Source organism: Arachnia sp. (genome assembly GCF_057238465.1).
Genome location: NZ_DBHHFZ010000016.1, coordinates 1 through 56,086, shown reverse-complemented (window position 1 = coordinate 56,086; position 56,086 = coordinate 1). Strand labels below are relative to the sequence as shown.

57 protein-coding genes and 1 tRNA gene (1 of these 58 cut by a window edge) are annotated in these 56,086 nt (G+C 66.7%); 39 read left to right on the top strand and 19 right to left on the bottom strand.

Annotation, left to right across the window (positions count from 1 at the left end):
- Window positions 1-545, top strand: partial view of a sensor histidine kinase gene (locus tag ACO6D6_RS14070; RefSeq protein ID WP_484785873.1) — the final stretch only. Its footprint begins 904 nt before the window's first position; only the last 545 of its 1,449 coding nucleotides appear in the window; its start codon lies beyond the left edge, outside the window; it ends in the stop codon at window positions 543-545.
- 13 nt (window positions 546-558) lie between these two features.
- On the opposite strand, the gene ACO6D6_RS14065 is transcribed toward ACO6D6_RS14070, so the two are convergent.
- The 5 genes from ACO6D6_RS14065 to ACO6D6_RS14045 form a co-directional block, all read right to left on the bottom strand.
- Window positions 559-810, bottom strand: coding sequence for a WhiB family transcriptional regulator (locus ACO6D6_RS14065; RefSeq protein ID WP_484785872.1), 252 nt, complete (start codon window positions 808-810; stop codon window positions 559-561).
- A 117-nt stretch (window positions 811-927) separates the two neighbouring features.
- Entirely contained in the window at window positions 928-2,070 is a 1,143-nt protein-coding gene (gene galK, locus ACO6D6_RS14060; RefSeq protein ID WP_484785871.1) for a galactokinase, read from the bottom strand.
- A gap of 94 nt (window positions 2,071-2,164) precedes the next feature.
- A complete protein-coding gene (locus ACO6D6_RS14055; protein ID WP_484785870.1) occupies window positions 2,165-5,866 on the bottom strand; it encodes a multifunctional oxoglutarate decarboxylase/oxoglutarate dehydrogenase thiamine pyrophosphate-binding subunit/dihydrolipoyllysine-residue succinyltransferase subunit in 3,702 nt (1,233 codons plus the stop codon).
- A gap of 74 nt (window positions 5,867-5,940) precedes the next feature.
- On the bottom strand, window positions 5,941-7,440 hold the full coding sequence (locus ACO6D6_RS14050; protein WP_484785869.1) for a glycosyltransferase 87 family protein: 1,500 nt from the start codon (window positions 7,438-7,440) through the stop codon (window positions 5,941-5,943).
- A 49-nt stretch (window positions 7,441-7,489) separates the two neighbouring features.
- Window positions 7,490-7,561 (bottom strand) — tRNA-Arg (locus tag ACO6D6_RS14045).
- Window positions 7,562-7,733: 172 nt separating this feature from the next.
- Between ACO6D6_RS14045 and ACO6D6_RS14040 the strand changes: the two genes are divergently transcribed.
- The 21 genes from ACO6D6_RS14040 (at window position 7,734) to ACO6D6_RS13940 (ending at window position 25,891) form a co-directional block, all read left to right on the top strand.
- Window positions 7,734-8,048 carry a hypothetical protein gene (locus ACO6D6_RS14040; RefSeq protein ID WP_484785868.1) on the top strand — a complete coding sequence of 105 codons (315 nt, stop codon included), beginning with the start codon at window positions 7,734-7,736 and terminating at the stop codon, window positions 8,046-8,048.
- Window positions 8,049-8,052: 4 nt separating this feature from the next.
- Window positions 8,053-9,456 (top strand): diaminopimelate decarboxylase, encoded by a 1,404-nt coding sequence (lysA, locus tag ACO6D6_RS14035; protein WP_484785867.1) that lies wholly within the window; start codon window positions 8,053-8,055, stop codon window positions 9,454-9,456.
- 2 nt (window positions 9,457-9,458) lie between these two features.
- Entirely contained in the window at window positions 9,459-10,772 is a 1,314-nt protein-coding gene (locus ACO6D6_RS14030; protein WP_484785866.1) for a homoserine dehydrogenase, read from the top strand.
- Entirely contained in the window at window positions 10,769-11,653 is an 885-nt protein-coding gene (gene thrB / locus ACO6D6_RS14025; protein ID WP_484785865.1) for a homoserine kinase, read from the top strand. The genes ACO6D6_RS14030 and thrB overlap by 4 nt, the downstream gene beginning before the upstream one ends.
- Window positions 11,654-12,025: 372 nt before the next feature.
- Window positions 12,026-13,708, top strand: a complete 1,683-nt coding sequence (gene rho / locus ACO6D6_RS14020) for a transcription termination factor Rho (protein WP_484785884.1) — start codon at window positions 12,026-12,028, stop codon at window positions 13,706-13,708.
- A 127-nt stretch (window positions 13,709-13,835) separates the two neighbouring features.
- Window positions 13,836-14,051, top strand: a complete 216-nt coding sequence (rpmE, locus tag ACO6D6_RS14015; protein ID WP_484785864.1) for a 50S ribosomal protein L31 — start codon at window positions 13,836-13,838, stop codon at window positions 14,049-14,051.
- 19 nt (window positions 14,052-14,070) lie between these two features.
- Window positions 14,071-15,138 (top strand): peptide chain release factor 1, encoded by a 1,068-nt coding sequence (gene prfA, locus ACO6D6_RS14010; protein WP_484785863.1) that lies wholly within the window; start codon window positions 14,071-14,073, stop codon window positions 15,136-15,138.
- Window positions 15,135-15,977 (top strand): peptide chain release factor N(5)-glutamine methyltransferase, encoded by an 843-nt coding sequence (prmC, locus tag ACO6D6_RS14005; RefSeq protein WP_484785862.1) that lies wholly within the window; start codon window positions 15,135-15,137, stop codon window positions 15,975-15,977. Before prfA ends, prmC begins: the two co-directional genes overlap by 4 nt.
- The gene (locus tag ACO6D6_RS14000; RefSeq protein WP_484785861.1) at window positions 15,974-16,627 is read left to right on the top strand and encodes an L-threonylcarbamoyladenylate synthase; all 654 of its coding nucleotides are present in this window, start codon (window positions 15,974-15,976) and stop codon (window positions 16,625-16,627) included. The genes prmC and ACO6D6_RS14000 overlap by 4 nt, the downstream gene beginning before the upstream one ends.
- On the top strand, window positions 16,627-17,742 hold the full coding sequence (locus ACO6D6_RS13995; RefSeq protein ID WP_484785860.1) for an MraY family glycosyltransferase: 1,116 nt from the start codon (window positions 16,627-16,629) through the stop codon (window positions 17,740-17,742). Before ACO6D6_RS14000 ends, ACO6D6_RS13995 begins: the two co-directional genes overlap by 1 nt.
- Window positions 17,735-18,175, top strand: a complete 441-nt coding sequence (locus tag ACO6D6_RS13990; RefSeq protein ID WP_484785859.1) for a hypothetical protein — start codon at window positions 17,735-17,737, stop codon at window positions 18,173-18,175. The genes ACO6D6_RS13995 and ACO6D6_RS13990 overlap by 8 nt, the downstream gene beginning before the upstream one ends.
- 56 nt (window positions 18,176-18,231) lie before the next feature.
- Entirely contained in the window at window positions 18,232-18,456 is a 225-nt protein-coding gene (locus ACO6D6_RS13985) for a hypothetical protein (protein ID WP_484785858.1), read from the top strand.
- Window positions 18,453-19,256 (top strand): F0F1 ATP synthase subunit A, encoded by an 804-nt coding sequence (gene atpB / locus ACO6D6_RS13980; protein ID WP_484785857.1) that lies wholly within the window; start codon window positions 18,453-18,455, stop codon window positions 19,254-19,256. Before ACO6D6_RS13985 ends, atpB begins: the two co-directional genes overlap by 4 nt.
- Before the next feature lie 57 nt (window positions 19,257-19,313).
- On the top strand, window positions 19,314-19,538 hold the full coding sequence (atpE, locus tag ACO6D6_RS13975) for an ATP synthase F0 subunit C (protein ID WP_484785856.1): 225 nt from the start codon (window positions 19,314-19,316) through the stop codon (window positions 19,536-19,538).
- A gap of 8 nt (window positions 19,539-19,546) precedes the next feature.
- Window positions 19,547-20,098 (top strand): F0F1 ATP synthase subunit B, encoded by a 552-nt coding sequence (locus ACO6D6_RS13970; RefSeq protein WP_484785855.1) that lies wholly within the window; start codon window positions 19,547-19,549, stop codon window positions 20,096-20,098.
- Complete coding sequence (locus ACO6D6_RS13965; protein WP_484785854.1) at window positions 20,095-20,886, top strand: F0F1 ATP synthase subunit delta; 792 nt, start codon at window positions 20,095-20,097, stop codon at window positions 20,884-20,886. The genes ACO6D6_RS13970 and ACO6D6_RS13965 overlap by 4 nt, the downstream gene beginning before the upstream one ends.
- Window positions 20,887-20,915: 29 nt before the next feature.
- Window positions 20,916-22,550: a F0F1 ATP synthase subunit alpha gene (gene atpA / locus ACO6D6_RS13960; RefSeq protein WP_484785853.1), complete on the top strand. Its 1,635-nt coding sequence runs from the start codon at window positions 20,916-20,918 to the stop codon at window positions 22,548-22,550.
- 6 nt (window positions 22,551-22,556) lie between these two features.
- On the top strand, window positions 22,557-23,471 hold the full coding sequence (locus tag ACO6D6_RS13955) for a F0F1 ATP synthase subunit gamma (RefSeq protein WP_484785852.1): 915 nt from the start codon (window positions 22,557-22,559) through the stop codon (window positions 23,469-23,471).
- Window positions 23,472-23,480: 9 nt separating this feature from the next.
- A complete protein-coding gene (atpD, locus tag ACO6D6_RS13950) occupies window positions 23,481-24,923 on the top strand; it encodes a F0F1 ATP synthase subunit beta (RefSeq protein WP_484785851.1) in 1,443 nt (480 codons plus the stop codon).
- 2 nt (window positions 24,924-24,925) lie between these two features.
- Complete coding sequence (gene atpC / locus ACO6D6_RS13945) at window positions 24,926-25,339, top strand: ATP synthase F1 subunit epsilon (RefSeq protein WP_484785850.1); 414 nt, start codon at window positions 24,926-24,928, stop codon at window positions 25,337-25,339.
- A 90-nt stretch (window positions 25,340-25,429) separates the two neighbouring features.
- Window positions 25,430-25,891 (top strand): DUF2550 domain-containing protein, encoded by a 462-nt coding sequence (locus tag ACO6D6_RS13940; RefSeq protein WP_484785849.1) that lies wholly within the window; start codon window positions 25,430-25,432, stop codon window positions 25,889-25,891.
- 7 nt (window positions 25,892-25,898) lie between these two features.
- Here the strand turns inward: ACO6D6_RS13940 and ACO6D6_RS13935 are convergent, their stop codons facing one another.
- Window positions 25,899-26,534, bottom strand: a complete 636-nt coding sequence (locus ACO6D6_RS13935) for a cob(I)yrinic acid a,c-diamide adenosyltransferase (protein WP_484785848.1) — start codon at window positions 26,532-26,534, stop codon at window positions 25,899-25,901.
- A gap of 27 nt (window positions 26,535-26,561) precedes the next feature.
- Between ACO6D6_RS13935 and ACO6D6_RS13930 the strand changes: the two genes are divergently transcribed.
- Window positions 26,562-27,245: a peptidylprolyl isomerase gene (locus tag ACO6D6_RS13930; protein ID WP_484785847.1), complete on the top strand. Its 684-nt coding sequence runs from the start codon at window positions 26,562-26,564 to the stop codon at window positions 27,243-27,245.
- On the opposite strand, the gene ACO6D6_RS13925 is transcribed toward ACO6D6_RS13930, so the two are convergent.
- From ACO6D6_RS13925 to mce, 6 genes are all read right to left on the bottom strand, one after another.
- The gene (locus tag ACO6D6_RS13925; protein ID WP_484785846.1) at window positions 27,232-28,020 is read right to left on the bottom strand and encodes an alpha/beta fold hydrolase; all 789 of its coding nucleotides are present in this window, start codon (window positions 28,018-28,020) and stop codon (window positions 27,232-27,234) included. The two genes, ACO6D6_RS13930 and ACO6D6_RS13925, sit on opposite strands and share 14 nt — an antisense overlap.
- Window positions 28,017-28,292: a hypothetical protein gene (locus ACO6D6_RS13920; RefSeq protein ID WP_484785845.1), complete on the bottom strand. Its 276-nt coding sequence runs from the start codon at window positions 28,290-28,292 to the stop codon at window positions 28,017-28,019. Before ACO6D6_RS13920 ends, ACO6D6_RS13925 begins: the two co-directional genes overlap by 4 nt.
- Window positions 28,292-29,005, bottom strand: a complete 714-nt coding sequence (gene nucS / locus ACO6D6_RS13915; protein WP_484785844.1) for an endonuclease NucS — start codon at window positions 29,003-29,005, stop codon at window positions 28,292-28,294. The genes ACO6D6_RS13920 and nucS overlap by 1 nt, the downstream gene beginning before the upstream one ends.
- The gene (locus tag ACO6D6_RS13910) at window positions 28,995-30,350 is read right to left on the bottom strand and encodes an AI-2E family transporter (RefSeq protein ID WP_484785843.1); all 1,356 of its coding nucleotides are present in this window, start codon (window positions 30,348-30,350) and stop codon (window positions 28,995-28,997) included. Before ACO6D6_RS13910 ends, nucS begins: the two co-directional genes overlap by 11 nt.
- On the bottom strand, window positions 30,347-31,441 hold the full coding sequence (locus ACO6D6_RS13905) for a hypothetical protein (protein WP_484785842.1): 1,095 nt from the start codon (window positions 31,439-31,441) through the stop codon (window positions 30,347-30,349). The genes ACO6D6_RS13910 and ACO6D6_RS13905 overlap by 4 nt, the downstream gene beginning before the upstream one ends.
- 103 nt (window positions 31,442-31,544) lie before the next feature.
- Window positions 31,545-32,003: a methylmalonyl-CoA epimerase gene (gene mce / locus ACO6D6_RS13900; RefSeq protein WP_484785841.1), complete on the bottom strand. Its 459-nt coding sequence runs from the start codon at window positions 32,001-32,003 to the stop codon at window positions 31,545-31,547.
- A 207-nt stretch (window positions 32,004-32,210) separates the two neighbouring features.
- Here mce and ACO6D6_RS13895 point away from each other — a divergent pair, with 207 nt between their 5' ends.
- Both ACO6D6_RS13895 and ACO6D6_RS13890 read left to right on the top strand, forming a co-directional pair.
- Entirely contained in the window at window positions 32,211-32,366 is a 156-nt protein-coding gene (locus ACO6D6_RS13895; RefSeq protein ID WP_014846469.1) for a hypothetical protein, read from the top strand.
- A gap of 6 nt (window positions 32,367-32,372) precedes the next feature.
- A complete protein-coding gene (locus ACO6D6_RS13890; RefSeq protein WP_484785840.1) occupies window positions 32,373-32,918 on the top strand; it encodes a PH domain-containing protein in 546 nt (181 codons plus the stop codon).
- A 26-nt stretch (window positions 32,919-32,944) separates the two neighbouring features.
- Here the strand turns inward: ACO6D6_RS13890 and pgm are convergent, their stop codons facing one another.
- Window positions 32,945-34,576: a phosphoglucomutase (alpha-D-glucose-1,6-bisphosphate-dependent) gene (pgm, locus tag ACO6D6_RS13885; RefSeq protein WP_484785839.1), complete on the bottom strand. Its 1,632-nt coding sequence runs from the start codon at window positions 34,574-34,576 to the stop codon at window positions 32,945-32,947.
- A 58-nt stretch (window positions 34,577-34,634) separates the two neighbouring features.
- Here pgm and ACO6D6_RS13880 point away from each other — a divergent pair, with 58 nt between their 5' ends.
- On the top strand, window positions 34,635-35,543 hold the full coding sequence (locus ACO6D6_RS13880) for a tetratricopeptide repeat protein (RefSeq protein WP_484785838.1): 909 nt from the start codon (window positions 34,635-34,637) through the stop codon (window positions 35,541-35,543).
- Window positions 35,544-35,678: 135 nt separating this feature from the next.
- On the opposite strand, the gene ACO6D6_RS13875 is transcribed toward ACO6D6_RS13880, so the two are convergent.
- Complete coding sequence (locus ACO6D6_RS13875; RefSeq protein ID WP_484785837.1) at window positions 35,679-36,437, bottom strand: isoprenyl transferase; 759 nt, start codon at window positions 36,435-36,437, stop codon at window positions 35,679-35,681.
- A 39-nt stretch (window positions 36,438-36,476) separates the two neighbouring features.
- Between ACO6D6_RS13875 and recO the strand changes: the two genes are divergently transcribed.
- The gene (gene recO, locus ACO6D6_RS13870) at window positions 36,477-37,205 is read left to right on the top strand and encodes a DNA repair protein RecO (protein ID WP_484785836.1); all 729 of its coding nucleotides are present in this window, start codon (window positions 36,477-36,479) and stop codon (window positions 37,203-37,205) included.
- 55 nt (window positions 37,206-37,260) lie between these two features.
- Here the strand turns inward: recO and ACO6D6_RS13865 are convergent, their stop codons facing one another.
- The 4 genes from ACO6D6_RS13865 to ACO6D6_RS13850 are packed head-to-tail and all read right to left on the bottom strand — an operon-like array spanning window position 37,261 to window position 40,366.
- Window positions 37,261-37,653, bottom strand: coding sequence for a Fur family transcriptional regulator (locus tag ACO6D6_RS13865; RefSeq protein ID WP_484785835.1), 393 nt, complete (start codon window positions 37,651-37,653; stop codon window positions 37,261-37,263).
- Window positions 37,640-38,623 carry a metal ABC transporter permease gene (locus tag ACO6D6_RS13860; RefSeq protein ID WP_484785834.1) on the bottom strand — a complete coding sequence of 328 codons (984 nt, stop codon included), beginning with the start codon at window positions 38,621-38,623 and terminating at the stop codon, window positions 37,640-37,642. Before ACO6D6_RS13860 ends, ACO6D6_RS13865 begins: the two co-directional genes overlap by 14 nt.
- Window positions 38,620-39,360, bottom strand: a complete 741-nt coding sequence (locus tag ACO6D6_RS13855) for a metal ABC transporter ATP-binding protein (RefSeq protein WP_484785833.1) — start codon at window positions 39,358-39,360, stop codon at window positions 38,620-38,622. Before ACO6D6_RS13855 ends, ACO6D6_RS13860 begins: the two co-directional genes overlap by 4 nt.
- A complete protein-coding gene (locus ACO6D6_RS13850; protein WP_484785832.1) occupies window positions 39,347-40,366 on the bottom strand; it encodes a metal ABC transporter substrate-binding protein in 1,020 nt (339 codons plus the stop codon). Before ACO6D6_RS13850 ends, ACO6D6_RS13855 begins: the two co-directional genes overlap by 14 nt.
- A 56-nt stretch (window positions 40,367-40,422) precedes the next feature.
- Between ACO6D6_RS13850 and ACO6D6_RS13845 the strand changes: the two genes are divergently transcribed.
- The 6 genes from ACO6D6_RS13845 (at window position 40,423) to ACO6D6_RS13820 (ending at window position 47,328) form a co-directional block, all read left to right on the top strand.
- Window positions 40,423-40,731 (top strand): antibiotic biosynthesis monooxygenase family protein, encoded by a 309-nt coding sequence (locus ACO6D6_RS13845; RefSeq protein ID WP_484785831.1) that lies wholly within the window; start codon window positions 40,423-40,425, stop codon window positions 40,729-40,731.
- Window positions 40,732-40,793: 62 nt separating this feature from the next.
- On the top strand, window positions 40,794-42,938 hold the full coding sequence (locus tag ACO6D6_RS13840; RefSeq protein ID WP_484785830.1) for an alpha-galactosidase: 2,145 nt from the start codon (window positions 40,794-40,796) through the stop codon (window positions 42,936-42,938).
- Between the two features lie 77 nt (window positions 42,939-43,015).
- Window positions 43,016-43,933, top strand: coding sequence for a carbohydrate ABC transporter permease (locus tag ACO6D6_RS13835; RefSeq protein ID WP_484785829.1), 918 nt, complete (start codon window positions 43,016-43,018; stop codon window positions 43,931-43,933).
- 10 nt (window positions 43,934-43,943) lie between these two features.
- Entirely contained in the window at window positions 43,944-44,864 is a 921-nt protein-coding gene (locus tag ACO6D6_RS13830) for a carbohydrate ABC transporter permease (RefSeq protein ID WP_126377751.1), read from the top strand.
- Between the two features lie 8 nt (window positions 44,865-44,872).
- On the top strand, window positions 44,873-46,222 hold the full coding sequence (locus tag ACO6D6_RS13825; protein ID WP_484785828.1) for an ABC transporter substrate-binding protein: 1,350 nt from the start codon (window positions 44,873-44,875) through the stop codon (window positions 46,220-46,222).
- Between the two features lie 137 nt (window positions 46,223-46,359).
- Complete coding sequence (locus ACO6D6_RS13820) at window positions 46,360-47,328, top strand: ROK family protein (protein ID WP_484785827.1); 969 nt, start codon at window positions 46,360-46,362, stop codon at window positions 47,326-47,328.
- An 84-nt stretch (window positions 47,329-47,412) separates the two neighbouring features.
- Here ACO6D6_RS13820 and ACO6D6_RS13815 read toward each other — a convergent pair whose 3' ends face one another.
- Window positions 47,413-49,464: a M3 family metallopeptidase gene (locus tag ACO6D6_RS13815; RefSeq protein WP_484785826.1), complete on the bottom strand. Its 2,052-nt coding sequence runs from the start codon at window positions 49,462-49,464 to the stop codon at window positions 47,413-47,415.
- Between the two features lie 6 nt (window positions 49,465-49,470).
- On the opposite strand from ACO6D6_RS13815, the gene dusB reads away from it, so the two are divergent.
- The 6 genes from dusB (at window position 49,471) to ACO6D6_RS13785 (ending at window position 56,043) form a co-directional block, all read left to right on the top strand.
- Window positions 49,471-50,664: a tRNA dihydrouridine synthase DusB gene (gene dusB, locus ACO6D6_RS13810; RefSeq protein WP_412728102.1), complete on the top strand. Its 1,194-nt coding sequence runs from the start codon at window positions 49,471-49,473 to the stop codon at window positions 50,662-50,664.
- Between the two features lie 87 nt (window positions 50,665-50,751).
- Window positions 50,752-52,038 (top strand): citrate synthase, encoded by a 1,287-nt coding sequence (locus ACO6D6_RS13805; RefSeq protein WP_484785825.1) that lies wholly within the window; start codon window positions 50,752-50,754, stop codon window positions 52,036-52,038.
- Window positions 52,039-52,099: 61 nt separating this feature from the next.
- Window positions 52,100-53,206: an HD domain-containing protein gene (locus ACO6D6_RS13800; protein WP_484785824.1), complete on the top strand. Its 1,107-nt coding sequence runs from the start codon at window positions 52,100-52,102 to the stop codon at window positions 53,204-53,206.
- Between the two features lie 94 nt (window positions 53,207-53,300).
- Entirely contained in the window at window positions 53,301-54,197 is an 897-nt protein-coding gene (locus ACO6D6_RS13795) for an ABC transporter ATP-binding protein (protein ID WP_484785823.1), read from the top strand.
- 5 nt (window positions 54,198-54,202) lie between these two features.
- Complete coding sequence (locus ACO6D6_RS13790; protein ID WP_484785822.1) at window positions 54,203-54,958, top strand: ABC transporter permease; 756 nt, start codon at window positions 54,203-54,205, stop codon at window positions 54,956-54,958.
- Entirely contained in the window at window positions 54,955-56,043 is a 1,089-nt protein-coding gene (locus ACO6D6_RS13785) for a sensor histidine kinase (RefSeq protein ID WP_484785821.1), read from the top strand. Before ACO6D6_RS13790 ends, ACO6D6_RS13785 begins: the two co-directional genes overlap by 4 nt.
- Window positions 56,044-56,086: the final 43 nt, after the last annotated feature.

Below are 56,086 nucleotides of genomic sequence, written 5' to 3'. Positions count from 1 at the left end.
CGGCCCTGCTGCGGATGCAGGCGCGGCGAATCAAATCCGAGGAGGGCAGGGATGCGCTGCAGGACGCGATGCGCAGGGTTTCATCCATAGCCGTCGTCCACGACATGCTTAGCCACAGCCTCGACGAGGACGTCGTCTTCGACGGTGTGTGTGACCGCATTCTCCGGATGATCGGTGACCTCGCCGCCACGTCGGGAGCGGTTGAAGCGGTTCGCATCGGCAACTTCGGGGAGATCCGGGCCGATGCGGCAACATCCTTGGCCATGGTGATCACCGAACTCTGCCAGAACGCGGTCGAGCACGGTTTGGAAGGGGGTGAGGGGCGCATCGAGGTCAGGCCGGAGGCGTCGGATGAGGGCATGGTCATCGACGTGGTCGACGATGGGAAGGGTCTACCCGACGGGTTCCGGCTGGGAAACCAGACCAGCCTCGGCCTGGCCATCATCTCGACGCTGGTCGGGGACCTGGGTGGCACCCTCGAGATCGGTAACCGGGAGGACGGGCACGGCACGCGTGCCCGCCTGGTGCTTCCCCTGCTGATGTGAGATCGCGCCGCGTTCAGCCGGTGCGCACCCGCGAACGGGCGGCGCGGCGTTTCATGGCGCGGCGTTCGTCCTCGCTCGTGCCACCCCAGACACCATGGTCCTGACCGGCGTCGAGCGCCCAGTTGAGGCATTGGTCCTTGACCGCGCAACCCTGGCAGACCTTCTTGGCATCCTCGATCTGCTGGAGTGCGGGGCCGGTGTTGCCGACAGGGAAGAACAGCTCCGGGTCCTCTGTCAGGCAGGCTGCCCTGTGGCGCCAGTCCATGAATGGCACTCCTTTTTCGGCTAGGTGATCTTTCGAGCGGATAGAACTTACTCTGGTCTACAACAATAAACAACCCTGCCGCCCCGCAACAGAGCCTGAAACCGGGAAATTCGGAGATCACTCCAGCCGGCCGGCTCCCTCCGAGGGAACGGTCGTGAACCACGAGGGTTCCTGGAAACCGGCTTTTTCAAAGGCGTCCCGAATGGCTGATCCGATGCGTTCGGCCTGCCCCGCGGGACACCAGGCGATGATGCAGCCACCAAATCCGCCGCCCGTCATCCGGGCTCCAAACGCACCTTGGGCCAGGGCCGTCTCCACCGCGAGGTCGACGGTTGGAACCGTGATCTCGTAGTCGTCGCGCATGGATGCGTGGGATTCGTTCAGCAGGGGAGGAAGTCCGGCCAGGTTTCCCTTCCTGGCAAACTCCAGGGCCGTGCGGGTTCGCTCATTCTCGGTGACCACGTGCCTTACCCGCTTGCGCATCCGCTCGTCGGGAAGCTTCGCCAGCGCCGCCTCCAGATCCGTGACATCGCGGAGCGCCCTGACCCCGAGGAGCGCGGTGGCCTGTTCGCACGTCGCCCGGCGTTCCCCGTACTCCCCGTCGACGTGGCTGTGCGGGGTGTGGGTGTCGAGAACCAGGATCTCGGCCCCCTGCTCGTGAAGCGGCAGGGGCACCTCGACGGTCTCGAGCGTGCGGCAGTCCAGGAAGAGCCCGCTACCCGCGTGGCAGAGGGTGCTGGCGGCCTGGTCCAGGAGGCCGGTCGGGGCTCCCACGTAGGCGTTTTCCGCCCGTTGCGCCAGCCGTGCACGTTCCATGGGGGTGATCTCCAGGCCGAATAGGTCGCAGGCAGCCGCCATCACCGCGCACTCGATCGCTGCGGAGCTCGACAGGCCCGCCCCGAAGGGCACATCCGAGGTGAGAACCAGGTTGACCGCGCCCACCCGGTGCCCCGCCTCGCGCAGCACCCACAGCACCCCGGCCAGATAGGCCGCCCAGCCTCCTTCTCCGGGGTTGAGCCCCGAGAGCGGAAGCTCCACGGTTTCCGAGAGATCCATGGCGTGCATGACGATCAGGTCGTCGTCGCGGCGCCCCGCGGCGACGAGGGCGCGTTGTTCCAGCGCGAAGGGCAGAACGAACCCTTCGTTGTAGTCGGTGTGTTCGCCGATCAGGTTCACCCGCCCGGGGGCGAACCAGACTCCTTCCGGCGCAGCACCCGCCAACTCCCGATAACAGCTGGTCAGTTTTTCAACGACATCCACGGCTTGCCATCTTTCTGAAATCTTGGGTCATGCTGGTCGGTTGGGACGTTTCCCGGCGGCGGACATCAACCCGCGCGACGGGAAACGCCCGTCCTCACGCGCCGAAGGCGCTGCTCATCAGATCTGCGCTCTGCTGCTGGTGAACCTTCATGGAACCGACGGACGGGGCGGAGGACCAGGGCCGCGCCACCCTGTGCATTCGCAGCGGGATGTCGGTGTGGTTCGCCACGGAGTTCGGCAGATGAACCGAGATGAACGGCCACGGTCCCTGGTTGGCCGGCTCGTCCTGGACGAACCGGATGTCGGTGACGTGGCGGTAGCGTTCCAGCACCTTGGCCATCTCGGCTCCGGGCAGCGGATAGAGGCGTTCCAGGGAGATGATGGCCACCTTGCCGTCGAGACCGAACTTTTCCCGGTTGGTCATGAGTTCCCAGCGGATCTTGCCGGAGCAGATCAGCAGGCGGGAAACCTCGGACGGATCCGTGATCGTCGGGTCGTCCAGCACCGGATGCCAGGCTCCCGACGTGAACTCCTCGGGCAGCGAGGCGGCCGCCGTGCTGCGCAGCATCGACTTCGGGGTGGCCACCACCACCGGACGGTGGTAGTTCACGTAGGCGTGTTGGCGCAGCAGGTGGAAATAGCTCGCCGCCGTCGACGGCTGGCTGACGGCGAGGGCGTTCTCGGCGCACAGCTGCAGCCAGCGTTCGATTCGTGCGGAACTGTGATCCGGGCCCTGACCCTCGAAACCGTGCGGCAGCAGCAGCACCACACCGGACTTCTGATCCCACTTCGCCTGCCCGGATACGACGAATTCGTCGGCGATGATCTGGGCGCCGTTGGCGAAGTCACCGAACTGGGCCTCCCACAACACCAGGGCGTCCGGGCGGGCCACGGAGTAGCCGTACTCGAAACCCAGGGCCGCGTACTCGCTGAGCAGCGAGTCGTAGACATCAAAGGTTGCCTGGTCGTCGCTCAGGTGCTTCAGGGGCACCCAGGCCTCGTTGGTGACGCGGTCGACGATGGCCGCGAACCGTTGTGAAAAGGTTCCACGGCGCGAATCCTGCCCGGCCAGCCGGACGGGCCTTCCCTCCATCAGCAGTGAACCGATGGCGAGCAGCTCGGCGGTCGCCCAGTCGATGGGCCCCTCGAGGATCTGCGCGGCCCGGCGTTTCAGCTGGGGCAGCACCTTCGGATGGGGGGTGAAACCCTCCGGGAGCCTGGTGTGCACCTCGCTGATCCGGTGCATCATCTCCGGCGTGATCTCGGTGAGTCGCTGGCCCTGCTTCGTCGGGTAGTAGGGCACCCTCGTGTACTCCTCGATCACCGCGTCGGTGTTCTTGGCGTCGCGTGCCTCCTTGAACACGCTCTCCAGGCGGGCCCTGAACTTGTCCATCACGTTCTCGGCGTCCGACACGGAGATGTCGCCACGCCCGATCAGGGCTTCGGTGTACAGGCGCCTGACGGAGCGTTTCTGCTCGATCAGGTCGTACATCTTGGGCTGCGTGAAGCTCGGGTCGTCGCCCTCGTTGTGGCCGCGGCGCCGGTAGCAGACCAGATCGATCACGACATCCTTGTGGAACTGCTGCCGGTAGGCGAAGGCCAGGCGGGCGGCCCGGATGCAGGAATCGGGGTCGTCGCCGTTGATGTGCAGCACCGGGGCGGAGATGGTCTTGGCAACATCCGTGCAGTAGGTGGAGGTGCGCGACTCGATGGGTGCCGTGGTGAACCCCACCTGGTTGTTGACCACGATGTGGATGGTGCCGCCGGTCTTGTAGCCGCGCAGCTGGCTCATCTGCAGGGTTTCGAAAACGACCCCCTGGCCGCAGAAGGCCGCGTCACCGTGCAGGAGAAGCGGCAGCACCGGGAAATCGTCGCCGCTGAGCATGTCCTGTTTCGCCCGGGCGATTCCCTGGAGAACCGGGTTGACCGCCTCCAGATGGGACGGGTTGGCGGCGACGGAGGTCTTGATGGTGGCCCCGTTGCTGGCGATGAACTTGCCCTCCGAGCCCAGGTGGTACTTGACGTCACCGGTGCCGGAGACATCGATGGTGCCTGCGAACTCGTGGAAGATCTGGGCGTAGTCCTTGCCGACGATGTTCGACATCACGTTCAGGCGGCCGCGGTGTGGCATGCCGATGCACACCTCGTCGAGTTGTTCGTTCGCGGCCTGCTGGCAGATCTCGTCCAGCAGGACTATGACGGATTCACCGCCCTCCAGGGAGAAACGTTTCTGCCCGACGAACTTGGTCTGCAGGAAGGTCTCGAAGACCTCGGCCTCGTTCAGCTTGTCGAGGGCGTGCATGTGCTCCTGGTGGGTGAGGGCCTGGCGCGGCACCTCGATGCGGTCCTGGAACCACTTGCGCTGCTGGGGATCCGCGATGTGCATGTACTCGACGGCAACGGTGCGGCAGTAGGAATCCTGCAGGATGGCGAGGATCTCCCTCAGCGAACGGTAAACCCTTTCCTGTCCGCCGAAGGTGCCGACCGCGAATTCCCGGTCCAGGTCCCAGATGGACAGGCCGTGGGCTTCCAGCCGCAGGTCCTCGTGCGAACGCTGCCGGTATTCCAGCGGGTCGGTGTCGGCCACCAGGTGTCCCACCGAGCGGTAGGCGTTGATGAGTTCCAGCACCCGCCCCTGCTTCGCCACATGGTTCTCGCGGTAGGTGGAGATGTCGACGCTCCAGCGCAACGGCTCGTACGGGATGCGCAGGGCCTTGAAGATCTCGTCGTAGAAGTCCTGCTCCCCGAGCAGCAGCTGGTGGATGATCTTCAGGAACTCGCCCGACTGGGCACCTTGGATCACGCGGTGGTCATAGGTGGAGGTGAGCGTCGTGATCTTGGAGATTCCGAAGTCGTCGACGTGGAACAGCGAGGTTCCCTGGAACTCCGCGGGGTAGTCGATGCTCCCGACCCCCAGGATCATTCCCTGCCCGTTCATCAGGCGGGGTACGGAATGGTTCGTCCCGATACCCCCGGGATTGGTGATGGTGGCAGTGGTCCCGGCGAAATCCGCCACCGTGAGCTCCCCGGCGCGCGCCTTGGCAACGAGTTTCTCGTAGTCCGCCCAGAACTGTGCGAAATTGAGTTTTTCGCATCCCTTGATGTTGGGAACCAGGAGCTGGCGGGTGCCGTCCGGTTTCTTGAGGTCGATGGCGATTCCCAGGTTGATAGCGGGATTTTCGATCAGCGTCGGTTTACCGTTGATGACGTCGTAGGAATTGTTCATCGCGGGCACGGCCTTCAGGGCCTGGACCATCGCGTATGCGATCAGGTGGGTGAAACTGACCTTGCCGCCCTTGGATGTCTTCAGGAAGTTGTTGATCCCGGTGCGCTGATCGATCACGAGTTTCATGGGCACGGAACGCACCGAGGTGGCGGTGGGCACGCTCAGCGAGGCGTCCATGTTCTTCGCGGTGCGCATCGGGGCGCCGCGGAGCACGGTCAGGCGGGGCGCCACCGCGGAGGGCTCGGGCCGCAGCGACGGGTTCGGTGCGTTGGCCGACAGGCCGGCTCCGGTGCCCGGGGTGGAGGGGGATTCCCTGGTGGGTTTGACCGATTCCACCATCGGTTGGTTTCCCTCCTGCCGGGGGGAGTGTTCCTGCGGGGCGGGGGAGGGGCGATCATCCCGGGCCGGGGGAGCGGGGGTGGGAGCCGGGTTCGTGGGTGTGGGCTTGTCCTTGAAGAAGGCCCGCCACGATTCGTCCACGGACGAGGGATCCTTCTCCCAGGCATCCCGCATCTCGTCGATCAACCAGGAGTTCGCGCCAAATGCATCATGTGAGTCAGGTGTCGACATCTTCGCCAGTGGCCGCTGCCACAATCCCCTTACTTGAGACTACTGCTTGGGCGTCAGGCTTCTTCGCCCAAGGATCAGCTTAGCGAATCCCGGCCGGGGCGACCGGGACGCGGACGGGAAGTGGCGCGCCACGCGAGTCCCGCGGTGAACCCCGTCAGGATCACGAGAAGCACATTGCGCAACACCAGGGTGGAGGACTCGAAACCGGACCCGTTGGGGAACGCCATGATGCCCCGGGTTCCCCAGGGATAGGTGTACTGGGTGAGCACCGCGATGATCACCAATCCGATCGCCAGAACCCTGCGGGGGCGTTTCAGCCACGGGCTGGAGCCGAGGGCGAGCAGAGCAGCCAACGGCCCCGCCAGCCACTGGACGTACTGCGTGGACAGGGTTTTGTTCGCGATCACGGTGGCGAGCACCACGGCGAGCACCGACAGCAGGATGGCCTGGGTCAGGTTCTCGTCGCTCGAACGGAAGTTGCGGAGCAACCTCCACGCGAGCGCCACGGTGAGCAGGATCGAACCGACGGTGAGCAGTGTCGACAACCCGAGCAGGGTTTCGAGACCCGGCCCCTGGAATTCGATGGCGTTGTACTCGCTGAGCTTGACCGGCCAGGCGGGGTTCTCGGTGAACGTGCGCAGGAAGATGAGCGCGGTCGCGGGGACGGACTCCATCTGGAGTCCCCGGCTCGACTGCCAGGTCAGAGGAGACGTGGAGCGGGCCCAGCCGCCGATCAGCAGCGACGCGAGTCCCAGGGTGAATCCCGTGGCGGCGAAACCGAGCAGGCGGCATCTTCCCCTGCCCGGGCGCAGGGGGTGGGGGGCGGACATCGGGGCGATCAGCAGGGCGGGCCAGAGTTTTATCGCCGCGCCGAGACCGATCAGGGCGCCCGAGGCGGCGGGGTGGCGGTTGAGCCAAAGGCAGGCGAGAGCCACAGCGGCGGCGGTCAGCATGTCGAAGCGGAACCACACGATGGGGCCGCAGGCCCCTATGAACAGGATCCAGAAAACCGCGGCACCCACCGATCCGTGTTTGAAAAGCATCACCGCCACGAGACCGTCGAGCAGGAGCATCGACAGGGCGAAGAGCGGCAGCCAGGAATTGAACGCCGTACTCCGGTTGGGCAGGGATGCGGTGAACCAGACGGCGAAGAGAAGAACTGTCAGGGCGGCGCCCCACAGGAAAGCGAATTTCCTGTGCCCCCGGGCCGCCAGCGCGGTGACGAGGATGACACCGATCAGCGCCACTCCCAACAGGAGCGGCGGCAGCCACCAAGGGGGAACGGCACCGAGCGTGTAGAGCAGCTCCAGGAACCAGACCGCGGGAAGGGGGTATTCCACCATCACCCCGGAACCGGCCAGTGCCGTCGTGCACTTCAGGTCATTGCTGCCGTCGCCCAGCAGGCACCAGAGCCAGTAACCGTAATAGCTGATGTCGTTCTGGACGAAGGTGACCTGGGGAACCTTCCACAGCACCACGTTGAGCGCGCGGGTGATCGCGAACACGAAGGTCAGGATCACGGCCCACCGGGCGCGGTCGGCCTTTCTGGCGGGCATCGCTGTGGTTTCGGTCAAGCACGGACTCCTTGGAGTTGTGGGCTCGCCGACAGGCCCGGCCGTGAAGCGCCCCCGCGAGGATTCGAACCTCGGCACCCGCCTCCGGAGGGCGGTGCTCTATCCCCTGAGCTACGGGGGCTTCAACGTCCGACAGGCTAGCACGAACCCGAAGTTCCGGGGCAAGTCGGTGATTTCTCAGGACACCTTGGAGTCCCGGATGCCGATCCCGGTGGGGCATCACCAGTCTTCGCGCGTGCCGTGCCGGGCTCCCGGAGCCTGCGGCTCATCGGTTCCCCGGCGAGGGCTTCCGGGTGTTCGGTCCCGAGGGCCACCGAGGTCAGGGAGATGGCCGGGCCGCGGGCCGGGAGGATGCCGTCGATGACCGCGATGGCCAGTTCCCCGGGACCGCGATCAGCGCCGGCCCTGCCTTCGGGATTTTCGCTCTGCTCGGCGTGCTCGCGATCTGGGTCGTGCTGCGTCACCTGCCCAAAACCTCGGACAAGACACTCGAGGCCGTCGAGGACGAGTTCCGAGCCCAAGGGGAACAGGTGACCGGCAACCCGCCCGTTTTGTGGGACGTGCCGGAGTTTCATCGGCCCCGGCACGCCCCTTCTGGCAAGCTTTGACCTCATGACCCACGCTCACATCGCCGGCTCGATCCACGCCGACGTCGCCAAAACGGGACCGCAGTGGCTCACGCTGCCCGAGGACCTGAACCAGTTGCGAGCGGAGCTGTGGCCCGCCGGGACCGATCGGGACGAGAAAGGGCGCGTCGTGATCGGTGGGGTCCCCCTGACGCGGGTCGCGGCCGAACAGGGCACACCCGCCTACGTGATCGACGAACAGGACTTCCGCGCCAGGGCACGGGCCTTCCGCGACAACTTCGCCGGATGGCGGGTCTACTACGCGGGAAAGGCCCTGCTGACCCGGGCGGTGGCCCGCTGGGTGGCCGAGGACGGGCTCCACATGGACGTGACGACCATGGGGGAGATGCGGATCGCCCTGGCCGGCGGGATGCCGGCGGAGCGGCTCGGGTTCCACGGCAACAACAAATCGGCTGAGGAGATCCGTTTCGCCCTCGAACAGGGGGTCGGGCGCATCATCGTCGACTCCTTCCACGAGATAGACCGCATCGAGACCGCCTGCCGGGAACTCGGGGTGACGGTCCGAGCGCTGGTGCGGGTCACCACCGGAGTGGAGGCCCACACGCACGAGTACATCGCGACGGCCCATGAGGACCAGAAATTCGGCCTTTCAATCCTCGGGGGCCACGCCCTCGCGGCGCTGGTGCGGTGCCAGTCCTCGCCCTTCATCGAGCTGCGCGGCATCCACAGCCACATCGGCTCGCAGATCTTCGAGACCCACGGTTTCGAGGTGGCGATCCGTCGCACGTTGCGGCTGGCGGAGCAGTTCCGCGTCGCCACCGGGGTGGAACTGGCGGAGCTGGACCTCGGAGGCGGATTCGGAATCGCCTACACGGAGGCCGATTCACCAATGCCAATTGACGCCCTCGCCCGGGCCTTCGAGGACATCCTCGAGCACGAGTGCCGCGGTTTCGGATTGAAACGCCCCCAGCTCAGCATCGAACCCGGCCGCGCCATCTGTGGCCCGGCCGGGGTGGCCCTGTACGAGGTCGGGACCGTGAAGGACGTTGAACTGGAGAGCGGGCGTTCGCGCACCTACGTCTCCGTGGACGGGGGCATGAGCGACAACATCCGCCCGGCCCTGTACGCCGCCGAGTACTCCTGCGCCCTGGCGAACCGGATCTCGCAGGCCGAGCCCGTGCTCGCGAGGGTCGTCGGGAAACACTGCGAGGGTGGCGACATCCTGATCCGGGACGTTTTCCTGCCCCGGGACATCCACCCCGGCGACCTGATCGCGGTCCCCGGGGCCGGGGCGTATTGCCGATCGATGGCCAGTAACTACAATCAGGTTCCGAAACCGCCCCTGCTGGCGGTGCGCCAGGGGGAGACACGAACGCTTCTCAGGCGGGAAACCCTGGAAGACCTGATGCGACTCGACGTAGGGGAGTGAGAATGGCTGAGGAGACTTCGCCATTGAAAGTGGCACTGCTCGGTGCCGGTGTGGTGGGTTCCCAAGTGGCCCGGATCCTGAGTCAGGAGGCGGAGTCCTTGCGCCAACGCATCGGGCGGCCCCTGGAACTCGTCGGAATCGGGGTGCGCAGGCTCGACGTGGAACGTCCCGGCATCGACCCCGGCCTGTTCACCACGGACGTACACGGCCTCGTCGCGCGCGGCGATCTGGATCTCGTGGTCGAGGTGATCGGCGGTATCGAACCCGCGCGGAGCCTGCTCACGGAGGCCATGAACGCGGGGGCATCCGTGATCACCGCCAACAAGGCGCTGCTGGCCGAGGACCTGGCGCGGCTCGCCGCCACCGCCAAGAAGAACGGGGTCGACCTCTACTACGAGGCGGCGGTGGCGGGAGCCATCCCGATCATCAGGCCGCTTCGGGAATCCTTGGTCGGCGACGAGATCCGCGCGGTAATGGGTATCGTCAACGGCACCACCAACTACATCCTCGACCAGATGACCACGAACCACCTGAGTTTCGACGTGGCGCTGCGCCAGGCCCAGGAACTCGGTTTCGCGGAGGCCGATCCCACCGCCGACATCGAGGGCAAGGACGCGGCCGCGAAGGCGGCGATCCTGGCCGGGCTCGCGTTCCACACCGAAGTGCACAGCTCCGAGGTCTTCTGCGAGGGCATCACATCGGTGACGGAAACCGACATCCGGGCCGCCGACCGGATGGGTTGTGTGGTGAAACTGCTCGCCGTGGCCAAGCTGGCAGACGATGACCGGGTCATCGTCAAGGTTCATCCCACCATGGTCCCGAAAACCCACCCGCTGGCCTCCGTTTCCGGGGCGTACAACGCGATCTTCGTCGAGTCGGTCGAGGCCGGGCAGCTGATGTTCCTCGGCCAGGGGGCCGGTGGCGCCCCCACCGCATCCGCGGTCATGGGCGACGTGGTCACCGCGGCCCGCAACCGGGTGCGGGGAGCCGCAGGTCATCTCGGGACCGGATACACCAAGCGCGGGGTCGCCCCCATCGGGGACGCGACCAGCCGCTACTACATTCGTTTCCAGGTGGAGGACAAACCGGGTGTGCTGGCCAAGTGTGCCACCATCTTCGGTGCCCACCGGGTTTCCCTGCAAACCTGCCAGCAGTCCTATCTGGAGGGCCTGGGACGCACGGACGGGTTCACCGCGGAGCTGAACTTCATGACCCACGACGCGCGTGAGCAGGATCTCCAGGACGTCGTCGCGGCGTTGCGGGAAGCCCCCTTCATCGGGGACTCCATCGACTACATGCGCATCGAGGGCAAGTGAGGCTCGTCGTACGTGTCCCGGCCACCACCGCAAATCTGGGGTCGGGGTTCGACTGCGTCGGGCTGGCGGTGAACTGGTTCGACGAACTGACCCTGGAGGTCTCGGATTCCGGGGGGGTCGACGTCGAGGTGACCGGTGAGGGGGCCCACCAGGTGCCTCGCGATGAGTCCCATCTCGTGGTGGACACGCTGCTGCACGCCCTGCGCCAATGGGGTGTGGCCCCGCCCGGCGGGTTGGTCCTGAGGGCGCACAACACGATCCCGCACTCGCGTGGGCTCGGTTCCTCCGCGGCCGCCATAGTGGCGGGTTGCGCGCTCGCGCACGGCATCGCCTTTCCCGGCAAGGAGCTGGACCGGGTCGAGCTGACCCGGATCTCCAGCTTCCTGGAGGGGCATCCCGACAACGCGGGGGCCGCGGTCTGGGGCGGTGCGATCCTGGCCTGGCTGGACGGTGAACGGGTGGAACTGATCCGGCTGCGACCCGTGGACGGTCTGCGCTGCCTCGCGTTCGTCCCTGACCTGGAGGTGCGCACCTCGGGGGCCAGGGCGGTGCTGCCCGATGTGGTCACCCGGAAGGACGCCGTGGCCCAGGCGGTCGCGGCGGCCTCCCTGCCCCTGGCCCTTGAGCAGCGCCCCGATCTGCTGTTGGCCGCCACGAGGGACCGGCTGCACCAGTTCCACCGTTCCGAACTGATGCCGACCTCCTGGACGCTGCTGCGGAGGCTGCGGGAGGCGGGGGTGCCGGCAACCATATCCGGAGCGGGGCCGACCGTGTTCGCGGTCGGGCTGGAGAGCCAGCTGGCGGCATCGGAAACCGTCGGGTACGAGGGGTTCCGGCGGCACGATCTCGGGATCGGCGGGGGAGTACAGCTCCTGGGCTGAACCGTCCGGGACGGGCCGGGGCGTTGAAGTTTCGTTCCGAGGCGGACGGCCGGAGGACCTTCCCGTCCGGTCGATCCCCTCCGCAGGCTTTCCCTCTCCGCAGAACCTCCAATCCGAGGCTTTGGAAACGACCCGGGCCCTTTCCAGTAACACCCGCTGGGGAGAGGGCGGGGTTTCGTGTTATTATTTCCGCAGTCACATGAACGGCGCCGGTGGCGGATTCTTTTACCACCGTGAAATGAGCGCCTTGACTACACACTTCACCGGCTGAGCATTTCTACACGCCACCGGTTTCCTGAGCAAGGAAGGCATTCCGTGACCGAATCCGGTTCCAACTCCCTGGCAGACCTGAAGCTCCCGGAGCTCAAGAAGATGGCAGCCGGGATGGGCATCAAGGGCACATCCGCGATGCGCAAGGGCGATCTGATCGCCGCCATCTCCGGCGGGGTCAACGTCCCGGCCAGGCCCGAACATTCGACCCGCGCCCCACGCCCCAGGAAGACGGCCGATGCCGAGCCGCAACTTCCGGTGGAGGTGCCGGGGCGTCCCGCCTCCGAGCCCACCGAGGCGGAAAAAGCGGATCCCGGGTCTTCCGCCCAGCAATCCCAGCCGCGGGGGGACAACGAGGGCCTCAGCCGCAACCGACGTCGCCGCGAACGCAACAAAGAACGCGATCGCGCGGCCCAGGAGGCGACGAACGAGGAGGTCGGGGAGCGGCTTGCCGCGGCCCTCGGCCAGACCGGTGGCGCCACCGCGACCCCGGTTCTCGCCCCCGCCAGCGCAGGAGCGGGTCGTTTCGAGGACGAAAACGAGGGTGGCCGCCGTGGGCGGCGTCGCCGCAACCGCGACCGCCAGAACCGCCGAAACCGCGGCTCCGGCGGCATGGATCGTTTCGAGAACGAACCCACGGTCTCCGAGGACGACGTGCTCGCCGCCGTTTCCGGGATCGTGGACATTCTCGACAACTACGCCTTCGTGCGCACCACCGGGTACCTTCCCGGTCCCAACGACGCCTACCTGCCGCTGGCCATGGTGCGCCGCTTCGGGTTGCGGCGGGGCGACGTGATCGTCGGCGCCATCCGCACCCCCCGGGAGGGTGAACGCAAGGAGAAGTACAACCCGCTGGTGCGGATCGACTCCATCAACGGCGACGATCCCGAGAAGGCCAAGCAGCGTCCCGAATTCGCGAAACTGACCCCCCTGTACCCCCAGGAGAAGCTCCGTCTCGAAACGGTCAACACTCAGCTGACCGGTCGCGTCATCGACCTGGTGGCCCCGATCGGCAAGGGACAGCGCGGCCTGATCGTCTCCCCGCCCAAGGCCGGCAAGACGATGGTGATGCAGGCCATCGCGAACGCGATCGCCGCGAACAACCCCGAGGTGCATCTCATGGTGGTTCTCGTCGACGAACGTCCCGAGGAGGTCACCGATTTCCAGCGCACCGTTTCCGGCGAGGTGATCGCATCCACCTTCGACCGCCCCGCCGAGGATCACACCGTGGTTGCGGAGCTGGCCATCGAACGGGCCAAACGTCTCGTTGAACTCGGTCATGACGTGGTGGTTCTGCTCGACGGCATCACCCGGCTGGGCAGGGCGTACAACCTGGCCGCCCCGGCGTCCGGACGCATCCTCTCCGGTGGTGTCGACTCCGCGGCCCTCTACCCGCCGAAGAAGTTCTTCGGCGCGGCCCGAAACATCGAGAACGGTGGTTCCCTGACCATCCTGGCAACCGCCCTCATCGAGACCGGTTCCCGGATGGACGAGGTCATCTTCGAGGAGTTCAAGGGCACGGGCAACATGGAGCTCAGGCTCGCCAGGCAGCTCGCCGACAAGCGGATCTTCCCCGCGATCGACGTGGACGCCTCCGGGACCCGCCGCGAGGACCTGCTGCTCGGACGCGACGAGTTGAACATCATCTGGAAGCTGCGGCGTGCGCTCTCCGGTCTCGATGATCAGGCAGCCCTGGAGACCCTGCTGGCCAGGATGCGCAAGACGCAGAACAACCACGAGTTCCTGCTCAGCGTTCTGAAAACCACCCCGGCCCAGGAGGGCTGAGGCGATCGCGCCGAGGCCGCAGGGAGCGTTTTGTTTCAGCGGCATCGGCTGGCACAATTGCACGCTGTGCCGGTTCACGCCCACCGCCGGTGTGGCGACCCGGGAAGAACACATCTAGGAGAAGATCATGAAGCAGGGCATCCACCCCGATTACGTCGATACGAAGGTCCACTGCACCTGTGGCAACACCTTCACCACCCGCAGCACCTCGAAGAAGGGAGCCCTGAGCGCCGACGTGTGTTCCGAGTGCCATCCCTTCTACACCGGCAAGCAGAAGATTCTCGACACCGGTGGCCGCGTCGCCCGTTTCGAGCGCATGTACGCCAAGAACAAGAAGAAGTGAGTTCGCGGAGACTGCGGAATTGTTTGAGAACGCGGATCCCCTGATCGCCGAACACGATCAGCTCGAGGCCCGGCTGGCCGACCCCGCGACGCACGCCGACCCGGTGCTGATGCGCCGGGTCGGTCGTCGTTACGCCGCGCTGCATCCCGTGGTCGAGGCCCTGGCCCTGTACCGCGGGCTGGCCGCCGACCGGGAGGCGGCACTCGAACTCGCGGAGCAGGATCCCGTGTTCGCGGAGGAGGCCGAGGCGATCGGGGCGCGACTGGAGGAGACCGCGGAGCGGCTCACCCGGCTGCTGGCACCGAGGGATCCGAACGACGACGCCGATGCGATCCTCGAGATCAAGTCGGGGGAGGGTGGAGAGGAATCCGCACTGTTCGCGGCCGATCTGCTGCGCATGTACCAGCGCTACGCGGAACAGGTCGGCTGGCATGTCGAGGTGCTGGATTCCCAGGCCACGGACCTCGGCGGGTTCAAATCTGTGACGGTGGCCGTCAAGGGAACCAGCATCGATGGGGTCGGGCCCTACGGGAGGCTCAAGTTCGAGGGTGGGGTGCACCGGGTGCAACGCGTTCCCGTCACCGAGGCGCAGGGACGCATCCACACCTCCGCCGCCGGTGTGCTGGTCTCCCCGGACATCGAGCCGGAGGAACTGGAGATCAACGAATCCGACCTCAGGATCGATGTGTTCCGCGCATCCGGGCCCGGCGGTCAGGGGGTGAACACCACGGACTCGGCGGTCAGGATCACCCACCTCCCGACGGGGGTGGTGGTGAGCTGCCAGAACGAACGTTCCCAGCTGCAGAACCGCGAACAGGCGATGCGTCTGCTGCGTTCCAGGCTGGCCGCCATCCAGGAGACGAAGGCCGCGGAGGCGGCGTCCGCCGCCCGCAGGTCGCAGGTGCGCACGGTGGACCGTTCCGAACGGATCCGCACCTACAACTTCCCTGAGAATCGTTTCGCCGATCACCGGATCGGTTTCAAGGCCCACAACCTGGACTTGGTCCTGGCGGGAGCCCTGGCACCCGTGCTCGATGCCCTGGCAGAGGCCGACCTGGCCGAACGGCTGTCCGGATCGGGCCGATGAGGGCCTGGGACCTGGTGCTGGATGTCTCGGAGCAGCTGGCGGAGGCAGGCGTCACCACTCCGGCGGCCGATGCCCGTTGGCTCGTCTGCCACGCCCTGGAATGCGACTCGGCGGCGCTGATCCTCCGGGACGCCTCACCCGGGGACCGCGACCAGGTGGCCGGTTTCGTGGCGCGGCGGAAAACCGGGGAACCGGTCCAGCACATCACGGGCCGGGCTCCGTTCCGCTACGAAACCCTCGATGTGGGACCCGGGGTATTCATACCGCGGCCCGAAACGGAACTGTTGGTCGATGAGGTGCTCGCGCACCTGGCGGGCCTGCCCGCGGGGAGACACCGTGTGGTTGAACTGTGTGCCGGGTCGGGGGCCATAACCCGGAGCCTCGCGAGGGAACGTGGTGGCCTGGAGCTGCACGCCGTGGAGCGTTCCCCCGACGCGTGGCCCTGGTTGCTGCGGAACCTTGAGGGCCTCGGGGTGGACTGTCGCAGACAGGACATGTCCGATGCCTTCCATGATCTCGATGCCCGGGTCGACGTCGTGGTGGCGAACCCACCCTATGTCCCCACCGGTTTGCGCGACCAGCTCCCCGTGGAGGTGAGCCACGACCCGGCCGAGGCGCTTTTCGGCGGCGAGGACGGGCTGGAGGCCATCCGGGTCGTTCACTCGGTGGCGTGCAGGCTCCTGAAACCGGGAGGCCTGGTGGCCATGGAACACGACCAGTCGCACGCCGAGCAGGTCCGGGAAATCTTCTCGTACGGTTTCCGCGATGTCCGTACGGTGCACGACCTGACAGGGCACCCCCGGCACCTCGTTGCCAGACGTGGCAGGATTGGCGGGTGAGTGAAACCGGGTCGAGGACGCTGTCCCTTGAGCTTGAAACCGATGCCGCCCTTGAGGCCGCCCGGGAAGCGGTAGCGGCGGGACGGTGCGTCGTCTTCCCAACCGACACCGTCTACGGGATCGGGTGCACGGCATTCGACGCCGAGGCGGTCACGGGGCTGCTGGAGGCGAAGAGACGGGGACCAGACATGCCGCCGCCGGTGCTGATGGCGGAGGCGTCGATGCTGCGGGCCCTCGCCGGTCAGGTCCCGGAGGCGGCCAAGAAGCTGGTTGCACGGTTCTGGCCGGGGGCGCTGACCATCATCGTCAAGGCACAACGATCGCTTCCCCTGGGGCTGGGGGAGACCCGGGGAACAGTGGCGGTCCGGGTTCCCGACCACGACCAGGCCCGTGCCCTGTTGCGCCGCACGGGCCCCATGGCCGTGAGTTCGGCGAACGTCTCCGGGCAGCCGGCCGCCACCACGGCAGAGGAGGCCCACCACATGCTGGCCGATGCCGTCGCGGTCTACCTGGACGGCGGCAGGGCCCCCGGGGGGGAGGCCTCCACGATCATCGACTTCACCGGCGACGAACACGGGCGGGTTCTCCGCAGGGGGGCAATCGACCTCGAGGAGCTCCGCGAGGTGGTGCCGGAGCTGCAGGTTGGCTGATGCGCGAATACCTTCTCGTGCTGCTGGTGGCCACCGCCGCCACTTACCTGTTCGCGGCGGTGTGTCGTCAACTCGCCCTGCGCTGGAACGCGGTGGCGAAGGTGAGGGCACGCGACGTGCACACCAGCCCCAAACCCTATTTCGGTGGGCTCGCGATGTTCGGTGGGCTGGTCGTCTGCCTGATACTCGCCGTGAACATGCCGTTCCTGTCGCGGTCCGCCACCGTCGGGCACGACGCCTTGGTGGTGCTTCTGGCCAGCGGCCTGATCTGTGCCGTTGGGCTGGTCGATGACGTGGTCGAGCTGAGCCCCGTCGTGAAATTCGGTGGCCAGGTGCTGGCCGCGGGGGCGGCCGTGCTGGGAGGGGTCCGGATCTACTGGATTCCCCTGCCGAACGTGGTGCTTGCCCTCGACGACGCCAGCAGCATCCTGATCACGGTCATCTTCATCGCGGTGTGCGCGAATGCCGTCAATTTCGTCGACGGGCTGGACGGGTTGGCGGCCGGGTTGGTGGCGGTCGGGGCGGGGGCGTTCTTCGCCTATTCGTACGTGCTCGCCTATGAACAGGACCTGGCCCGGGCCACGACGGCGAGCCTGTTGACCGTGGCCACTCTCGGCATCTGTCTCGGGTTCCTGGGCCACAACTTCCAGCCGGCGCACATGTTCATGGGGGATGCCGGATCCATGCTGCTGGGATTTCTGATGGCGATGAGCGCCATCTCGTTCACCGGTCAGGTGGATCCGAGCGCCCTCAGCCGGGACCATGACGACGTCCTGCCCGCCCTGCTCCCGGTGCTGCTGCCGTTCGCCACGATGGCCCTGCCCCTGAGCGACCTGGTCCTGGCCTGGATCCGCCGTACCGCGCGGGGCCAGCACCCGTTCAAGGCCGACAAGCATCACCTGCACCACAGGCTGGTGGCCCGGGGACACTCGCAGCGCGGGGTCGTGTTCATCATGTGTTCCTGGGGTGCGGTGATAGCGGGGGGCCTGGTCTGCACGGTGCTCCTGAACCACCCTGCGACGTGGTGGGCGATCGGGGTTTTCCTCGTGCTGCTGGTGCTGGTAACCGTGATGCCCATCGGCAGGCGCAGGTCCAAGGCGGCGAAGCATGGCTGAACGCCGGGTCACGGGGGCCACCCGGCGGGCCCGGCAGATGATGATCGGCGGGCTCGTGGCCGGAAACGCGATGGGACTCTCGGTGTGCGGGCTGGCCCTGGTCACCGGTTCCCGGGCGGCGCTCATCGGGGCCGCGCTGGGGTTCGCAGCGGTGGTCATCTTCTTCTCCGTGGGGCAGGCGGTCGAGGTCGTGGCCTGCGAACTGGAACCCGTCCAGGGCCTCGGAGTGGTGCTCGCGAGCTACGCGATCCGCGTGGTGGGGATCGGGGCCGGTTTCTGGTTCGTGACGAGTCATCCGCGGCTCGGACCCGCAACGGATGGAAACTGGCTGGCGGGTGCGGTCGTCGCAACGGTGCTCGCCTGGACAACGGGCGTGGTCGTGGTGGCGTCGCGGCAACGCGTCCCCATTTACGACATCCACGATCAGGGTTGAAAACCGCGGTTCGGGAGATGAAGGCGGGGAAGTTTTCCGCTAGGCTCACTCCCGACATGGGCACCAGACCAGAACCCGAGGAGAAGCCCTCGCAGCAACGGGGTACCGAGGACGGAATGGTCGTGCTCAGTTACATCCTGGCGGGCCTGCTCTTCTACGGGGGTCTGGGCTGGCTGGGCGACCATCTCTGGAAGACATCCTGGTTGCTGCCACTGGGCCTGATCCTGGGCCTGGCCAGCAGCACATATCTGATCATCAAACGTTATGGGAGCGGCACGTGAACCCTTGGCTTCTTCCGCTGGAAGGCGGTGGCGACGGCGGTTACACCCCTCCGAGCGTCAAAGACTTCATCTTTGACACTCCCGTCATCCCCGGTACCCCCACCTGGATGAACAAGCCCTTCTGGCAGGCGCTCATAGCGGCTCTGCTGGTGGTGCTGCTCTGGTGGCTGGCCTCGCGTCGTCTCAGGGTGCTGCCCTCAAAACGGCAGTTCCTCGCCGAATACCTCTACGAATTCGTCCGCAACGGCATCGCACGCGACATCCTCCACCACGACTACAGGCGTTTCCTGCCCTACCTGCTCGGCCTGTTCTCCTTCCTGCTGGTCAACAACTGGTTCGGCGAGACCTTCGTGTTCATGCTCCCGACTTTCAGCAACGTCGGATTCGCCTACGGCCTGGCTTTCCTGTCCTGGTGTGTCTACGTCGGTGCGGGATTCCGCAAATTCGGCATCGGGTTTCTCAAGAAGGCGCTCATCCCCGAGGGCGTTCCCTGGTATCTCCTGTGGTTGATCATCCCGCTGGAGTTTCTCGCGACGTTCGTCACCCGCCCAGTCACGCTCGCCCTGCGTCTGTTCGCCAACATGTTCGCCGGGCACTTGGTGGTTCTGGTGTTCGTGGTCGGAGGCTCCTTCCTGTTGACCTTCCAGAACAACCTCATGTACAACGTCTCCGGTGCCGTGTCGGTGCTGTTCAGTTTCGCGATCCTGTTCCTGGAGCTGTTCATCGGCGCATTGCAGGCCTACATTTTCACTGTCCTGACCGCCCAGTACGTGTCGACCTCCGTCTCCGAGGCCCACTGATTCGAAAAATCCGACTCCATCACCAATCCCGGTGAGGAGCCATCCGAAAGGAAAACCATGCAGACCCTCCTGGAAATCAACGGTTCGCTCAACATGCTCGGCTACGCGATCGCCACCATCGCCCCGGCCCTGGGCGTTGCTTGGATCTTCGCCTCCGTCATCAACGGGACCGCCCGCCAGCCCGAGGCGCGTGGCGCCATGATGAGCACCGCCTTCATCGGTTTCGCCGTCGTCGAGGCGCTCGCCATCATCGCCATCGCCCTCGCCTTCGTTCTCCAGTGAGGTTTGACGTGGTCCCCGTGAATGGGGTGCTGCTCGAGTCCGGGATCGATCTCGGACCGCTTCTGCCCCATCACCTGTCCGAGGTTGTGGTCGGCATCATCCTGATGCTGCTGGTCTTCCTCGCCATGTGGAAGGTCGTCGTCCCGGCCTTCGAGAAGCTGTACGAGGAGCGTTACCGACGCATCGAGGATGGAATCCGGCGGGCCGAGCAGGCCGAGTCGAAAGCGGAGGCGGCGCTGGCGGAGTACAACGACCAGCTCAACTCCGCACGCGAGGAAGCGGCGAAGATCCGCGAGGACGCCAAGAACACCGGGGCGCAGATGCTGGCGGAGGCCCGGGAACGGGCCAGCAAGGAGTCGGATCGCATTCTCGCCGCGGGCAGGGCCCAGTTGGAGGCCGAGCGTGCGCAGCTCATGGCCGAACTTCGTGGGGACATCGGTGGCTTGGCCACCACCCTCGCGGGCCGGATCGTCGGTGAGGCACTCACCGACGACGAGCGCGCCAACCGGACCATTGACCGCTTCCTGCAAGAACTGGAAACGGCAGGCACCCCACGATGAAATCCCGCGACGTCGCCCTGAGCGCCTTCGACCCGGTGGCGGACGCCATCCGGGTGGATGAGACCACGGCCGATGAGCTGTTCGCGGTCGTCGACCTGCTCGAGGGCCAACCCCCGCTCAGGCGTTCGCTGTCCGATCCCTCCGCGAGTGCGGGGGACCGGCAGGCGTTGGCCCGCAGGCTCTTTGAAGGCAAGCTGGGGGCCGCCGCTCTTTCCGTGGTCACCGAGGTGGCCCGCCATCCCTGGCCCGGCGGACGGACCATGATCGAGGCCATCGAGCGGCAGGGCGTGCGCGGCCTGCTCCGCACCGCCAACGAGCGCGGGGAACTGAAACGCGTCCAGGAGGAGCTGCACCGGTTCGCCCTGGTCATCGACGGTTCCCCGGAACTCTCCGACGCGCTGCGCAACCGGGGACGAGCTCTTGAGGACCGGCGCGCCCTGATCGCCCGGCTGCTGGCGGGCCGGGTGGCTCCTGTCACGGCACGGCTCGCGTCTCGCGCAGCCGCGGCCCGTGCCCGCACGGTCCCGCTCACCCTCACCAGCTATCTGGCGCTGGCCGCAGACCTGGCGGGGGAGCGGATAGCGCGGGTCACCGTGGCCCGTCCTCTCGACGATGGCCGCATCGAACGGCTTCGCAAGGCCCTGGAGGCCCGGGTCGGCGGTCCCGTTCTCCTGCAGATCACGGTGGACGAGAGCGTGATCGGCGGTATGAGCGTCGATCTCGGGGCGCACGTATTCGAATCAACCGCGGCCGGGCGGCTCGATGAGGCCCGCCGGCTCCTGAACTGACACCAAGCGACAAGCGAAAGTAGGACGCAATGGCTGAACTCACCATCAGTCCCGACGAGATCCGCAGCGCGCTGGACGAGTTCGTCTCGTCCTACCAGCCCGCCGCTGCCAGCATGACGGAGGTCGGCGTTGTCGTGACCTCCGGCGACGGCATCGCGCGCGTCGAGGGTCTGCCCTCGGCGATGGCGAACGAGCTGCTGCGTTTCGAGAACGGCACCATGGGAATCGCCCTCAACCTCGACGAACGGGAGATCGGCGTGGTCGTGCTCGGGGACTCCGATGGCATCGACGAGGGCTCCACCGTGCACGGCACGGGCGAGGTGCTCTCCGTTCCCGTCGGCGACGGCTATCTCGGGCGTGTCGTCGACGCGATGGGCAATCCCATCGACGGGCTCGGTGAGATCAGGGACCTCGAGGGCAGGCGCGCCCTTGAGCTCCAGGCGGCCGGGGTCATGGACCGTCAGGAGGTTCGCGAACCCCTGCAGACCGGCCTCAAGGCCATTGACGCCATGACCCCGATCGGTCGGGGACAGCGTCAGCTGATCATCGGCGACCGCAAGACCGGGAAGACCGCGATCGCGATCGACACGATCATCAACCAGAAGTCGAACTGGGAGACCGGCGACCCGAAGCAGCAGGTCCGCTGCATCTACGTGGCCATCGGCCAGAAGGGTTCCACCGTCGCGGAGGTGCGCAGCACCCTGGAGTCGGCCGGTGCGCTGGAGTACACCACCATCGTGCACGCCCCTGCCTCCGATCCCGCGGGTTACAAGTACATCGCCCCCTACGCGGGGTCCGCCATCGGCCAGCACTGGATGTACCAGGGCAAGCACGTGCTGATCATCTTCGACGACCTGACCAAGCAGGCCGAGGCCTACCGCGCCATGTCCCTGCTGCTGCGCCGGCCGCCGGGGCGCGAGGCCTACCCGGGCGACGTGTTCTACCTGCACTCGCGGCTGCTGGAGCGTTGCGCCAAGCTGTCGGACCGGCTGGGTGGCGGGTCGATGACGGGCCTGCCCATCATTGAGACCAAGGCCAACGACGTCTCGGCCTACATCCCCACGAACGTGATCTCCATCACCGACGGTCAGATCTTCCTCCAGTCGGACCTGTTCAACGCCAACCAGCGCCCGGCCATCGATGTTGGCATCTCGGTTTCCCGGGTTGGTGGCGCGGCCCAGATCAAGGCCATGAAATCCGTGGCCGGATCCCTCAAGATCAACCTCGCCCAGTACCGTGACATGCAGGCCTTCGCCATGTTCGCCTCCGATCTGGACGCCGCATCCCGCCAGCAGCTCGAGCGCGGCGCGCGGCTCGTCGAACTGCTGCGCCAGGGCCAGTACGCCCCCTACCCCGTGGAGGAGCAGGTCATCTCGGTGTGGGCCGGGGTCCAGGGACATTTCGACGACGTCCCCGTGATCGACGTGCTCCGTTTCGAGCAGGAGTTCCTGGAGCATCTGCGACACAACACCCAGGTGCTCCAGACGATCGCGGAGACCAAACTGTTCGGTGACGATCTGAGGGAGGCCACGGAACAGGCCCTGGGGGATTTCAAGCAGCTGTTCCGCACCTCCGAGGGGAACCTGCTGGTTGAGGAGGAACACGTTCCGATCTCGGACGAGGCGATCACCCAGGAGACGATCGTCCGCAAGAAGCGGGGTTGATTCCCGATGGCCAGTAGCCTGCGGGAACTCAGGCAGCGACGCAACTCCGTCGCCACCACCAAGAAGATCACCCGCGCCATGGAACTGATCGCGGCCTCCCGCATCGTCAAGGCGCAGCAGGTGGTTCGCGCCACCCTGCCCTACACCGAGGCCCTGGTGCACGCGGTCTCGGCCCTGGCCACCTACTCCCACGTCCTGGAACATCCGCTGCTGCGTGACGTCAAACCACCCCGCCGGTCGGCGGTGCTCGTCATCACGGGCGACCGGGGCCTGGCGGGCGCCTACTCCGTGAACGTGATCCGGGTCGCGGAACAGCTGCGGGCGAAACTGCTGGGCGAGGGACAGGAGTGCCTGATCTACGTGACCGGCAACAAGGGAGTCTCCTACTACGACTTCCGGCACCGTCCGGTGGAGCAGAGCTGGACGGGTTTCTCCATCGCGCCGCAGTACTCACACGCCAAGGAAATCTCCGATGTCCTGATCGAACGGTTCCTGCGTCCGTACGAGGAGGGCGGCGTCGATCAGCTGCACGTCGTCGCGACCCGGTTCATCACGATGCTCACCCAGGAGGCGGTCACCCTGAGGCTGCTTCCCCTCGCGGTGGAGGAGTCGGATGAACCGGCCAGCTACGGCGATGCCGTGCTGCCGCACTACGCCTTCGAACCGACCCCCGAAGCGGTGCTGGACCAGGTGCTCCCGATGTATGTGGCCAACCGCATCCATTCGATGCTGCTCCAGTCGAGCGCCTCGGAACTGGCCAGCAGGCAGCGCGCCATGAAATCGGCGACGGACAACGCCCAGCAGCTGATCGAACGCCTGACCCGTGAGGCCAACCAGGCCCGCCAGGCGGAGATCACCCAGGAAATCTCTGAAATCGTCGGTGGCGCCGCGGCGCTCGCCGAGTCAGCCGGAAACGAGTGAGGTTAAGACATGACTGCCACTGCACATTCGACCACCGCGGCAGGCGTCGGCCGTGTCGCCCGGGTCATCGGCCCGGTCGTGGACGTCGAGTTCGCGGCTGACCAGATCCCCGAGATCGGTAATGCCCTGCTCGTCGAGACCGAGGTCATGGGTGAGAAACGGACCATGACGATGGAGACCGCACTCCACATCGGGGACAACCTGATCCGGGCCATCGCCCTGAAACCCACCGACGGCATGCGCCGCGGCGCGGAGGTCCGTGACACGGGGGCCCCGATCTCGGTGCCCGTGGGGGATATCACCAAGGGGCACGTCTGGAACGTGACGGGGGATGTGCTGAACGTCGACCCCGCGTCGATCCAGGTCACGGAACGCTGGCCGATTCACCGCCCCGCCCCCGAGTTCGACGCCCTGGAACCCCGCACCGAGATGCTGGAGACCGGCATCAAGGTCCTCGACCTGCTCACCCCGTACGTCAAGGGAGGCAAGATCGGCCTGTTCGGCGGCGCGGGTGTCGGCAAGACCGTTCTCATCCAGGAGATGATCTACCGCATCGCCCACAACTTCGGCGGCACCTCCGTGTTCGCGGGTGTGGGGGAACGGACCCGTGAGGGCAACGACCTCATCAACGAGATGGAGGAGGCAGGCGTCCTGAAGGACACGGCCCTGGTGTTCGGCCAGATGGACGAGCCCCCCGGGACCCGGCTCCGTGTCGCCCTGACGGCCCTGACCATGGCGGAGTACTTCCGTGACGTCCAGAACCAGGACGTGCTGCTGTTCATCGACAACATCTTCCGGTTCACCCAGGCCGGCTCCGAGGTCTCGACGCTGCTGGGCCGCATGCCCTCGGCCGTCGGTTACCAGCCGAACCTGGCCGACGAGATGGGGCAGCTCCAGGAGCGGATCACCTCCACCAGGGGACACTCCATCACCTCGATGCAGGCCATCTACGTGCCCGCCGACGACTACACCGACCCGGCCCCGGCGACGACCTTCGCCCACCTGGACGCCACGACGGAACTGAGCCGCGAGATCGCCTCCCGCGGCCTGTACCCGGCCGTGGACCCGCTGAGCTCCTCCTCTCGGATCCTCGATCCGCAGTACATCGGCCAGGAACACTACGACACGGCCGTGCGGGTGAAGCAGATCCTGCAGCGCAACAAGGAACTCCAGGACATCATCGCCATTCTCGGCATCGATGAGTTGTCCGAGGAGGACAAGATCACGGTCAACCGGGCGCGACGGATCCAGCAGTTCCTCAGCCAGAACACCTACATGGCGGAGAAGTTCACGAACATCCCCGGCTCCACCGTGCCGCTGGCGGACACCATCGAGGGGTTCTCGATGATCTGCCGGGGCGAGGTCGATCACATCGCCGAGCAGGCCTTCTTCAACGTCGGTGGCATGGAGGACGTCCTCGCGAACTGGGACAAGATGCAGAAGGACTTGTGACCGTGGGGTATCAGCCGCTGAAGCTGGAGGTCGTCTCCGCGGACAAGATGGTCATGCAGTGCGATGTCGTCAACGTCATCGCCCGCACAAGCGAGGGTGACATCGGCATCCTGCCGGGACACGAACCGCTCATGGCCGCTCTGGTGCCCTGCATGGTGGAGATCGTCTTGGCGGAGGGCCGGACGGAGATCCTCGCCATTGACGGCGGGTTGCTGGCCGTGGCGCAGGGACACATCCGGATCCTCGGTCACGAGGTAAAACTTGCCGAGGAGATCCTCCTGGAGGAGGCCCATCTGGAGGCCCACAACCTGCGCCACCTCCGCAGCAAGGGCGAGGCGACGGATGAGCAGGTGCACCGCCTGCACATCCTGAACGCCCAGATCCGGGCGGGGGAGAGGTACCAAGCCGGTAACTGACGGTGGTTTCACAGCGGGCCGGGACAATTCGCACATCTCCTGCGAGTGTCCCGGCTCGTCTTGTGCAGGTGATGACGCTATGTTTTGTCCATGGGGCTGACAGTGATCACGACAATCGTGGTCGTCACCTGCCTCTGTATCCTCCCTTTTGTTCTTCTCTACGCACGCCGCCGATGGCTCACCCGCCAGGGCGGCCTTTTTGACTGCGCCCACAGGATGCGCGACGGCGGGCCCGGAGTCGGCTGGGTGCTGGGTTTCGCCCGCTACCGCGGGGACCGGCTCGACTGGTACCGCGCCTTCTCGCTGGCGCTGCGGCCGAGCCGTTCCTTCTCACGCGCGGGAACCAGCTGGCAGCGGCGCCGCGTAGCCACCGCCCTGGAAGAGGTGGTCCTGTTCGACAGTTCGTGGATCGTCACGATCAAGGACCGCTTCACCGGGCACGAGCACAACCTCGCCATGGATCTGGAAAACGTGCTGGGGCTGATGGCCTGGCTGGAGTCGGCCCCGCCCGGGAGCCACTACCTGCCGGGCAGCGCCGACTCACCCCTGTGAACGGTTCTCACTTCTTCGTGCGGCCGCGGGATTTCTCGGGGGGCTGGCGATCCGTACCCGGAACCCACAGGACGTCCCCTTCCGGGCCCGCCGCGGTCCGGCACATGTTGAACAGTAGATCGCTCAGCCGGTTCAGATAGGTGATCGCCAACAGGTTCACCCCTCCCTCGCCGCGCTCCGCCGACGGCTCGGTTCCGTGTGTCTGGGCCGCCCGCCAGGCCACCCGCTCGGCGCGGCGGCACACCGTGCGCGCGACGTGCAACTGGGCGGCGGCGGGGCTGCCCCCCGGCAGGATGAACGAACGCAGGGACGGCAGTTCGGTGCCGAGTTCGTCGCACCATTCCTCCAGCCGGTCGATGGAGGACTGTTCGATGCGGAGCGGCGGGTACTGGGGACTGGGGTGCAGGGGAGTGCTGAGGTCCGCGCCGACGTCGAAGAGTTCGTTGCGGATCAGGGAGAGCATCTCCACCACCCGCTCCGGCAGCCCGCCGTGGGCGACCGCGAGCGCAAGATTCGAGTTGGTCTCGTCGACCGCCCCGTAGGCCTCGACCCGCAGGTCGGTCTTCGGCACCTCGGCGTTGTCCGAGAGACGGGTGTTTCCGGCATCGCCGGTGCGGGTGTATATGCGTGTCAGGTTAACCATGGAGCAACTTTATCTACAATGTCTGGGATGTCATTCAAGGCTTTTGTTCCTTTGGTGGTTCCCGCTCTCCTCCTCACCGGGTGCAGCGACGCGAACCAGTCGAACCCGGCGGATGAGACCGGGCGGGCGGTCAGTTGCTCCTACCCGCCGGGTGGGGAACCGGTCAGGCCCGTGGACCCGCCCAGCGGCGAGGACGTCCTGAACGCGGGGGAAACCAAGGCGACCCTCCACCTGACGGCGGGCGACGTGGAGATCACGATGGACCGCTCGGCCACCCCGTGCACCATCAATTCCTTCATGTCCCTGGCGCAGCAGGGGTGGTTCGACGAAACCAGGTGCCATCGGCTCACCGATTACGGCATCTTCGTGCTCCAGTGCGGGGATCCGACCGGAACCGGGACGGGCGGGCCCGGCTACACGATCCCCGATGAACTGGGCCCTCGGACCACCGGGTTGGAGAAGGAGGGGAACTTCGCCACCTATCCCAAGGGAACCGTCGCGATGGTGAACACCGGTGGACCCAACACCGCAGGGTCGCAGTTCTTCATCGTCTGGGAGGACAGCCAACTCAGCCCCGACTACGCCGTTTTCGGCACCGTGGACGAGGGCGGGCTGGCCGTCGTGCAGGGAATCGCGGCGCAGGGGGTCGACGAAACCGATGGGAAGAGTCCCATAGCCGAGGCCGTCATCAGCTCGGTCACGCTGAGCTGACGGTGGCGGGCGAGGCCAGGAACTCGGTGCAGATGGAGGTGAAGGCCTCCGGTTCGTCGGCGTGCACCCAGTGGCCCGCGCGTTTGAGGGTTATCGTGACGACCCGGGGAAACAACCGGCGCATCGGTTCGGCGTGCTCCGGGAGGACGTAGGTGGATCGTCCCCCCGCCACCCACCAGACGGGACCGTCGTAGACCGCATCCGTTCTCGGCCAGCCCCCGATGAGCCGGAGGGAATCACCGAGCAGATCCAGGTTGGCCTTCCATGCCCAGTCCCCACCGAGCCGGCGCAGGTTCTGCAGGAGGAAACCACGGACCTGCGGGTCGGGAATCGCGTCGGCGAGCCGCTGGCTGGCCTCGGTACGGCTCGCCAGGTGTTCCAGGTCCAGGCTGCGCATGGCCGCCACCAGGGGGGCGAACCCGGTGGGGCCGTCGCTCGGGACGGGGGAGATGTCCGCCACCAGAAGGCGATCGACCAGCTCGGGATGGGCCAGTGCCAACCGCATGGCCAGTTTTCCACCCAGCGAATGCCCCACCAGGGCGACGGGGCCGTCGAAGTTCTCCCGCAGCCAGCGGGCTATGTGCTCGGCCTGGCCGTCCAGGGTGAAACCGACCGTCCAGGACGAGGAACCGTGATTGGGCAGGTCGAGCAGGTGACAGGTCGCGACCCCGGCCAGGGCGGTCGCGATCCGGGCGAAGTTCCTGCCCTGGCCGAACAGGCCGTGCAGGAACACCACCTGCGCCGGACCCGAACCCGCGGTGACTCCATGGATCATCGATTCACTCTCCAGCAGTGCGAATGCCAGTGGCGGCGCTGTTCCACCCCGGACCCGAAACCGAACCCGGGTTCCTCGGGCCACGCCACCAGGTGGGCCATGCCGACGGGGATCGGATTGTTGCACCCGGGACAGGTGTACGACTTCAGGGCACGATCCCCGGGCACTTCCCGCACCAGGAAGGAACCCGCCGAGGTGACCCGCCTAGAGACGTGACGGGACGTGTCGAGGGGACGCGGGGGACGCAGGTGTTTCGAGGGTCGCCGCGCCATCAGAACAGCCGATCCTCGGAATTGTCCATTCCCCGCAGCGCGTCGTAGTCCAGCAGCTGGCACGCGATGCCCCGGTCCGCTGCGAGGGTGGCCGCCTGCGGTTTGATCTGCTGGGCGGCGAAAATCCCCTTCACGGGGGCCAGCTGCGGGTCGCGGTTCATCAGCTCCAGGTACCGGGTCAGCTGCTCCACGCCGTCGATCTCGCCCCGCCGTTTCACCTCCACCGCGAAGTGCGTCCCGTCCGCGTCGCGCAGCAGCAGGTCAACCGGGCCGATCGGGGTGTAGAACTCGCGCTTGACCACCTGCCATCCCTCCCCGAAGGTGGCGGGATGTTCGGCGAGCAGGGCCTGCAGGTGTGCCTCGACCCCGTCCTTCTGGAGCCCCGGATCGACACCGAAACCGTGATCCACGTCCAGGAACACCTCACCCAGGGCGATCCGGAGGGTGTCACCGGACTTGGAGCGAACCAGCCACAGGGAACTCGCCCCGACCTTCTGGGCCGCTTCATCGGCCTCGGCGACGGTGAGGGTGCAGGGGGCGCTCATCCAGTTCAGGGGTTTGTACGCGCGGTCATCCGCGTGAACGGAGACGGAACCATCGGCCTTCAACATGATCAGTCGTTTGGCCATGGGGAGGTGGGCGGTCAACCTACCCGTGTAGTCGACCTGGCACTGGGCAATGACGAGGCGCACGGGACAAATCCTAACTGGCATCCAGGTGGGGCTGGACCACCTCGCGGTAGAGCAGCAGCAGGGCGGCCGTCGTCGGGATGGCTATCAGGGCGCCGATCACCCCCAGCAGGATGCCGCCGATCAGAGCGGACAGCACGACGAGCGCCCCGGGTACCTTCACCGTACGTTTCATGACCGTGGGGTAGAGGATGTAGGCGTCGAACTGCTGGTAGATCAGGAAGTAGATGATGGTGGCTATGCCGATGGTCGGGGAGGTGGCGAAACCGACCAGGGCGACCGCGAGCATGGCCAGTGAGGAACCCACCAGGGGAATGAAACAGAACAGGGCGACGATGAACGACAACGCCAGCGAGTAAGCACCGAGCCCGATGATGTTCATGAATATGAAGCTGCATCCCGAGGCCACCGCGACGATCATGAACATTCCGGTGATGTACCCCGAGACCCCGCGGAAGATCTCGTCGGCCAGGTAGCGGGAACGGGCACGCCGGCTCGCAGGGGCCAGCTTGTAGATGATCTCCTTGATGGCGGGCAGCGAGGCCAGGAAATAGATGGTGAGCACCAGCGTCATGATCACGGAGAAGATGAGGTTGGCCACCAGCACACCGGCCCCCCAGATACCGCCGAACAGGTTCTGCACCAACCCACCCGAGGCGAGATAACGCTGGGCCGTCTCGAGCAGGTTGTACTGGGCGTCCCAGCGGGCCACCTGATCATTGGTCGCCAGCATCGCTATCCAGTAGGGCACCCTGAATGCGAGGGACTGCACCTGGTTCGTCATCAACGGAACCAGCGCGGTGACCCCCAGCACGATGATCCCCAGCAGGGTGACCGTCACGAAAAACACCGCCAGCCCGCGGGGCACCCGGCGTCTGGTGAAGAACTCGACGGCGGGGCTGAGGCCCAGGGCCAGGAACAGGGAGAGCACCACCAGGATGAGGATGTTCTGCACCTGCGCCACGGCAACCATGAGGCTGATCGCGACGAGCACCCCGAGGGCGCCGAAGAACCCGATGGAGAACGGGGAATGGTTCAGCAGTTTCGTCTCGTTCTGCACCACCACCGGAGGCACGGGGAGCACCGGTTCCTCGGGGGTGGGTGTCAGGAGCTGTTTCGCACCCTTGCGGGCGTTGCCGAAAAGGCCCCCGAAGAACTGCCCGAACCCACCCGGCAGCGTCTTGCCCCTGAACGCCCCGAACCTTTTCCTCCGCCTTGAATCCGCGGCGGGACGGACCGGTTCGGGGGCCGGTTGTTCGGTGGACTGCGTCGCGGGGGAGGGCGACTCCTCCGCGACGGTCTCGGGAACCCCTCCCGCATCCTCGGGGACCGGGAGGTCGTCCTTGGCCCCGGGGTCGGGGGCCGTCACTTCGCCTGCTTGTGTTCCCGTGGCTGCGGGGCCGTCACCTCGCCGCCGCTGATGATCTCGGTGAGTTCCATGTCGGGTACGGCTTCCTCGGCCATGGCGCGCAGGTTCTGCATGGAGGCGACGATCGAGGTCCGGCGTGCCAGCAGGGCGGCCACCTCACGTTCGAGCTGTTCCTTGCGCCAGGCCACCTGCTCCTCGAGCTGCTCCTGTTTCTGGCGCACCTCCTCGCGCATAGCCGACAGCGTCGCCTCGGCCTCGCGGGTGGCGGTGGTGCGGATCTGTTCGGCCTCCTCCACAGCGGACTCGCGGATCTTGATGGCCTCTGCGCGGGCTTCCTCGATCTGCTTGGTGGCGGCCTCGGAACGAGTCCTCGCCTCGGCGAGCTGGGCGCTGACGTTCTCCTCGGTCTTCCTGAGCGTCTCCGCCTGTTTCGAAAGGGCCGCGGCGGTGGATTTCTCCGTGGCCAGGCGTGCAGCGGTGGCGTCCCGCTCCGCCTCCTGACGCATCCGGGCGGCATCGATCCGGGCAGCCTCCAGCTGCGCGTTGATGCGCTGTGAGGTTTCCTCCAGCAACGACTTCGACTGGGCCTCCGCGTCGGCGCGGACCAGGCTCGCATCGCGCCGGGCGGCCTCCAACACGGCCTGCCCGGCCTCGGCCTGCTCCTGGCGGAGCTTGCGGAGACTGGCCAGCCCGGACAGACGCACGTCGTCGGCCTCCTGCTGGGCGGCCTCCCTGGCCGCCGCCGCGGCCAGGCGGGCCTCCTGCCGGAGCCGGTCGGATTCGGCCTCCGCCAGGCGCACCAGTTCGGCCGCCTGCGCTTCCGCGGCCTCCAGCAGGCCACGGGCATGGGCACCCAGCTTGGCGAAGTCCGTGGTCCCGACCTGCGCCCGCACGAAGCTCGTCTCCCGACGTTGCTCCCGCAGCTGCACCTTCATCTCAAGTAGTCGCTGCTCCAGATCCTGGATGTAGGAATCCACCGCCTGCTTGTCATAGCCGAGCATGGCGTGGGGGAACCCCCCGACGGCACTGGCCTTGTCCTCGAAGAGGTTGAGGCCGGTCTCCTCCTCGATCTCAGCACGAACATCGGTCATTGTTGTCTCCTGGCTTGGCACGGGTCGGTACTGAGCCTACCCCGGAGTAGGCGTGGAAGCGCCGACGGACGCGAGGGCATCCGCCGGCGCTACCGAAAAGACCTCAGTGAGAGGCATTCTTGGCGGGTTCCACCAGCTCCAGGAGGACACCGCCGGCATCCTTCGGGTGGACGAAGTTGATGCGGGAATCGGCGGTTCCCCGCTTGGCCTCCGGGAACAGCAGCCTGAGGCCGCGCTCACGCAGGACGGCGCTCACGTGATCCAGGTCGTGCACGCGGTAGGCGAGCTGCTGGATGCCGGGGCCGCCGTTGCGGTTCAGCCATTTCGCGATGGTGGAGTTCTCGTTGAGGGGGGCCAGGAGCTGGATCTTGGCGTTCTCCTCGCCCTGGGTTCCGGTGCCGATCATGGCTTCCACGACGCCCTGCTCCTCGTTGACCTCGCGGTGCAACTCGCGCCACCCGAAGACCTCGGAATGGAACTTGATGGCCTCGTCGAGGTCCTGAACGGCCAGGCCGACGTGATCGATGCAGATGAAAAGGTCTTGGTTCTCCATAGCGGCCATTCTTTCACCCGGCCGGTGGAACCACGGCGCTGGGGTGGGTGGAGAATGCCGCGTGCGATGCAATGGCGCGGCGTGAAAGGTTGAAGGTGGCCGAGGTGGGATACTGTGAAGTTCAACAGCGGCGCGTCAGGTTCAAGCAGAACTCCGGGTGATGCAAACTGGTAGACGCTTGTGTGAGTCCCTTCCCCCTTGAGACTTGGAGACATCATGGTTGGCTGGATCAAGAAGGTCCTGCTCGTGCTCGGCATCGCCTTCGTGGTCTTCTACCTGTTCACCCGACCCGAGGCGGCAGCGGAGGCCATCAGGACGTTCTTCGGTGCCTTCGAATCGATAGCCCGGTTCTTCTCCCGCCTGGCCGGTTAGCCGGCCGTGGGGTTGTTTGCCCGTCTCCTCGAACCCGACATCCAGCGCCATCTGCTGGTGGAGGAGGACGAACGGGTGATCGACGAGGTGCGCAAACACTGGGTGGTGTCCCTTCCGTGGATCGGTGTGATGGCCCTGAGCATCCCAGCGTTCGTCTTCATGATCATGGCACGCGGCTTCTTCTGGATTCCGATGCTGGTGGGGCTCTACCTGCTGGGGCTCGGGTTCTGGAAGGCCCACGTCGCCCACATGGATCGGTTCGTCATAACCAACATGCGGGTGTTCCGGATCCACGGGGTGTTCAACACCCACCTGGCCACCATGCCCATGACCCGGATCCTGGACATCTCCTTGGAGCAGCCGATGCTGGGGAAGATCCTTGACTACGGGCACCTGGTGTTCGAGTCCGCGGCCCAGGCCCAGGGGCTGCGGGAGATCCGCTACGTCGCCCGTCCTGCGGAGCGGGACCTGACCATCCAGCGGGTGATCCAGCGTTCCGGTCTCCGCAAGAAGATGGTCATGGAGGACGAGGACGAGGCCGACGGGGTGTGACCCGCCGGCCTCGTGTGCGTTGGGGTTCAGCCCTGGAGGGCGGCGTCGACCACTTCGCGGGCCTCCGCCTGGATCTGCGCCAGGTGGTCCGCGTCGCGCAGCGACTCGGCGTAGATCTTGTACTTGTCCTCGGTTCCGGAGGGGCGGGCGGCGAACCAACCGGAATCGGTGGTCACCTTGATGCCCCCGATGGGTGCCCCGTTGCCGGGGGCGTTGGTCAGCACCGCGGTGATGGGCTGCCCCGCCAGTTCGTGGGCCCTGACGTCGTCGGGGGAGAGGGCTGCGAGCCGGGCCTTCTGGTCGCGGCTGGCCTCTGCGTCGACGCGGGCGTAGTAGGAGGTCCCGAAGGCCGATTCCATGTCGGCGTAGTGTTGACTGGGTGAGCGTCCCGTCACGGCCAGGATTTCGCTGGCGAGCAGGGCCAGGAGGATGCCGTCCTTGTCGGTGGTCCAGGTGCGGCCCTCGAAGTCGAGGAAACTCGCACCCGCGGACTCCTCCCCGCCGAAACCGAGCGAACCGTCGGTCAGGCCGGGAACGAACCACTTGAAACCGACGGGCACCTCAACCAGCTTGCGCCCGAGTCGCGCCGCCACCTTGTCGATGATGGAGGAGGACACCAGGGTCTTGCCGACCCCCGTCGTCGCGGCCCAGCCGGGACGGTGGGAGAACAGGTAGTCGATAGCTACCGCGAGGAAGGCGTTGGGGTTCATCAACCCGGAGTCCGGGGTGACGATCCCGTGACGGTCCGAGTCGGCGTCGTTGCCCGTGGCGATGTCGTAGCGGTCGCGGTTGGCCACCAGGGAGGCCATGGAGTTCGGCGACGAGCAGTCCATGCGGATCTTGCCGTCGGTGTCCAGGGTCATGAATCTCCAGGTGGGATCCACCTTCGGATTCACCACGGTCAGGTCGAGGGGGCTGTGTTCGGCCAGGTACTCCCAGTACTGGACGGAGGCCCCGCCAAGCGGGTCCGCCCCGATGCGGACGCCCGCCGCCGCGATGGCTTCGAGGTCCAGAGCGGTTGCGAGTTCGGTGCAGTAGGGGGTGCGGTAGTCGAAGCGGGTCACCTCGGCAGCGGCCTGCTCGTAGGGCTTGCGGCGAATCCCCGCGGGGGAGGCCATCAGGACGTTGGCTCGGTCGGCGATCCACTTCGTGGCATCGGTGTCGGCCGGGCCGCCCGTCGGTGGGTTGTACTTGAAGCCACCGTCGCGCGGGGGATTGTGGGAAGGGGTCACGACGATGCCGTCGGCGACCTGCTCCGGGTGTTCGCGGTTGTAACGGATGATGGCGCGGGAAACCGCGGGGGTCGGGGTGTACTCGTCCTCCCGTTCCGCGAAGACGGGAACATCGTTCGCCACCAGCACCTCAATGGCGGTGCGCCACGCAGGCAGGGACAGGGCATGGGTGTCCTTGCCGATGAACAGGGGACCGTGAACTCCCTGGGCTGCCCGGTACTCCACGATGGCCTGCGTCGTGGCGGCGATGTGGAGATCGTTGAAGGCAGTATCGAGGCTGGAGCCGCGATGCCCGGAGGTGCCGAAGACCACCTTCTGATCGGGATTGCTGGGGTCGGGGGTCAGGTCGTAGTAGGCCGCAAGGACGGCGTCGACGTCGATGAGATCGGATTCCAAGGCCACCAGGCCAGCTCGCTCATGTGCCATGCACCCATCTTTACATCTCCGGTTGTGGGAATTGACCCCGCCCGCAAAGATTGATGACATGACGAATCCGAACTTCACGCGGCCCGGTGCCGTAGACCTGTCCGCCCTCGCCGCAGCCCAGCCCACCGCCGGTGCTGCCGGGGGAGGCGGTGGCTACGTGACCGACATCACCGAGGCGGGTTTCCAGGAACTGGTCGGGCGTTCGATGCAGCATCCCGTGATCGTGGAGTTCCACTCGCCCCGCGACACGGGCGGCGCAGCGGTCTCCGCCGATCTGGCGGCGCTCGTCAACGCCGCCGAGGGGCGTTTCCTCCTGGCCCGCGTGAACGTGGATGCCGAACAGCGCCTGGCCCAGGCGCTCGGGGTGACCGCGGTGCCGATGGTCGTGGCGATCATCGGGGGGCAGGTTGCGCCGCTCTTCCAGGGAACACGTGACCGCGCGGAAATCTCGGCCGTCCTGGACCAGGTGTCGCAGCTGGCCGTGGCCAACGGCATGACGGGGCGCGCCCAGCCAACCGGATCGGCCGCCCCGGAGAAACCGGTGGAACCTGCCTCGGATCCGCGGTTCGAGAAGGCCGATGCCGCGCTTGCCGCCGGGGACTTCGCCCGGGCCGTCGCCGAGTTCGACGTCCTGCTCGCCGCCACCCCCGGCGATCCCGAGGCGACCGCGGGCCGTGCCCAGGCGGCGCTCCTGGAGCGTTCCGTGTCCTTCGACGGGGCCGCCGTGGTGAGGGCCGCCGCCGAGCAGCCGGATGATGTCGCCGCCCAGCTGGATGCCGCCGACCTGGAGGTGATCCAGGGGGAGTACGCATCCGCCTTCGATCGTCTCCTGGGTCTGGCCACCGAGGTCGGTCCCGATGAGCGCGAGACCATCCGGGTCCGGCTGCTGGAACTCTTCGAGGTCGCCGGGCGGACCTCTCCGGAGGTGCTGAAGGCCCGTCGTCGCCTGACGACCGTGTTGTTCTGAGAAGAACCCCGGGCCGGGGCCGTTTCCAAACCTCTCCCGCGGGGGAGGGCGATGCCGATCACCGGGCCGCGCGCCCGGGCGACCGCGGCCGGTGCGTGTTCTTCCGGCGCCGCGTCGTTCCCGTCGATGTGGTTTTCAGGCGGTCCCGAAACGGCGTTCGCGGGTGGCGTACTGTTCGACGGCACCCCAGAGGTCCCTGCGGTCGAAGTCGGGCCACAGCCGGTCCAGGAAGATGAACTCCGCGTAGGCCGACTGCCAGAGCAGGAAGTTGGAGATGCGCTGCTCCCCCGAGGAACGCAGGAACAGGTCGACATCCGGGATCTCGGGTTCGTCCAGGAAACGACGGAAACGGTCCTCGCTCAGGCGGTCGGGATCCAGCTTTCCAGCCCTGGCCAGGCGGGCCACCTCGCGGGCGGCGTCCACGATCTCCGCCCTGCCCCCGTAGTTGACGCAGAACTGGAGGGTCAGCTTGGTGTTGCGACGGCTCTGCAGCTCGGCCTGCTCCAGTTCACGGATCACGGAACCCCAGAGCCGTGGCCTGCGCCCGGCCCAGCGGACCCTCACCCCCATCGCGTCCAGTTCGTCCCTGCGGCGGTGGATGACCTCGCGATTGAAACCCATCAGCCAGCGCACCTCCTCGGGGGAGCGTTTCCAGTTCTCGGTGGAGAAGGCGTAGGCCGAGAGATAGGGGATCCCGAGCTCCAACGCCCCGTGGATGACATCCAGCAGGGCGGCCTCACCGCGAGCGTGTCCCTCGGTGCGTTTCAGACCCCGTTGTTTCGCCCAGCGGCCGTTGCCATCCATCACGATGGCCACGTGCCGGGGTAGTTTCGCCGCTGGAATCGCGGGCGGAAGGGCACCGGAGGGGTGGGGGGTGGGATCGCGATAAGGCATTCCCGAAGCCTATCCGGGGAGGGTGGATAACATGGCTCGGTGCGCACTTACCGAGACGAGGCCGTGGTTCTGCGTACCTGGAGACTGGGGGAGGCAGACCGGATCATCAGCCTGTTCACCCGCAGCCACGGCAAGGTGAGGGCCGTGGCGAAGGGAATCCGCAGGACCGGCTCGAAATTCGGTGCCCGGCTGGAGCCCTTCGGTCACGTCGACGTTCAGCTGGCCGAAGGGCGTGGATCGCTGGAGACGATCATCCAGGCCGAGTCGCTGCACCCGCCCATGCTCGGCAGCGACTACGAACGTTTCTGCGCGGCCCAGGTCCTGGTGGAGGCCGCCGACCGGCTGGTCTCCGAGGACGCGGTGCCGTCGCTGACCCAGTACAGGCTCCTCCTCGGGGGGCTCCTGGCTCTGGCCCGGGGCGAGTTGCCCATGACCGCTGTGGTGGACTCCTACCTGCTCCGCGGCCTCGCCTCCGCCGGCTGGGCGGCGATGACGGACGCCTGCGTGGGCTGCGGAACCACCGACCAACTGGGCTGGTTCTCCCCGCAGCTGGGCGGGGCGGTGTGCCCCGCCTGCCGGCCCCCGGCCGCGGCCTCAGCGAGCCCGGAACTGCTCGCCCTGCTCGGGGCGCTGCTCTCCGGGCGGTGGGAGGAGGTCAGGGCCACCGAGGGATCGCTGCGCAACCGTGCCCACGGAGTGGTGGCGGCCTACGCCACCTGGCACCTCGATCGTTCCCTGAGGTCCCTGCCCTTCCTGAGAACGAACTGAGGGCTGGGCTTTCGGTCGGTGCGGTGACCGACAGGCCGGGGGTGACGAGCCGGTTTCAGGAGGAGCAGTTGCGGCACAACCCGAAGATCTCCAGGTTGTGTCCCGCCTCGGTGAAACCGTGTTCTTTCGCCACCTGATTCGCCCACGACTCGACGGCGTCGGCTGAAATCTCCACCGCCAATCCACAGGAACGACACACCAGGTGGTGATGGTGGGTGTTGGAGCACATGCGATAAGCGGATTCGCCATCCGGGGTGCGCAGTACGTCGAGGTCCCCTGATTCACTCATCGTCTGAAGCGCTCGGTACACCGTGGCGAGTCCAACCTTGTCGCCCACCTGGCGGAGATCGGAATGGATCTGAGCTGCGGTGCGGAACTCTTCCGTGTTTGCCAGTAGGGCCCGCACCGCGGCGCGCTGCCATGTGTTGCGGGTGCTAGTGCTCGTCATAGTGGTCTCCATGCAGGGCATGGCGATGATTTCCCACCACACGGTCGAGATGATCGCCATACCGGATGGGAACAACATTACCCGAACGGGGGTCTGCACCAGTGGGTTCCTCGGCGGGAATGCGTTTCTTTTTCCCGCGGGTCGAGATGAATGGGATGAACCGGCGGCTCGGGGCAAGAAGGGTTCCGGCGAGGGTTGCGATCCCCAACAGGGCAATGGCCACCACGACTATGGTGGCCCCCGTTGCGGTGTTCCAGTGGTAGGAACCGAAGGTGCCCCCGAGCGCCGAGGCGACACCAAATCCCATCGCGCCCAGCAGGGTGGTGCGGAAACCGGTGAAGAGCTGCTGGGAGGTGGCGACCGGGATCACCATGAGCGCACTGATCAGGAGCAGCCCGACCGTGCGCATCGACAGGGTCACGGTCACGGAAGCGATCACCACCACGAGCAGGTTCAACAGTTTCACCCGGACTCCGAGCACCCGGGCGAAGTCCTCGTCGGCGCAGACAGCGAACAGCCGTGGCGACAACCCCAACGAGAAGACCAGCACCGCCACCGCCAGCGCCGCGATGACCCAGAGGTCGGATCCGCTCACCGAGGTGAGGGCACCGAACAGGTAGGCGGACAGACCGGCAGGGCCCTGTCCGGCGATCCCGGCCATCATCACACCCGAGGCGATACCACCGTAGAACAACACGGCCAGCCCCAGGTCTCCCGAGGTCCTGCCGGATTGCCGGAGCAGCTCGACGGCGACGGAACCGATCACGCAGGTGATCACGGCCACGGGCAGTGGAGCGGTTCCCGTCAACAGGGCCAGTCCCACCCCCATGACTGCGACGTGTCCCAGCCCGTCGCCCAGCAATGACAGGCGCCGCTGGACGATGTACATGCCGATCGCCGGAGCCACCAGACCGCTGAGAAGGGCCGCGAGCAACGCTCGCTGCATGAACGGGTACGAGAGGATGCTCACCGTCCACCTCCGGATGCATGGCCGGGGCCGAGGGGGGAGGAGGGAATCCGCTTGATTCCGTCGGCCTGCTTGACGACCCGTCCGTCACGCAGCCCGACGACACGGTCCAGCACCTCCGCCATGGCCTCGAGCTCGTGGAGCACGACGGCCACCCCGAGGCCTTCGTCGCGAAGCTCACCCAGCAGCCGGGCCAGAGCGGTCTGGCCGTCTGGATCGACGCTGGCCAGGGGCTCGTCCATCACCAGCAGATCGGGTCGGGCCGCCAGGGCCCGCGCGATGAGCACCCGTTGCTTCTGGCCGCCGGACAGGGGAGAGAAGGGCCACCGGGCCCGGTCCGCCAGGCCCACGCGTTCCAGGGACTCGGTGACGATCATTCGATCGGCGCGGGTGAACCACCGGAACGGTCCGCGATGCCCCAGCCGACCGGAGGTGACCACTTCCCGCACGGTGGCGTTCTGAACGTTCAACGTGGCGTGCTGGGGGACGTATCCGACACGGTGCCAGTCCCGGAACCGTCGGATCGGGGTTCCGAACAGCTCCACGGAACCCCGCTGGAACGGGGTCAACGCCACCAGGGTGCGAAGCAGGGTGGTCTTGCCGGAACCGTTCGGACCGACGATGGCCACGGCCTCGCGGGCATGGATGCGCAGGTTGACGTCCTGGAGAACCGGCAGGCCGCCGAGAAGGACGTGAATCCCCTCGGCGGTCACCAGCGCTTCAGCCTCAGGAACAGTCATTGGCCTGTTTGAGGGTGTTGAGGTTGGCCTTCATCACCGACGGGTAGTCCTGCCCGGTGGATTCGCTGGTGATGCCCTCGATCGGATCGAGGACGGCGGTCTTGAGACCCAGGTCGCCGGCGATTGCCTTGGCCACCTCGTCGGAGGTCAGGGTCTCGAAGAAGATCGTGGTCACGCCGTGTTCCTTGGCCTCCTCCTGGACCTTCGCCACGCGGGCCGGGGAGGGCTGCTCATTGGGGGAGAGTCCGCTGATGCCGACCTGCTCCAGGCCGTAACGCTCGGTCAGGTAGCCGAAGGCGGCGTGTGTGGTGATTATCGTCTTGACCCGGCAGTTGGCCAGTCCCGCCCTGTACTCGCCGTCCAGCGCGGTGAGGTCGTCGGTGACGGCCTTGGCGTTCGTCTCGTAGGTGCTCTTGTTGCCCGTGTCGATCCTTGACAGCTCGTCGGCGATGGCGCCGACCGCTTTGGCCTCCAGGGTGGGGTCCAGCCAGAAGTGGGGATCCGTGGTTCCGTGGTCGTGGTCGTGATCCTCGGTCTTACCTGCATCGGTGCCGTGGTCGTGGTCCTCGGTCTCACCCGCATCGGTGCCGTGGTCGTGCTCCTGGGCGGCCGGGCGCAGCTGGATCACTTGGGAGAGGTCGAGCTTGTTCTTGGCGCCGGACTGCTCCACCGCCTTGTCGACCGCGGGTTGGAAACCCTTGAGGTAGACCACCAGGTCGGCCTCCTCCAGGCTGGCGACCTGCTGTGGTGTCAATTCCAGGTCGTGTGGTTCCTGGCCCGGCAACGTCAGGTTCGTGACGCTCACCTTGTCGCCACCCACCTTGGCGGCGGCGTATTCGAGGGGATAGAAAGCGACGGAGACCTTGGTGGCGCCCGGGGCCGCGGCTCCGTTCGAACCACTGCTGGCGGCATCGGAGGCCGGGGGACTGGCCGTCGGAGTACCTGATGCGCAGGCGCTGAGCGCCAGCGTGGCGACTGTCGCGAGTGCAAGGATTCGTGGTTTCATGATAATCATTATCGGTTATTTCCTGGTGTGACCAAAATCCCGGGTAGCCTTGGCCGGTGCTTGCGATCTCCCGGTTCCGTGAAGTCGACGAGGAACTCGCCGAGGGTTTGCGAACGGTTGCCGAGTTCTGGCGCTCCCGCCCGGGATGCCTCGGCGTGGACCTGGTGGTCAACCTCGACGAACCCGGGCTGTGGGCGCTGGTGAGCCGGTGGCGTGACGTCGGTAGTTACCGGCGTGCGTTCTCCGGCAATGAGACGAAGCTCCTGCTGACCCCCGTGCTGCTGCGCGCCGTGGACGAGCCCTCCGCGTATCTCGATCCCGACGAACTGACCCGGGAGGACGATCCATGGCTCCGCGGTTCCTGAAATTCTCGTGAGAAGGCTACCCTGTTGAATAACTTCAACGCCGAAAATTATCGGGAGGAGACATGCGCTCGCGAATCGTCCTTCGCTCCGCCGGGGTCGCACTGCTGCTGACGGCCGGTCCGGACGGAATGCCCGAGGTGGTGCACTGGGGCGGCGATCCGGGAGAGGTCTCGGAAGCCGGGTTCGAGACCCTGCGGCTGGGATCCGCCTGGATGATCCCGGGGAACTCGGTCGACCTCGGCCCGCGGTTGGGGATCGTTCCCGAGGCCCGTTACGGCTGGACCGGGACGCCGGGCCTGATCGGGTCCCGGGAAGGAAGGGCCTGGAGCCCAGACTGGCACGTGAACGAGGTGCGCGTCGACGGAACAGCCGTCGAGGGCTTCGTCGCCGCCGGGCCCGCGAAGGTTGAGTACGTGCTGGAGGCAATCCCAGCGGGGTTGCGAATGCTGCTGGTCGTCGAGCTGCTGCCGACCGGGTTGGTGAGGTCCCGCGCCACCCTGACCAATGCGGGGGAGGGCGTCTTCGATGTGACGGAGCTGACCTTGAGGATGCCGGTGCCCGGCCAGGCCCGCGAACTCATGGACTTCGGGGGACGCTGGGCGGCCGAGCGGATGCCGCAGCGCCGCCCGTTCGCGATGGGGGCGCACCGCAGGGAGGGTCGCCACGGCAGGACCGGCGCCGATGCGGCCTTCGTGCTCAGCCTGGGTGAGGAGGGGTTTGGATACCAGGACGGCGAGATCTGGGCCTGCCACGTGGCCTGGAGCGGGAACCACGTCCACATCGCCGAACGGGATTTCGTGGGGACCCAGCTCATCGGCGGCGGCGAACTGCTCCTGCCCGGGGAGGGACGCCTGGCAGCCGGGGAGGAGTACACCTCACCCTGGGTCTACTTCAACCACGCCGTCGGCCTGGATGCCCAGGCCGACCGTTTCCACCGGCACCTGCGTTCCCTGCCCGTGCACCCCGGGCCCGAGCGCCCGGTGAGCCTGAACGTCTGGGAGGCGGTCTACTTCGACCACGACCCCGCACGCCTGATCGACCTGGCGGAGCGCGCCGCCGCCCTCGGGGTGGAGCGTTACGTGCTCGACGACGGCTGGTTCGGTGCCCGCCGCGACGATCACGCCGGCCTCGGCGACTGGGTCGTCAGCCCCGAGGTGTGGCCAGACGGGCTGCATCCGCTGGTGAACCGGGTGACGGAGCTCGGCATGCAGTTCGGCCTCTGGTTCGAACCCGAGATGGTCAACCCTGACTCCGACGTGGCCCGGGCGCACCCGGAATGGCTGATGCAGCTCGACGACCGCCTTCCCCTGGAGGGCCGGTTCCAGCAGGTGCTCAACCTGTCGATTCCCGGGGCCTACGAGCACGTTCTGGGGCAGATGTCGGCCATCCTGGAGGAGTACGCCATCTCCTACGTCAAGTGGGATCACAACCGCGACCTCAACGACGCGGGCACCGCTCCTGACGGGCGCCCGGCCGTCGCGGCGCAGACGCGCGCCTTCTACGCGCTGCTCGACGAACTGCGCCGCCGCTTCCCGCAGGTCGAGTTCGAGTCCTGCTCCTCGGGTGGTTCCCGGATCGACCTGGAGGTGATGGAACGTGCGGAACGCGTGTGGGTCTCCGACAACATCGACCCTGACGACCGGCAGCGGATGCTCTGGTGGACCTCCCAGCTGCTGCCCGCGGAGTTACTGGGATCGCACATCGCCTCGGGGCGCTCCCACGTCACGGGGCGTTGGCACGACCTCAACCATCGCGCCGCCACGGCGGTCTTCGGGCACCTCGGGATCGAGTGGGACCTGGCCCGGGCCTCGGAGGAGGAAATCGCGGAGCTGGCCTGGTGGATCGCCTGGTACAAGGAGCACCGTGGGAGGCTGCTGACCGGGCGGCTGGTGCGGGTCGCCATGCCGGACCCCGGGGTTTGGTTCAAGGGCGTGGTCAACGAGTTTGGGGGGATCTACTCCCTCTCGGTGCTCGAGGCGACGCCCGCGGTGAACCTCGGTGTGCTGAGATTCCCGGGCCTGGAACCCGGGCCGCGCTACCGGGTCCGGGTCATTGAACGCCCCGCGCTGGCGCCGGCCCACCAGGTGCCCTGGCTCAACGCCGGGCATCCCCTCGAACTGACGGGGGCGCAGCTGATGCATGTCGGTCTGCGGGCTCCGGTGCTCCGACCGGCCACAACCGTCCTGTTCGTCGTCACGAAGGTCTGAAAATCTGGCTCAGAGGGCTTGCGCCACGATATATCTCTGTTGCAGAATTAAGTCATTCGTACCAACGGAGGTATGTCATGACCAGTCCAGGACTGCCAGTGTCCGGCCGGGTGGGCGCTGGCAAGAAGGGTAGGAGCGATCTGCTCCTCGCCGTGGCGATGATTGCGCCCGCGTTCGTCGGGTTCATCGTTTTCCTGCTGTGGCCGACGCTGAACGGCATCTGGCTCAGCTTCACCAACTACAACCTGCTTACGCAACCCGAGTTCGTCGGGTTCAAGAACTATCTCCGCATGCTGGAGGACCCAGTTTTCTGGAACGCTGCGGGCGTCACCGTTTACTACGTGGTGGTCAACATCGGGGTTCAGACCGTGCTGGCCCTGCTCATCGCGGTGCTGATGCACAGGCTCACCCAGTCCACATGGGTGCGCTCCATCGTGCTGACCCCGTACCTGGTCTCCAACGTGGTGGCTGCGCTCGTGTTCATGTGGATCCTCGACACCCAGCTGGGAATCGGGAACCAGGTTCTCGCCTCGATGGGGTTGAACACGATCCCCTTCCTGTCCCAGGAATCGACGGTCATTCCCACGATCGCGCTGATCAACGTGTGGCGGCACATGGGATACACGGCGCTGCTGATCTTCGCGGGACTGCAGACCATCCCCGAATCCGCCTACGAGGCCGCGCGGGTGGACGGCGCCTCGGAATGGCAGATGTTCTGGCGCATCACAATACCGCTGCTGCGCCCGATCCTGGCCCTGGTGCTGATCATGACGATCATCGGCTCGTTCCAGGTTTTCGACACGGTGGCGATCGCCACCCGGGGCGGGCCCGTCAACTCGTCGCGGGTGCTCCAGCTCTACATCTACGACATGGCCTTCGGGAGGTTCCAGTTCGGCTACGCGTCCGCGCTGTCCGTGGCGTTGCTGCTGATCCTCGTGGTGATCACCTTCTTCCAGTACCGGCTGACCCGCGCCGGTGAGACCGACCTGAACTGAGGAGCACGAGATGTCAACAGCAGCAATCGCCGGCCCGGTCCGGGCCAATGAGCACCGTCGTCTCGCATGGGGAAGGATCCTCGCCTGGGTGGTGATGGGGGCCATCATGCTGATCACCCTGTTCCCTCTCTACTGGATCCTGCGCACCGCACTGTCCTCGAACTCCTCCCTCTACGGCGGCGCCACATCGTGGCTGCCGACCGACTGGAACACGGGCAGCTTCGCCCGGGTCTTCGGGATCCAGGCCGGGAAGGAGGCGCTGGCGGAGGGAGGCTCCGGCCAGTCCATCGACTTCTGGCGATACCTGGGCAACAGCATCGTCGTCGCGACCCTGGTCACGGTCGGGCAGGTGTTCTTCTCCGCCTGCGCCGCCTACGCCTTCTCGAGACTGAAGTGGAAGGGCAGGGACCTGGTTTACGGCCTCTTCCTGGGAGGCCTGATGGTGCCTGCCATCTTCACCTTCCTGCCGAACTTCGTGCTCATCAAACAACTCGGTCTGATCGACACCCTGCTCGGCATCTCCTTGCCGACCATGCTCATGACACCGTTCGCGGTGTTCTTCCTGAGGCAGTTCTTCATGAACGTGCCCGTTGAACTGGAGGAGGCCGCCCTGCTCGACGGCTCCAGCAAGATCGGCAATTTCTTCCGCCTCATCCTCCCGATGTCGGCGGCGCCGATAGCGACCATCTCCCTGCTGACCTTCATCAGTTCGTGGAACGACTATTTCTGGCCGTTGATGGTCTCCTACTCCGAGAACTCGCGGGTCCTCACCGTCGGGCTGGGGGTTTTCCGTTCCCAGACCCCCAGCACCGGTCCCGACTGGGCGGGTCTCATGGCGGCTGCCCTCGTGGCTGCGGTCCCGATGCTCGTGCTCTTCGCCCTGAGCGCCAAGCGCATCGTCAACTCCATCGGTTTCAGCGGCATCAAGTGAGGATCACCATGAAGAAACGAACCGCAGCGGTCCTGTCCCTGCTGACCGCGGGAACACTGCTCACCGGCGGCTGCGCCGCGAAGGGCGGTGGTCCGGACGGGGTCATCGACTACTGGCTGTGGGACGCCACCCAGCAACCCGGCTACCAGGCCTGCGCCGACGCCTTCGAGGAGGCGAACCCGGGACTGAAGGTCAGGATCACCCAGTACGGTTGGGATGACTACTGGGGCAAGCTGACCGCCGGGTTCATCGCGGACCAGGCGCCCGATGTTTTCACCAACCACCTGACCAAGTACGCACAGTTCGTCGACCTTGAGGTCCTGGTCCCGCTCGACGACCTCGAAGCAACCCGCGACGTCAGCGACTCCGACTACGTAGGGGGCCTGGCGGGTCTCTGGAAGGGACGTGACGGCAAACGCTACGGAATCCCCAAGGACTGGGACACCATCGCCTACTTCTATGACCAGAAGGTCACCGATGCCGCAGGCGTCACCCGGGAACAGCTGATGAACATGAACTGGAATCCCGACGACGGGGGCAGTTTCGAGAAAATCATCGCCCACCTGAGCGTGGACGCCAACGGTGTCCGCGGCGACGAACCGGGATTTGACAGGAACAACGTCGTGGTCTATGGACTCGCCTCGGAGGGGGCCGGGGGTGAGAATCTCGGGCAGACCCAGTGGGGTGCCTACACCGGCTCCATCGGCTGGGAACCCCTCGACAAGAACCCCTGGGGAACCCATTTCAACCTGGACGACCCCAACTTCCAGAAGACCATGGCCTGGTACTTCGGCCTGGTGGAGAAGGGCTACATGCCCTCCTACGAAACCTTCGGCAAACAGTCGGGTTCCTACCAGCAGGTGGCCCAGGGCAAAGCCGTGCTCGGCATGAACGGCTCCTGGATGATCTCCAGTTTCGCGTCGATCCCCGGAATCGACCTGAAGATCGCCCCGACACCGGTCGGCCCCACCGGACATCGCTCGAGCCCCTTCAACGGCCTGGCTGACTCCGTCACCAGATTCGCCGACGACAAGGAGGCTGCGGGGAAATGGGCGGCCTACCTGGGCTCCTCCGAATGCCAGATGAAGATCGCCGACACCGGGGTGGTCTTCCCCGCTAGGTTCGAGGCGATGGAGCGTTCCATCCAGGTACGCGACGCATCCGGGCTGGATGTCACGGCCTTCACCTCGCACGTGAAGGAGGGCACCACCCAGAACCTGGCGGTGACCATGAACGCTGCCGACGTGGCGGCCCTTACCACTCCCGGATTCGAGGCGGTGTTCATCGGGCAGAAGGACGTGAGCCACCTGAGTGAGGTGAACCACCAAGTCAACCGACTGTTGTCGCTAACATCGTAGTGACTACCACCGGGAGGAAACCAGTGATTCTCAACTCCATTGATCCAACGTCGCGACTAGTGGTTCAAACGGTTCTGCGACACGGTCCCATCGCCCGGGTCGGCGTCGCCCAGCGCACCGGTTTGAGTTCCGGCTCGATGACCAGGTTGACCACCCCGCTCGTCGCGGCGGGGATCCTCAAGGAGCAAAGGCCCGTGCCGGTGAAACAGCTCGGACGGCCCGCGCTTCCTCTGGTGGTGGTCGACGACGCCGCGAGATTCGTCGGGATCAAGGTGATACCGGGGGAACTGCACACCGTGGTCACCGGGCTGGCCGGTCACGTGCGGGCCACGGCTGTCCGCTCCGCGGACACATCCACCCTCGAATCGACCGCGGAGGCCGTTGCCCGGATCGTCGAGGAGTTCTCCGCTCACGAACCCAGCGCGGTCGGAGTGGCACTGGCGGCGGCGGTGGACCCGCTCGGTGAGGTGCGTGCCTCGCCTCTGCTCGGCTGGGAGAACGGCAACCTGGCGGCGCTCGTGACCGAGACCTGCGGGCTTCCCTGCAAGGCGGCCAACGACGTCGACGCCCTCACACTCGCCGAGCACTGGGTGGGTCATGGGCGCCGCACCCACAACTTCGCCGTCATCACGGTCGGCGCGGGGGTCGGGGCCGGGGCGGTGATAGCCGATGAGCTGCTCGTCGGGCACCAGGGATCGACCGGCATGGTGGGGGAGGCGTGGACCACGTGGGGGCAGAAGTTCCACGACGTCCTGGCCGACGGGCCCCTCCGGGCGGCGGCCAGCGAAGCAGCGGGGCGGGACGTCGCCCTGGCGGAGCTGCGTTTCACCGACGATCCCGCGGTCTCGGCAGTGCTGGACCGCGCGGCCACCGCCCTGGGCGAACTGGTGGTGCTGGCCAAACAGTTCTGGGGACCGGAGAGGATCCTCCTGACCGGTGAGGGCATCGTCCACTTCGAGAACCGCATGGACCGGGTACGCCAGGTCCTGACGGAACGGCGCTTCGAGGACATCGACCCACCCGAACTCGTGGTAGCGGAACAGGATTTCCACGCCTGGGCGCGCGGAGCCGCCGCCCTCGCGACCCGGCTGAGTCTCGCCTACTGAGCGGGCAATCGCGTCAACCGGGTCCGAGTCTTCTCCCACCGGTCCCGGGCCCGGCCCGGAACCTTTCCCGCGTCTTCGTGTCCTTCACCGCTGCGCCACGGGAAGCCCCTTGCGGCGCAGCAGGTGCGACGCATCGGGGTCTGCCCGGCGGAAATTGCGCCACGCCTGCATGGGTTCGATGCTTCCGCCGCGCCCCAGCAACTCGCGGCGGAAGCGTTCGCCGGCACTCCGGCACAGGCCACCGTTCTCCGCGAACCATGCGCAGGCATCGGCGTCCATGACCTCGGCCCACAGGTATCCGTAGTAGGCGGCCGCGTAGCCGCCGCCGAAGACGTGGCTGAAATAGCAGGAACGGTAACGCGGGGGAACCAGTTCATGGGCGACCCCGGCCCGCTCCAACGCCGCGGCCTCGAAGGACTCCACCTCCTCCACGGAGGCGGGCAGCTCCTCCAGGGCGGTGGTGTGCCAGGCCTGGTCCAGCAGCATCGCGGCCACCAGTTCCAGGGTGTGGTGCCCCTCACCCGCGGACCTGGAGACCCGGAGCCTCGTGGCCAGCTCGGGGGGCAACGGCTCACCGGTTTCGTGATGGACCGCGAACCGGGAAACCAGGGCTTGGTCCCACGCCCACAGCTCGTTGACCTGAGAGGGGAACTCCACGAAGTCGCGGGGAACCGCGGTTCCGGCTCGCGATGGGTACCGGACCTCGGAGAGCAGGCCGTGGAGGGCGTGACCGAACTCGTGGAACATCGTGATCACGTTGTCCCAGGTCAGCAGGCAGGCAGCACCCTCGACGGGGCGGGTGAAATTGCAGGTGTTCGTCACCACGGGCAGGGCGCCGGTCAGCTCCGACTGGTCCACCAAGGAGGTCATCCACGCCCCGCCACGCTTGGTGGCTCTGGTGAACGGATCGAGGATCACCGCACCCAGCGGGGTGCCGTCTTCCTCACGAACCTCGTACACCTCGGACTCCGGGGTGAAACCGCGCAGATCGGGCCGCGCGTGGAAGGTGATGCCGTAGAGAGCCGTCGCGGCGGCGAAGACCCCCTCGTGCAGCACCCGGTGATACTCCAGGTAGGGACGCAGCACGGCCGGGTCGACGGCCTCGGCGGCGGACTGCTTCGCGGCATAGTGTTCCCAGTCCCAGGCGGCGAGCCTCGCCCCCGGGTGGTCCCGTTCCAACGCCCGCTGCAGTTCGGCGGCCTCGCGGCCGGCGAGTTCGACTGCGCCCGGCGCCACCCGCCCGAGCAGGTCGAGGACGGCCTCGGTGGTGCGGGCACAGCCGTCGGCGGCCACCCAGGCCGCGTGGTGCTCATAACCCAGGAGCCGGGCGCGTTCGGCGCGGCGCCTTGCTATGCCCAGCACCAGCTGCCGGGTGTCGTGTTCACCTCCCAGCCCCCGCCCCAGGGAGGCCTCCAGGACGCGGCGGCGCAGGTCACGGTTCGTCAAGTTCTCCAGGACCGGTTGGCCCGTGGTGTTGGTCAGCTCGATCAGCCAACCCTCCTGTCCGCGGGCCCGGGCCGCCTGCCTGGCGGCGGCGATCCCGTCCTCATCGAGTCCGGCCAGTTCCGTGGGGTCGGTGACCAGCACCGCCGCGGCGTTCCGGCCCTCCACCAGGGCCTGTTCGAAGGCCACGGACAGTCCCGCCAGTTCCACGTTCAACTTCCGCAGACGCTGCTGTGCGTCGGCGTCGAGCAGGATCCCGGAACGTTCGAACTCGCGGATGTGTTCGTCCAGCCAGTAACGGTCCTGATCATCCAGGTTCACCTCCGCCGCCTCGGCCCGGGCGCGGAGCGCCACCAGGCGATCGTAGAGGCGCCGGTCCAGCAGGATTGCGTTGCCGTGTTCGGCCAGTTTCGGGGCCAGGGCCGTCTCGACGGCATCACGCTGCTCGTTGGCGTCGGCGGCCTTCGTCACCCAGAACGCCGAACCGGCGCGGTCCAGCGTCATCGAGCTGAGCTCCCAGGCGGCGATGGTGTTTTCCACATCGGGTGGCTCGGTGCTGGTGGCGATCGCCTCCAGGGCGGCCCGTTGCTCGGCAAGACCGGTCTCCATCGCCTCCTTGAACTGTGCATCGGTCAGGTTGGCGTAGTCGGGGATTTGAAAGGGCAACGGCGAGGCGGTCAGCAACGGATTCATGGCCCCATCCAACCACGCGTAGAATCTCCCGGTCCGAAAGATGGAAGGGGAACCGGAGTGACCGAGCCGTTACGCCTGCACGCACCCAGTCGACGCGACGCCGTCGTGGTGGGGCTCCCGGTGGTGCTGGCCCCGATGGCCGGGATCACGAACGCCGCCTATCGGGCGCTCTGCCTGGAGCAGGGGGCCGGTTTGTACGTGTGCGAGATGATGACCTCGAGGGGAATCGTCGCAGGCGATCACAAGACCCATTCCATGCTGGTCTTCGACCCGAGCGAGACCATCCGCTCGGTGCAGCTCTACGGCGTGGACCCTGAGATCGTGGCCCGGGCAGTGAGGATCTTGATCACCGGGCACGGCGTCCACCACATCGACCTCAATTTCGGCTGCCCCGTCCCCAAGGTCACCCGGAAGGGCGGGGGAGGGGTGCTGCCCTACAAACGCGACCGGCTGCGTGCCATCATCCGTGCGGCGGTGCGGGCCGCCGACGAATTCGGAGTTCCTGTCACGGTCAAGACCCGGATCGGCATAGACGAGGCCCACGAAACCTTCCTCGACGCAGGTACCATCGCGGAACAGGAGGGGGCCGCCGCCATCGCGCTGCACGCCCGGACCGTGCAGCAGGCCTACTCCGGCAGGGCGGACTGGTCCAGGATCGCGGAACTCAAACAGGCGGTGAGCATCCCCGTGCTGGGCAACGGTGACCTGTGGGAGGCCGAGGACGCGTTGCGGATGATGGCCGAAACCGGTTGCGACGGGGTGGTCATAGGACGCGGTTGCCTCGGCAGGCCGTGGTTGTTCGGCGACCTGGCGGCCGCCTTCGCCGGGGAACCCCGGCGCGCCCGGCCCACGCTGGGGGAGGTCGGCGCCATGATCATCCGTCATGCCGAGCTGCTGACCGCTCTGAGGGGGGAACGCGGGGTGGTGGATCTGCGCAAGCACATGGCCTGGTACTTCAAGGGATACCCCGTCGGGGAACTCAGGCGGCGATTCGCCATGGTCGCCTCGCTCGACGAGCTGCGCACGCTGGTCGGTCTCCTCGACGCCGACCAGCCCTTCCCGGTCCAGGAACTCGGCACCCCGAGGGGCCGGCAGGGAGGCCCCAGAGGCAGGGTCGTCCTTCCCCACGGCTGGTACTCTGACACCAGAGGTTGCGAACTCGACCTCACGGACGCCGAGGATGGCGTCAGCGGGGGATAGACGACGGATTTCCTTCACCGTTTCGTAACAGGGACGTCACACAACCCGGATACGGTGATCGAATCCCCGAGAAACGAAGGAGCCACGATGTCCGATACCGTGACCCTGATCGTCGACGGCATCCCCCACGAATTGCCCCTTGTCACCGGAACCGAGGGGGAGAGGGCGGTGGACATCTCGAAGCTGCGTTCCACCACCGGCCTGATCACCCTCGACGACTCCTACAGCAACACCGGCTCCTGCCGCTCGGCCATCACCTTCATCGATGGTGAAAACGGCATCCTGCGATACCGCGGGGTTCCCATCGAGGATCTCGCCGCCCGCTCCTCCTTCATCGAGGTGGCGGAGCTGCTGATCTTCGGCGACCTCCCCGACGACAACGAACGCGACGAGTTCCGCCAGCTGCTGACCGAGAACTCCTCCCTCCATCGCGACATGCGCAAGCACTTCGACGGTTTCCCCGTCGACGCTCACCCCATGGCGATCCTCTCCGCGATGATCAACGCCATCCAGGCCTACGACCTGCCCGAGATCCACATCACGGGGGAGGCCGGGTTCCGCAGGGCCGCGGCGCTGCTGCTGGCCAAGACCCGAACCATCGCGGCGGCCTCCTACAAGAGCCACATCGGCCAGCCCATCGCCTATCCACGCTACGACCTGCCCTACGCGGAGAACTTCCTCCACATGATGTTCACCGTGCCCTACCGGGAGTACGAGGTCATCCCCGAGGTGGCCCACGCGTTGAACATGTTCTTCGTCCTCCACGCCGACCACGAACAGAACTGTTCAACCTCCACGGTGCGGATGGTCGCATCCAGTGGTGCGAACCTGTTCACCGCCGTGTCAGCGGGGGTCACGGCCCTCTGGGGGCCGCTGCACGGTGGTGCGAACATGGGTGTGATCGAGATGCTGGAACAGATCCGCAACGAGGGCATGTCGGTGGATTCCTACCTGGCGAGGGTCAAGGACCGGAAATCCGGGGTCCGGCTGATGGGGTTCGGGCACCGCGTCTACCGAAACTTCGATCCGCGCGCGAAGATCCTCAAGAAAGCCGCCCACGAGCTCCTGGAGTCGATGCACATCGACGATCCGCTGCTCGACATCGCCCGGGAGGTGGAGGATGCGGCACTGGCCGACGACTACTTCGCGGAGCGTCGTCTCTACCCGAACGTCGACTTCTACTCGGGCATCATTCTGCGGGCCATCGGGATTCCCCTCGACATGTTCACGGTGCTGTTCGCCATCGGGCGCACCGCGGGATGGATAGCGCACTGGAAAGAGGTCAACGACGATCCCGCTCAGCGGATCGGCCGGCCGCGTCAGCTCTACACCGGCAACGAGCTCACGAAATGGCTGCCCCGCGACGAACGCTGAATCCGCCCGAACCGGTGAGTGTACGGGGTGCGGCTTTCCGGGACCTCGTAGGCTTTCCCCGATGAACGAACCGCTCCCCAGAGCCCGCGAATGGGCCAGGACCATGCACGGCCACGGCGATGACGTGGTGGTGGCCCACCGCGACTCCGAGGCCCGGGTCATGCCCTACCCACCCAGGCGCAGGGAGGAAAGGGAGGAACTGGAAAGGCTCAGCCTCAACTCGGCGGCAACCTTCGCCTCCGGCGCGGGGCAGCGGCAGCGGGAGGAGGAACCCTGCGAGTTCCGCACCTGTTTCGAACGTGACCGGGACCGCATCGTCCACTCGGCCTCTTTCCGGAGGCTGGCGGGCAAGACCCAGGTGGTCGTCCACCCGACCGATCACCAGCGCACCCGGCTGACCCACGCCATAGAGGTGGCGCAGTGCGCCGTCGCCATCGCCCGCGGGATCGGGGCGAACCCGGTCCTCACAGATGCCATGGCGCTCGGCCACGACTGTGGTCACGGGCCCGGCGGTCACGCCTCCGAGGATGCCTTCGACGCCTTCCTGCCGGAGGGCTACGACCACGGCCCGTGGGGTGCCGACGTGGTGCTCAAGGGCCTGAACCTGACCTCCCAGACCCTCGACGGCATCCGCAACCACTCCTGGTCACGACCCGCACCCGCCACCCTGGAGGGGGAGATCGTCAGCTGGGCCGACCGGATAGCCTACTGCGCCCATGACCTGGAGGACGCCATCGCGGCGGGAATCGTCACCGCCGCCGAGCTGCCCCCGGCGGTGACCGAGGTGGTCGGCACCGAGCGCCGCATCCAGCTGGCGCGGTTCATCGGGGCCGTGATCGAGACCACCATGACCACCGGCACCGTCGGCATGGACCCGCTGACCGCCGAGGCCCTGGGGGAGCTCCGCCGTTTCAACTACGAACGCATCTACACCCGTCCCGAGTCGGTGGCGCAGTCCCGCACGGTGGTGGATGTGCTGCGTGGGCTGGTCGAGTACTTCCTGGAACACCCCGGGCAACTGCCCGCCGAGTACCGCACCGAGGATCTTGTGCGCGGGACCGTGACCTATGTCGGGGGAATGACCGATCGGTTCGCCTTCGACCACGCCGAACGCCTGCTCGGCTGGGACCGGGCGCTGCTGCCCAAGGGTATCGGGCGGGGAGCCTGAACCCCTGTTCGCAGGACCGGGCGTGATATTTGTCATGCCGGATTCGTGATTGACGCCCCGGGTCCGGGGCCCGGGCGGTGGCGATCCTGAGGACATGAACGCCATCGAGTTGCAGCAGCTGCGCAAGACCTTCCGCAGCCCCAGCGGCCTCATCGAGGCCGTGTCCGGAATCGACGTGGCCATGGAGCCGGGGGAGATCGTCGCCTTTCTCGGTCCCAACGGGGCCGGGAAAACCACCACCCTGGACATGGTGCTGGGATTGACCGGCCCCACCTCGGGAACGGTCCGGGTCTGCGATCTGAAACCCCGGGAGGCCATCCGGCGGGGAATGGTCGGGGCGGTGCTGCAGACGGGGGGTCTGCTGCGTGACATGAGCGTCGGCGAGACCATCCGGGCGATCGCCGCCCTGCAGGATGCCACCCCCAGGATCGGGGCGGTGATGTCGATCGCCGGCCTGGAGAGGATCGCCCCGAGACGCGTCTCCCGCTGCTCTGGCGGGGAACAGCAACGGATCAAATTCGCCCTGGCCCTGCTCACCGACCCCCGGGTGCTGATCCTCGACGAACCCACCGCGGGACTCGACGTCACCGCCCGGCGTGACTTCTGGGAGGCCATGCACCAGCAGGCGGAGAAGGGTCGCACCATCGTGTTCGCCACCCACTACCTGGAAGAGGCACAGAACTTCGCCGACCGGATCGTGCTCATCGCGAAGGGCCACATCATCGCCGACGGCACGGTCGATCAGATCCGTGCCCTGACCAGCCGCCGCCGTGTCACCGCCCTGCTGCCAGCGGATCGTGCGGATGCCCTGGTGACGGAACTCCGGCCACTCCTCGGCAGGAACGCCACCCTGGAAGGAACCCGGCTCAGCGTGATGGTTCCCGATGCCGACGCCCTGGCGCTGGTCCTGCTGCAGCGGGGTGCCCACGACCTGGAGGTGGTCGCCCCCAGCCTGGAGGATGCCTTCCTCGCCCTCACGGAGACGAGGTGATCAACGTGAATCCCATCTACATCCGCATCGACCTGGTCCGTTGTTTCCGGGACGTCACCAACCTGCTTTTCACCTTCGCCATGCCGGTGTTCATGTACCTGCTGTTCGGCAGGGCCCAGTACTCCGATTTCCAGTTGGGCCGGGGCACGGTCGGGTTCCACGTCATGTCCTCCATGGGGGCCTACGGCGCCGTCATCGCTGCCACCGCCGTCGCCGCCACGGCGGCCACCGAATCGATGCTGGGCTGGGGCCGCCAACTGGCCCTGACCAAACAGCGGCCGCTGGGTCTCGTCGCGAACAAGGTCGCGGTCGCCATCGTGCTCGGAGCCCTCTCATCCGGCCTGGTGTTCATCGTCGGGGCCCTCACCGGCGCCAGGGCCGATGCCTGGTGGGTCTGGGTGGCTTCCTGGGCCATCGGCATCCTCGGTGCGGGGCTGTTCGGGGTCTACGGGCTGGCGATGGGACTGCTGCTCAAATCCGAGAGCGCCGCTGGGGTGGCGTCGGGAACCGTGGTTTTCCTGGCCTTCCTCGGGAACATGTTCATGCCTCTGACCGGGGTGATGCTCGACATCGCCAGGTTCACCCCCATGTACGGCTATGTTGGCCTCGTGAGGTACCCGCAAGTCGAGGGCGAGATCCAGCAGACCAACCCGCTGCAGACCGACTCGATCTGGCTCCTCCTGGCCAACTGCCTCGTATGGCTGCTGGTCTTCTCCGGGATGGCGGTGCTCGGCCAGAGACGCTCCAGGAAACGCCAGTGAAACGTTTCAGGAACTGGCTGCTGGAGGTGGTCAAGGGCCCCCACGTCGGGGTCCTGATCGCCTCCGTCTGGCTGGTGTGCCTCGTTTTCCCGGTTCACTCCCTGCTGGTGCTGGAGGACCGGGTCCGCTGCCTCGTGGGCCTGCTCGCGTTGGTCCTCTTCGTTCCCGTCTACCTCGCGGGTTTCCGGGACCTGGGGATCCAGCTCGACGCGGCCGGCAGGCGCTGGCAGCTGCTGCGGGGCGGTTCCGTGCTGGCGGTGATGGGTGTGCTCTGCTGGGCCATCGGCCTTGACGCGATCAGCCTGCTGCCCTTCCTGGTCACCTTCGCCAGCTACGGCCTGTGGCCCCCGGTCCGCCTGCCCGCCGTTTTCGTGCTGGTCGGTTCCGGTTTCCTGATGCTGGTTCTGATGAACGAACCGGATGCCGACAACAGCCCCATCATGTTCATCACCGCACTCGTCGCCGTTCTCGGTCTGCTCACCGTGAAGATGATCGAGAGCAGCATCGCCGTTTCCGAACAGGACCGGCGGCGCGCCGCCCTGGAGCAGCGAGAACGGATGGCCCGTGATGTCCACGACCTGCTCGGGCACTCCCTGACGGTGGCGAACCTCCAGCTCCAGTTGGCGGAACGCCTGTTCGACTCCGACCCGGAACGTGCCCGCGCCGAGCTGGCCCGGACCCGGATCTTCCTGGCCGAGGCCCAGGAGGAACTGCGGCGCAGCGTCACCGATCAGCGCGGGCGGACCATCGCCGAGGAACTCGACGGTGTCCGTGACGTGCTGCTCTCGGGTGGTCTCGAGGTCGCCGTCACCGGGGATCCGCACGAGGTGACCGGACCCGTCGGGCTCGTGCTCGGCTGGGTGTTGCGGGAGGCGGCCACCAATGTGCTGCGGCACGCGCACGCCACACGCGTCGAGATCTCCTTCGCCCCCGGCAGGTTCTCGGTGGCCGACGACGGCGACGGATACGCGGGGGGAGAGGGCAACGGCCTTACCGGGATGCGGGAGCGAGTGGCCGCCGCCGGCGGTGAATTACGCTGCGGCGCATCCCCGCTCGGGGGTTTCGAGGTGGTGGTTATGTGGTGATCAGGGTGCTGCTCGCCGACGACCAGGCTCTCGTCCGCGGGGC

Bases quoted from the DNA above. Each gene is read 5' to 3' on its own strand.
- ACO6D6_RS14055 (WP_484785870.1), bottom strand. From the start codon at position 5,866: ATGTCGACACCTGACTCACATGATGCATTTGGCGCGAACTCCTGGTTG.
- ACO6D6_RS13840 (WP_484785830.1), top strand. From the start codon at position 40,794: ATGCGCTCGCGAATCGTCCTTCGCTCCGCCGGGGTCGCACTGCTGCTG.
- ACO6D6_RS14030 (WP_484785866.1), top strand. From the start codon at position 9,459: ATGGCTGAGGAGACTTCGCCATTGAAAGTGGCACTGCTCGGTGCCGGT.
- ACO6D6_RS13930 (WP_484785847.1), top strand. From the start codon at position 26,562: ATGTCATTCAAGGCTTTTGTTCCTTTGGTGGTTCCCGCTCTCCTCCTC.
- ACO6D6_RS13815 (WP_484785826.1), bottom strand. From the start codon at position 49,464: ATGAATCCGTTGCTGACCGCCTCGCCGTTGCCCTTTCAAATCCCCGAC.
- ACO6D6_RS13880 (WP_484785838.1), top strand. From the start codon at position 34,635: ATGACGAATCCGAACTTCACGCGGCCCGGTGCCGTAGACCTGTCCGCC.
- ACO6D6_RS13895 (WP_014846469.1), top strand. From the start codon at position 32,211: ATGGTTGGCTGGATCAAGAAGGTCCTGCTCGTGCTCGGCATCGCCTTC.
- rho (WP_484785884.1), top strand. From the start codon at position 12,026: ATGGCAGCCGGGATGGGCATCAAGGGCACATCCGCGATGCGCAAGGGC.
- prmC (WP_484785862.1), top strand. From the start codon at position 15,135: ATGAGGGCCTGGGACCTGGTGCTGGATGTCTCGGAGCAGCTGGCGGAG.
- ACO6D6_RS13955 (WP_484785852.1), top strand. From the start codon at position 22,557: ATGGCCAGTAGCCTGCGGGAACTCAGGCAGCGACGCAACTCCGTCGCC.
- atpE (WP_484785856.1), top strand. From the start codon at position 19,314: ATGCAGACCCTCCTGGAAATCAACGGTTCGCTCAACATGCTCGGCTAC.
- ACO6D6_RS13800 (WP_484785824.1), top strand. From the start codon at position 52,100: ATGAACGAACCGCTCCCCAGAGCCCGCGAATGGGCCAGGACCATGCAC.
- ACO6D6_RS13805 (WP_484785825.1), top strand. From the start codon at position 50,752: ATGTCCGATACCGTGACCCTGATCGTCGACGGCATCCCCCACGAATTG.
- ACO6D6_RS13820 (WP_484785827.1), top strand. From the start codon at position 46,360: ATGACCAGGTTGACCACCCCGCTCGTCGCGGCGGGGATCCTCAAGGAG.
- ACO6D6_RS13940 (WP_484785849.1), top strand. From the start codon at position 25,430: ATGGGGCTGACAGTGATCACGACAATCGTGGTCGTCACCTGCCTCTGT.
- ACO6D6_RS13920 (WP_484785845.1), bottom strand. From the start codon at position 28,292: ATGGCGCGGCGACCCTCGAAACACCTGCGTCCCCCGCGTCCCCTCGAC.
- ACO6D6_RS13985 (WP_484785858.1), top strand. From the start codon at position 18,232: ATGGGCACCAGACCAGAACCCGAGGAGAAGCCCTCGCAGCAACGGGGT.
- rpmE (WP_484785864.1), top strand. From the start codon at position 13,836: ATGAAGCAGGGCATCCACCCCGATTACGTCGATACGAAGGTCCACTGC.
- ACO6D6_RS13835 (WP_484785829.1), top strand. From the start codon at position 43,016: ATGACCAGTCCAGGACTGCCAGTGTCCGGCCGGGTGGGCGCTGGCAAG.
- ACO6D6_RS13825 (WP_484785828.1), top strand. From the start codon at position 44,873: ATGAAGAAACGAACCGCAGCGGTCCTGTCCCTGCTGACCGCGGGAACA.
- pgm (WP_484785839.1), bottom strand. From the start codon at position 34,576: ATGGCACATGAGCGAGCTGGCCTGGTGGCCTTGGAATCCGATCTCATC.
- ACO6D6_RS13850 (WP_484785832.1), bottom strand. From the start codon at position 40,366: ATGAAACCACGAATCCTTGCACTCGCGACAGTCGCCACGCTGGCGCTC.
- lysA (WP_484785867.1), top strand. From the start codon at position 8,053: ATGACCCACGCTCACATCGCCGGCTCGATCCACGCCGACGTCGCCAAA.
- ACO6D6_RS14065 (WP_484785872.1), bottom strand. From the start codon at position 810: ATGGACTGGCGCCACAGGGCAGCCTGCCTGACAGAGGACCCGGAGCTG.
- ACO6D6_RS13795 (WP_484785823.1), top strand. From the start codon at position 53,301: ATGAACGCCATCGAGTTGCAGCAGCTGCGCAAGACCTTCCGCAGCCCC.
- ACO6D6_RS13865 (WP_484785835.1), bottom strand. From the start codon at position 37,653: ATGACGAGCACTAGCACCCGCAACACATGGCAGCGCGCCGCGGTGCGG.
- ACO6D6_RS13935 (WP_484785848.1), bottom strand. From the start codon at position 26,534: ATGGTTAACCTGACACGCATATACACCCGCACCGGCGATGCCGGAAAC.
- mce (WP_484785841.1), bottom strand. From the start codon at position 32,003: ATGGCCGCTATGGAGAACCAAGACCTTTTCATCTGCATCGATCACGTC.
- ACO6D6_RS13855 (WP_484785833.1), bottom strand. From the start codon at position 39,360: ATGACTGTTCCTGAGGCTGAAGCGCTGGTGACCGCCGAGGGGATTCAC.
- ACO6D6_RS13995 (WP_484785860.1), top strand. From the start codon at position 16,627: ATGCGCGAATACCTTCTCGTGCTGCTGGTGGCCACCGCCGCCACTTAC.
- ACO6D6_RS13925 (WP_484785846.1), bottom strand. From the start codon at position 28,020: ATGATCCATGGAGTCACCGCGGGTTCGGGTCCGGCGCAGGTGGTGTTC.
- atpA (WP_484785853.1), top strand. From the start codon at position 20,916: ATGGCTGAACTCACCATCAGTCCCGACGAGATCCGCAGCGCGCTGGAC.
- nucS (WP_484785844.1), bottom strand. From the start codon at position 29,005: ATGCCAGTTAGGATTTGTCCCGTGCGCCTCGTCATTGCCCAGTGCCAG.
- ACO6D6_RS13965 (WP_484785854.1), top strand. From the start codon at position 20,095: ATGAAATCCCGCGACGTCGCCCTGAGCGCCTTCGACCCGGTGGCGGAC.
- ACO6D6_RS13875 (WP_484785837.1), bottom strand. From the start codon at position 36,437: ATGCCTTATCGCGATCCCACCCCCCACCCCTCCGGTGCCCTTCCGCCC.
- atpD (WP_484785851.1), top strand. From the start codon at position 23,481: ATGACTGCCACTGCACATTCGACCACCGCGGCAGGCGTCGGCCGTGTC.
- ACO6D6_RS13990 (WP_484785859.1), top strand. From the start codon at position 17,735: ATGGCTGAACGCCGGGTCACGGGGGCCACCCGGCGGGCCCGGCAGATG.
- ACO6D6_RS13830 (WP_126377751.1), top strand. From the start codon at position 43,944: ATGTCAACAGCAGCAATCGCCGGCCCGGTCCGGGCCAATGAGCACCGT.
- ACO6D6_RS13905 (WP_484785842.1), bottom strand. From the start codon at position 31,441: ATGACCGATGTTCGTGCTGAGATCGAGGAGGAGACCGGCCTCAACCTC.